The organism is Afipia sp. OHSU_II-C1 (assembly GCF_000497575.1).
GTDB lineage: Bacteria > Pseudomonadota > Alphaproteobacteria > Rhizobiales > Xanthobacteraceae > Afipia.
In genome coordinates, this window is sequence record NZ_APJI01000006.1 from 270,001 (window position 1) to 324,451 (window position 54,451).

58 protein-coding genes, 1 tRNA gene, 1 rRNA gene and 1 riboswitch (1 of these 61 cut by a window edge) are annotated in these 54,451 nt (G+C 62.1%); of the genes, 25 read left to right on the forward strand and 35 right to left on the reverse strand.

Features of this window, described 5'->3' with window-relative positions:
- Positions 1-54: 54 nt before the first annotated feature.
- From I554_RS0106455 to I554_RS27200, 3 genes are all read right to left on the reverse strand, one after another.
- Positions 55-131: transfer RNA gene (locus tag I554_RS0106455), tRNA-Ile, on the reverse strand.
- Positions 132-353: 222 nt separating this feature from the next.
- Positions 354-1,840: ribosomal RNA gene (locus I554_RS0106460) — 16S ribosomal RNA — on the reverse strand.
- Between the two features lie 53 nt (positions 1,841-1,893).
- Entirely contained in the window at positions 1,894-2,049 is a 156-nt protein-coding gene (locus I554_RS27200; RefSeq protein WP_155848252.1) for a hypothetical protein, read from the reverse strand.
- 718 nt (positions 2,050-2,767) lie between these two features.
- Between I554_RS27200 and I554_RS0106470 the strand changes: the two genes are divergently transcribed.
- Complete coding sequence (locus I554_RS0106470; RefSeq protein ID WP_024574762.1) at positions 2,768-4,798, forward strand: LysM peptidoglycan-binding domain-containing M23 family metallopeptidase; 2,031 nt, start codon at positions 2,768-2,770, stop codon at positions 4,796-4,798.
- Between the two features lie 64 nt (positions 4,799-4,862).
- Positions 4,863-6,410 carry a glycosyltransferase family 39 protein gene (locus tag I554_RS0106475; RefSeq protein WP_024574763.1) on the forward strand — a complete coding sequence of 516 codons (1,548 nt, stop codon included), beginning with the start codon at positions 4,863-4,865 and terminating at the stop codon, positions 6,408-6,410.
- A gap of 40 nt (positions 6,411-6,450) precedes the next feature.
- Here the strand turns inward: I554_RS0106475 and clpB are convergent, their stop codons facing one another.
- Complete coding sequence (gene clpB / locus I554_RS0106480; RefSeq protein WP_024574764.1) at positions 6,451-9,084, reverse strand: ATP-dependent chaperone ClpB; 2,634 nt, start codon at positions 9,082-9,084, stop codon at positions 6,451-6,453.
- A 221-nt stretch (positions 9,085-9,305) separates the two neighbouring features.
- Between clpB and I554_RS0106485 the strand changes: the two genes are divergently transcribed.
- Positions 9,306-10,085 (forward strand): MOSC domain-containing protein, encoded by a 780-nt coding sequence (locus tag I554_RS0106485; RefSeq protein ID WP_024574765.1) that lies wholly within the window; start codon positions 9,306-9,308, stop codon positions 10,083-10,085.
- On the opposite strand, the gene I554_RS0106490 is transcribed toward I554_RS0106485, so the two are convergent.
- The 3 genes from I554_RS0106490 to I554_RS0106500 all read right to left on the reverse strand — a co-directional run bounded on the left by I554_RS0106490 (position 10,069) and on the right by I554_RS0106500 (position 12,802).
- The gene (locus I554_RS0106490; protein WP_024574766.1) at positions 10,069-10,683 is read right to left on the reverse strand and encodes a TIGR02594 family protein; all 615 of its coding nucleotides are present in this window, start codon (positions 10,681-10,683) and stop codon (positions 10,069-10,071) included. The two genes, I554_RS0106485 and I554_RS0106490, sit on opposite strands and share 17 nt — an antisense overlap.
- A 258-nt stretch (positions 10,684-10,941) precedes the next feature.
- Complete coding sequence (metW, locus tag I554_RS0106495) at positions 10,942-11,601, reverse strand: methionine biosynthesis protein MetW (protein WP_024574767.1); 660 nt, start codon at positions 11,599-11,601, stop codon at positions 10,942-10,944.
- Between the two features lies 1 nt (position 11,602).
- On the reverse strand, positions 11,603-12,802 hold the full coding sequence (locus I554_RS0106500; RefSeq protein WP_024574768.1) for a homoserine O-acetyltransferase: 1,200 nt from the start codon (positions 12,800-12,802) through the stop codon (positions 11,603-11,605).
- A gap of 87 nt (positions 12,803-12,889) precedes the next feature.
- Positions 12,890-12,969, reverse strand: a riboswitch (SAM riboswitch).
- 203 nt (positions 12,970-13,172) lie between these two features.
- On the opposite strand from I554_RS0106500, the gene I554_RS0106510 reads away from it, so the two are divergent.
- From I554_RS0106510 to I554_RS0106520, 3 genes are read left to right on the forward strand one after another with little or no spacing between them, the layout of a single operon-like run.
- A complete protein-coding gene (locus tag I554_RS0106510; protein ID WP_024574769.1) occupies positions 13,173-14,012 on the forward strand; it encodes a chorismate mutase in 840 nt (279 codons plus the stop codon).
- 21 nt (positions 14,013-14,033) lie between these two features.
- Complete coding sequence (gene hisC, locus I554_RS0106515) at positions 14,034-15,128, forward strand: histidinol-phosphate transaminase (RefSeq protein WP_024574770.1); 1,095 nt, start codon at positions 14,034-14,036, stop codon at positions 15,126-15,128.
- Positions 15,125-16,069: a prephenate/arogenate dehydrogenase family protein gene (locus I554_RS0106520; RefSeq protein WP_024574771.1), complete on the forward strand. Its 945-nt coding sequence runs from the start codon at positions 15,125-15,127 to the stop codon at positions 16,067-16,069. The genes hisC and I554_RS0106520 overlap by 4 nt, the downstream gene beginning before the upstream one ends.
- 97 nt (positions 16,070-16,166) lie before the next feature.
- Here I554_RS0106520 and I554_RS0106525 read toward each other — a convergent pair whose 3' ends face one another.
- Positions 16,167-17,294: a DUF2125 domain-containing protein gene (locus tag I554_RS0106525; protein ID WP_034461865.1), complete on the reverse strand. Its 1,128-nt coding sequence runs from the start codon at positions 17,292-17,294 to the stop codon at positions 16,167-16,169.
- A 193-nt stretch (positions 17,295-17,487) separates the two neighbouring features.
- Between I554_RS0106525 and I554_RS0106530 the strand changes: the two genes are divergently transcribed.
- Positions 17,488-18,072 (forward strand): gamma-glutamylcyclotransferase, encoded by a 585-nt coding sequence (locus tag I554_RS0106530; RefSeq protein ID WP_024574773.1) that lies wholly within the window; start codon positions 17,488-17,490, stop codon positions 18,070-18,072.
- A gap of 4 nt (positions 18,073-18,076) precedes the next feature.
- On the opposite strand, the gene I554_RS0106535 is transcribed toward I554_RS0106530, so the two are convergent.
- From I554_RS0106535 to ftsE, 4 genes are all read right to left on the reverse strand, one after another.
- Complete coding sequence (locus I554_RS0106535; RefSeq protein WP_024574774.1) at positions 18,077-18,853, reverse strand: lysophospholipid acyltransferase family protein; 777 nt, start codon at positions 18,851-18,853, stop codon at positions 18,077-18,079.
- A gap of 40 nt (positions 18,854-18,893) precedes the next feature.
- Positions 18,894-19,529 carry a YdcF family protein gene (locus I554_RS0106540; RefSeq protein WP_024574775.1) on the reverse strand — a complete coding sequence of 212 codons (636 nt, stop codon included), beginning with the start codon at positions 19,527-19,529 and terminating at the stop codon, positions 18,894-18,896.
- Positions 19,530-19,743: 214 nt separating this feature from the next.
- Positions 19,744-20,706, reverse strand: a complete 963-nt coding sequence (locus I554_RS0106545; protein WP_029659370.1) for an ABC transporter permease — start codon at positions 20,704-20,706, stop codon at positions 19,744-19,746.
- Positions 20,699-21,358, reverse strand: a complete 660-nt coding sequence (gene ftsE / locus I554_RS0106550; protein ID WP_024574777.1) for a cell division ATP-binding protein FtsE — start codon at positions 21,356-21,358, stop codon at positions 20,699-20,701. Before ftsE ends, I554_RS0106545 begins: the two co-directional genes overlap by 8 nt.
- A gap of 174 nt (positions 21,359-21,532) precedes the next feature.
- Here ftsE and I554_RS0106555 point away from each other — a divergent pair, with 174 nt between their 5' ends.
- Both I554_RS0106555 and I554_RS0106560 read left to right on the forward strand, forming a co-directional pair.
- Complete coding sequence (locus I554_RS0106555; protein ID WP_024574778.1) at positions 21,533-22,411, forward strand: MJ0042-type zinc finger domain-containing protein; 879 nt, start codon at positions 21,533-21,535, stop codon at positions 22,409-22,411.
- Complete coding sequence (locus I554_RS0106560; RefSeq protein WP_024574779.1) at positions 22,411-22,785, forward strand: response regulator; 375 nt, start codon at positions 22,411-22,413, stop codon at positions 22,783-22,785. The genes I554_RS0106555 and I554_RS0106560 overlap by 1 nt, the downstream gene beginning before the upstream one ends.
- 16 nt (positions 22,786-22,801) lie before the next feature.
- Here I554_RS0106560 and I554_RS0106565 read toward each other — a convergent pair whose 3' ends face one another.
- On the reverse strand, positions 22,802-24,004 hold the full coding sequence (locus I554_RS0106565; RefSeq protein ID WP_024574780.1) for a multidrug effflux MFS transporter: 1,203 nt from the start codon (positions 24,002-24,004) through the stop codon (positions 22,802-22,804).
- A 152-nt stretch (positions 24,005-24,156) separates the two neighbouring features.
- On the opposite strand from I554_RS0106565, the gene I554_RS0106570 reads away from it, so the two are divergent.
- Entirely contained in the window at positions 24,157-24,945 is a 789-nt protein-coding gene (locus I554_RS0106570) for an SDR family oxidoreductase (protein WP_024574781.1), read from the forward strand.
- A 19-nt stretch (positions 24,946-24,964) separates the two neighbouring features.
- Here I554_RS0106570 and I554_RS0106575 read toward each other — a convergent pair whose 3' ends face one another.
- Positions 24,965-25,345, reverse strand: a complete 381-nt coding sequence (locus I554_RS0106575) for an antibiotic biosynthesis monooxygenase family protein (protein ID WP_024574782.1) — start codon at positions 25,343-25,345, stop codon at positions 24,965-24,967.
- A gap of 104 nt (positions 25,346-25,449) precedes the next feature.
- Here I554_RS0106575 and soxR point away from each other — a divergent pair, with 104 nt between their 5' ends.
- Positions 25,450-25,908 carry a redox-sensitive transcriptional activator SoxR gene (gene soxR / locus I554_RS0106580; protein ID WP_024574783.1) on the forward strand — a complete coding sequence of 153 codons (459 nt, stop codon included), beginning with the start codon at positions 25,450-25,452 and terminating at the stop codon, positions 25,906-25,908.
- A 21-nt stretch (positions 25,909-25,929) separates the two neighbouring features.
- Here soxR and I554_RS0106585 read toward each other — a convergent pair whose 3' ends face one another.
- From I554_RS0106585 to I554_RS0106610, 6 genes are all read right to left on the reverse strand, one after another.
- Complete coding sequence (locus I554_RS0106585; protein ID WP_024574784.1) at positions 25,930-26,463, reverse strand: SRPBCC family protein; 534 nt, start codon at positions 26,461-26,463, stop codon at positions 25,930-25,932.
- A 35-nt stretch (positions 26,464-26,498) separates the two neighbouring features.
- On the reverse strand, positions 26,499-26,897 hold the full coding sequence (locus tag I554_RS0106590; RefSeq protein ID WP_024574785.1) for a DoxX family protein: 399 nt from the start codon (positions 26,895-26,897) through the stop codon (positions 26,499-26,501).
- A gap of 17 nt (positions 26,898-26,914) precedes the next feature.
- Entirely contained in the window at positions 26,915-27,445 is a 531-nt protein-coding gene (locus I554_RS0106595) for an SRPBCC domain-containing protein (protein ID WP_024574786.1), read from the reverse strand.
- A gap of 44 nt (positions 27,446-27,489) precedes the next feature.
- Positions 27,490-27,930: a VOC family protein gene (locus I554_RS0106600; RefSeq protein WP_024574787.1), complete on the reverse strand. Its 441-nt coding sequence runs from the start codon at positions 27,928-27,930 to the stop codon at positions 27,490-27,492.
- A gap of 56 nt (positions 27,931-27,986) precedes the next feature.
- Positions 27,987-28,385 (reverse strand): metalloregulator ArsR/SmtB family transcription factor, encoded by a 399-nt coding sequence (locus I554_RS0106605; RefSeq protein WP_024574788.1) that lies wholly within the window; start codon positions 28,383-28,385, stop codon positions 27,987-27,989.
- Positions 28,386-28,512: 127 nt separating this feature from the next.
- A complete protein-coding gene (locus I554_RS0106610; RefSeq protein ID WP_024574789.1) occupies positions 28,513-31,086 on the reverse strand; it encodes a TIGR02302 family protein in 2,574 nt (857 codons plus the stop codon).
- Positions 31,087-31,367: 281 nt separating this feature from the next.
- On the opposite strand from I554_RS0106610, the gene I554_RS0106615 reads away from it, so the two are divergent.
- Positions 31,368-32,045 (forward strand): isoprenylcysteine carboxylmethyltransferase family protein, encoded by a 678-nt coding sequence (locus I554_RS0106615; RefSeq protein WP_024574790.1) that lies wholly within the window; start codon positions 31,368-31,370, stop codon positions 32,043-32,045.
- A 53-nt stretch (positions 32,046-32,098) separates the two neighbouring features.
- On the opposite strand, the gene I554_RS0106620 is transcribed toward I554_RS0106615, so the two are convergent.
- From I554_RS0106620 to argH, 4 genes are all read right to left on the reverse strand, one after another.
- The gene (locus I554_RS0106620) at positions 32,099-33,088 is read right to left on the reverse strand and encodes a tripartite tricarboxylate transporter substrate binding protein (protein WP_024574791.1); all 990 of its coding nucleotides are present in this window, start codon (positions 33,086-33,088) and stop codon (positions 32,099-32,101) included.
- A gap of 292 nt (positions 33,089-33,380) precedes the next feature.
- Complete coding sequence (gene lysA, locus I554_RS0106625) at positions 33,381-34,640, reverse strand: diaminopimelate decarboxylase (protein WP_024574792.1); 1,260 nt, start codon at positions 34,638-34,640, stop codon at positions 33,381-33,383.
- Between the two features lie 4 nt (positions 34,641-34,644).
- The gene (locus I554_RS0106630) at positions 34,645-34,890 is read right to left on the reverse strand and encodes a hypothetical protein (RefSeq protein ID WP_081710742.1); all 246 of its coding nucleotides are present in this window, start codon (positions 34,888-34,890) and stop codon (positions 34,645-34,647) included.
- A gap of 119 nt (positions 34,891-35,009) precedes the next feature.
- The gene (argH, locus tag I554_RS0106635) at positions 35,010-36,407 is read right to left on the reverse strand and encodes an argininosuccinate lyase (RefSeq protein WP_024574794.1); all 1,398 of its coding nucleotides are present in this window, start codon (positions 36,405-36,407) and stop codon (positions 35,010-35,012) included.
- Positions 36,408-36,475: 68 nt separating this feature from the next.
- Here argH and I554_RS0106640 point away from each other — a divergent pair, with 68 nt between their 5' ends.
- The 8 genes from I554_RS0106640 (at position 36,476) to I554_RS0106675 (ending at position 40,531) form a co-directional block, all read left to right on the forward strand.
- A complete protein-coding gene (locus I554_RS0106640) occupies positions 36,476-37,150 on the forward strand; it encodes a TlpA disulfide reductase family protein (RefSeq protein ID WP_024574795.1) in 675 nt (224 codons plus the stop codon).
- A 63-nt stretch (positions 37,151-37,213) separates the two neighbouring features.
- Positions 37,214-37,663 carry a helix-turn-helix transcriptional regulator gene (locus I554_RS0106645; RefSeq protein WP_024574796.1) on the forward strand — a complete coding sequence of 150 codons (450 nt, stop codon included), beginning with the start codon at positions 37,214-37,216 and terminating at the stop codon, positions 37,661-37,663.
- On the forward strand, positions 37,630-37,977 hold the full coding sequence (locus tag I554_RS0106650; protein WP_244432731.1) for an SRPBCC domain-containing protein: 348 nt from the start codon (positions 37,630-37,632) through the stop codon (positions 37,975-37,977). The genes I554_RS0106645 and I554_RS0106650 overlap by 34 nt, the downstream gene beginning before the upstream one ends.
- A gap of 35 nt (positions 37,978-38,012) precedes the next feature.
- Positions 38,013-38,639, forward strand: coding sequence for a glutathione S-transferase family protein (locus tag I554_RS0106655; protein WP_024574798.1), 627 nt, complete (start codon positions 38,013-38,015; stop codon positions 38,637-38,639).
- A gap of 72 nt (positions 38,640-38,711) precedes the next feature.
- Positions 38,712-39,071, forward strand: coding sequence for a DUF1428 domain-containing protein (locus I554_RS0106660; protein ID WP_024574799.1), 360 nt, complete (start codon positions 38,712-38,714; stop codon positions 39,069-39,071).
- 90 nt (positions 39,072-39,161) lie between these two features.
- Positions 39,162-39,605: a VOC family protein gene (locus I554_RS0106665; RefSeq protein WP_024574800.1), complete on the forward strand. Its 444-nt coding sequence runs from the start codon at positions 39,162-39,164 to the stop codon at positions 39,603-39,605.
- A 142-nt stretch (positions 39,606-39,747) separates the two neighbouring features.
- On the forward strand, positions 39,748-40,137 hold the full coding sequence (locus tag I554_RS0106670) for a VOC family protein (protein ID WP_024574801.1): 390 nt from the start codon (positions 39,748-39,750) through the stop codon (positions 40,135-40,137).
- Between the two features lie 13 nt (positions 40,138-40,150).
- Positions 40,151-40,531 (forward strand): VOC family protein, encoded by a 381-nt coding sequence (locus tag I554_RS0106675; protein WP_024574802.1) that lies wholly within the window; start codon positions 40,151-40,153, stop codon positions 40,529-40,531.
- Here I554_RS0106675 and I554_RS0106680 read toward each other — a convergent pair.
- The 6 genes from I554_RS0106680 to I554_RS0106705 all read right to left on the reverse strand — a co-directional run bounded on the left by I554_RS0106680 (position 40,528) and on the right by I554_RS0106705 (position 44,445).
- Positions 40,528-40,707: a YjfB family protein gene (locus I554_RS0106680; RefSeq protein WP_006018796.1), complete on the reverse strand. Its 180-nt coding sequence runs from the start codon at positions 40,705-40,707 to the stop codon at positions 40,528-40,530. The two genes, I554_RS0106675 and I554_RS0106680, sit on opposite strands and share 4 nt — an antisense overlap.
- 80 nt (positions 40,708-40,787) lie before the next feature.
- Positions 40,788-41,666, reverse strand: a complete 879-nt coding sequence (locus tag I554_RS0106685) for a 3-hydroxybutyryl-CoA dehydrogenase (RefSeq protein WP_024574803.1) — start codon at positions 41,664-41,666, stop codon at positions 40,788-40,790.
- Between the two features lie 157 nt (positions 41,667-41,823).
- Positions 41,824-42,753, reverse strand: a complete 930-nt coding sequence (locus tag I554_RS0106690; protein WP_024574804.1) for an FAD-binding protein — start codon at positions 42,751-42,753, stop codon at positions 41,824-41,826.
- A complete protein-coding gene (locus I554_RS0106695) occupies positions 42,753-43,499 on the reverse strand; it encodes an electron transfer flavoprotein subunit beta/FixA family protein (protein WP_024574805.1) in 747 nt (248 codons plus the stop codon). The genes I554_RS0106690 and I554_RS0106695 overlap by 1 nt, the downstream gene beginning before the upstream one ends.
- A 132-nt stretch (positions 43,500-43,631) precedes the next feature.
- Positions 43,632-44,204 (reverse strand): cob(I)yrinic acid a,c-diamide adenosyltransferase, encoded by a 573-nt coding sequence (locus I554_RS0106700; RefSeq protein WP_024574806.1) that lies wholly within the window; start codon positions 44,202-44,204, stop codon positions 43,632-43,634.
- Positions 44,205-44,247: 43 nt separating this feature from the next.
- Positions 44,248-44,445 (reverse strand): twin transmembrane helix small protein, encoded by a 198-nt coding sequence (locus I554_RS0106705; RefSeq protein ID WP_024574807.1) that lies wholly within the window; start codon positions 44,443-44,445, stop codon positions 44,248-44,250.
- Between the two features lie 127 nt (positions 44,446-44,572).
- On the opposite strand from I554_RS0106705, the gene I554_RS0106710 reads away from it, so the two are divergent.
- The gene (locus I554_RS0106710) at positions 44,573-45,457 is read left to right on the forward strand and encodes a YihY/virulence factor BrkB family protein (RefSeq protein WP_024574808.1); all 885 of its coding nucleotides are present in this window, start codon (positions 44,573-44,575) and stop codon (positions 45,455-45,457) included.
- Here I554_RS0106710 and I554_RS0106715 read toward each other — a convergent pair.
- On the reverse strand, positions 45,393-46,694 hold the full coding sequence (locus I554_RS0106715) for an ATP-binding protein (RefSeq protein ID WP_024574809.1): 1,302 nt from the start codon (positions 46,692-46,694) through the stop codon (positions 45,393-45,395). The genes I554_RS0106710 and I554_RS0106715 overlap by 65 nt on opposite strands.
- Positions 46,695-46,759: 65 nt before the next feature.
- Positions 46,760-47,638 (reverse strand): tRNA glutamyl-Q(34) synthetase GluQRS, encoded by an 879-nt coding sequence (gluQRS, locus tag I554_RS0106720; protein WP_024574810.1) that lies wholly within the window; start codon positions 47,636-47,638, stop codon positions 46,760-46,762.
- Positions 47,639-47,707: 69 nt separating this feature from the next.
- Here gluQRS and I554_RS0106725 point away from each other — a divergent pair, with 69 nt between their 5' ends.
- The 3 genes from I554_RS0106725 (at position 47,708) to I554_RS0106735 (ending at position 50,289) form a co-directional block, all read left to right on the forward strand.
- The gene (locus I554_RS0106725) at positions 47,708-48,523 is read left to right on the forward strand and encodes a DNA-3-methyladenine glycosylase (RefSeq protein WP_024574811.1); all 816 of its coding nucleotides are present in this window, start codon (positions 47,708-47,710) and stop codon (positions 48,521-48,523) included.
- Positions 48,520-49,614 carry a DUF2855 family protein gene (locus I554_RS0106730; RefSeq protein WP_024574812.1) on the forward strand — a complete coding sequence of 365 codons (1,095 nt, stop codon included), beginning with the start codon at positions 48,520-48,522 and terminating at the stop codon, positions 49,612-49,614. The genes I554_RS0106725 and I554_RS0106730 overlap by 4 nt, the downstream gene beginning before the upstream one ends.
- 117 nt (positions 49,615-49,731) lie before the next feature.
- Complete coding sequence (locus I554_RS0106735) at positions 49,732-50,289, forward strand: HNH endonuclease (protein WP_006018785.1); 558 nt, start codon at positions 49,732-49,734, stop codon at positions 50,287-50,289.
- A gap of 10 nt (positions 50,290-50,299) precedes the next feature.
- Here I554_RS0106735 and I554_RS0106740 read toward each other — a convergent pair whose 3' ends face one another.
- Both I554_RS0106740 and I554_RS0106750 read right to left on the reverse strand, forming a co-directional pair.
- On the reverse strand, positions 50,300-51,415 hold the full coding sequence (locus I554_RS0106740) for an alkene reductase (RefSeq protein WP_024574813.1): 1,116 nt from the start codon (positions 51,413-51,415) through the stop codon (positions 50,300-50,302).
- Between the two features lie 443 nt (positions 51,416-51,858).
- The gene (locus tag I554_RS0106750) at positions 51,859-52,800 is read right to left on the reverse strand and encodes a GlxA family transcriptional regulator (RefSeq protein ID WP_024574814.1); all 942 of its coding nucleotides are present in this window, start codon (positions 52,798-52,800) and stop codon (positions 51,859-51,861) included.
- Positions 52,801-52,924: 124 nt separating this feature from the next.
- Between I554_RS0106750 and I554_RS0106755 the strand changes: the two genes are divergently transcribed.
- Positions 52,925-53,734, forward strand: coding sequence for an SDR family oxidoreductase (locus I554_RS0106755; RefSeq protein WP_024574815.1), 810 nt, complete (start codon positions 52,925-52,927; stop codon positions 53,732-53,734).
- A gap of 47 nt (positions 53,735-53,781) precedes the next feature.
- Here the strand turns inward: I554_RS0106755 and I554_RS0106760 are convergent, their stop codons facing one another.
- Positions 53,782-54,451 carry the 3' portion of an LrgB family protein gene (locus tag I554_RS0106760; protein ID WP_024574816.1) on the reverse strand. It continues 53 nt past the right edge of the window, so the window shows 670 of its 723 coding nt (coding positions 54-723); the start codon falls outside the window, past its right edge — the gene reads right to left on this strand; the stop codon is at positions 53,782-53,784.

The following is a 54,451-nucleotide window of genomic DNA, read 5'->3' on the forward strand; positions in this document are numbered from 1 at the left end:
TCCAGAAGACGAATGCTCGAAAGCTGACTGAAGAGACGCATGGCGCAATCAAAGTGGTGGGCCTGGGAAGACTTGAACTTCCGACCTCACGCTTATCAAGCGCGCGCTCTAACCAACTGAGCTACAAGCCCTAACGACCATGTCCATTAAAGGATATGAGGCTCAAGCTGGCGCACCTTGTCTGACGACAAGACGCTGCAGCGCCGCCCCTGGCGCGTGTTCGTCCGCGAAGAAAGAGAAACGAAGACGGCGGTGTCCCGCCAATGCAGCTCAGCGATTGATCCAATCACTGGCCACTGATGTTTCTAAAACGATCCGATAGTTGCCGAAGCAAACTGAAGGACCATCCTTAGAAAGGAGGTGATCCAGCCGCAGGTTCCCCTACGGCTACCTTGTTACGACTTCACCCCAGTCGCTGACCCTACCGTGGCCGGCTGCCCCCTTTCGGTTAGCGCACCGTCTTCAGGTAAAACCAACTCCCATGGTGTGACGGGCGGTGTGTACAAGGCCCGGGAACGTATTCACCGCGGCATGCTGATCCACGATTACTAGCGATTCCAACTTCATGGGCTCGAGTTGCAGAGCCCAATCCGAACTGAGACGGCTTTTTGAGATTTGCGAAGGGTTGCCCCTTAGCGTCCCATTGTCACCGCCATTGTAGCACGTGTGTAGCCCAGCCCGTAAGGGCCATGAGGACTTGACGTCATCCCCACCTTCCTCGCGGCTTATCACCGGCAGTCTCCTTAGAGTGCTCAACTAAATGGTAGCAACTAAGGACGGGGGTTGCGCTCGTTGCGGGACTTAACCCAACATCTCACGACACGAGCTGACGACAGCCATGCAGCACCTGTGCTCTATGCCCCGAAGGGAAGGTTCCATCTCTGGTACCGGTCATAGACATGTCAAGGGCTGGTAAGGTTCTGCGCGTTGCGTCGAATTAAACCACATGCTCCACCGCTTGTGCGGGCCCCCGTCAATTCCTTTGAGTTTTAATCTTGCGACCGTACTCCCCAGGCGGAATGCTTAAAGCGTTAGCTGCGCCACTGAAAAGTAAACTTTCCAACGGCTGGCATTCATCGTTTACGGCGTGGACTACCAGGGTATCTAATCCTGTTTGCTCCCCACGCTTTCGTGCCTCAGCGTCAGTATCGGGCCAGTGAGCCGCCTTCGCCACTGGTGTTCTTGCGAATATCTACGAATTTCACCTCTACACTCGCAGTTCCACTCACCTCTCCCGAACTCAAGATCTTCAGTATCAAAGGCAGTTCTGGAGTTGAGCTCCAGGATTTCACCCCTGACTTAAAGACCCGCCTACGCACCCTTTACGCCCAGTGATTCCGAGCAACGCTAGCCCCCTTCGTATTACCGCGGCTGCTGGCACGAAGTTAGCCGGGGCTTATTCTTGCGGTACCGTCATTATCTTCCCGCACAAAAGAGCTTTACAACCCTAGGGCCTTCATCACTCACGCGGCATGGCTGGATCAGGCTTGCGCCCATTGTCCAATATTCCCCACTGCTGCCTCCCGTAGGAGTTTGGGCCGTGTCTCAGTCCCAATGTGGCTGATCATCCTCTCAGACCAGCTACTGATCGTCGCCTTGGTGAGCCGTTACCTCACCAACTAGCTAATCAGACGCGGGCCGATCTTTCGGCGATAAATCTTTCCCCGTAAGGGCTTATCCGGTATTAGCACAAGTTTCCCTGTGTTGTTCCGAACCAAAAGGTACGTTCCCACGCGTTACTCACCCGTCTGCCGCTGACGTATTGCTACGCCCGCTCGACTTGCATGTGTTAAGCCTGCCGCCAGCGTTCGCTCTGAGCCAGGATCAAACTCTCAAGTTGGACTTGAAACTTTAAACCGGCTGATCACAACGTTTGACGAGGTCCCACCATTGTTAGCCGAAGCCAACATGCTGTCTGCGATTCACATCGCGAACAACGATGGTGTAACCTTTAAAACGTGTACCGCCGAAGTCTTTCGTCCGGTCCCAACCAACTGAAAAACCGAAGTCTTTCAATCCGCCGAGACCCGCAAGGACTCCGCCGTCCACGTTTCTCTTTCTTCATCTTTACTTGTCAAACAGCCCGAAACCCGAGGGTTTCACTCGCCCATGGCTGGGCGAAAATCTCTGGTGTCTCTACTTAAAGAGACCTCGCAACCTATCCGACGCCGAATGACAACCGACAACTATCGGCTGTTTGTTCACTCGTCTAGGAGAGGAGCTTGACAGGCGCGGAAGCTTGCCTGGGCTGTGGGCCCCGGCGCCGCCGCGCTCAGTGGTCGGGTTATAGGCCCTGCCCTCAGAGCTTGTCAACGCCAATGTCAAAAAATCGTCGCAACGCACCCAAGAAAATCAAATCGCCAAGAAGTGCTGATTTATCAGGGCTTCGCGCCGTACTTGAGCCACATTCCTGCGACGTCCTGCACATGAAATGTGCCTCGGCCGGGCAAATACACGTATAGTTCGGCCCGTCCGGTTCGAAGATTCGGCGATGACTTCGGCGATGACTTGGGATCGTCGTCTGACTTGGGATGAAAAAACATCAGCGAGTTGCGCGGCATTGACGTCAGGCCTGTTTCGCCAGCACCTTGGCGCGCGACAAAACGAGGGTGACGGCAACATAACCAGACGCTATTGGCTCGAAGCTTCTCTCTAGAGGGATACGAGCCTGAGAAGAGCGCACTGGCAGCTCGTTGAATGACGGCTGAAGAAGACGAAGAATTTCGGCGAAGGCTTGCTACGAGAAGACTTGCGGGGGAAGGCAGTTTTGAACCACGGGACGTCACGCGGGGGCAATTACGGGCGTGCCGGGATCATTGATCTCGGTCACGAGCCGCCGCTGTCAGTTGATGGTTCGGAAGCCGCCGTTATCGACCGCCGCCGCGTTTCCGTGCAGTGGTTTAGCGGCACGATTCTCACCGGTCTGTGCGGCGCGGCTTTGATCGGCGGCGCCGTTTTCGCGTCGCTCGACGGCGAAATGACCTTCGCCAAGGTTCCCGAGCGCGTCGAAGGCGCGCTGCGCGGAGCATTCGGCGCCAGTGACAAGGGCGCCGTCGCCCGCAAGAGCGATCGCCTTCCGCCACCCAGCGATTCGGCCGCCGCCCGTCAGGTGATTCGCGTCTCGACGGTTGCCCGCGCCGGCACCCGCGACGTGATGCGGGTCCGGCCCTTCGTCCGTATCGCCGGCAACCTGTCGCTGACCACCAGCGATCTGTCCGCCAAGGTTCCAGCCTTTAACGCCCAGCGCATGCTGACCGATGTCGGCTCCGCATCGCCCGCCGACGGCGACGATTCGCAAAATCCCAATGCCGCTGAGCCGGATGCCGAAGTCTCATTCGTGACGCGCGACCTAGCCCAGGTGCTGCCCCGCGCCAAGATCGCGGCCAGCGTCGCGATCGACGAGGTGCTGCTGCGGGTGCGCGACGCCTCGAGCTGGCGCGGCAACAGCGCCGTCAAATACGCCTCGAGCATGCCGACCGACCTGAAGATGGCCTACGCCGCGGAAGGCACACCGGATCCTTATGCCGGCTTCGAGACCCGGGTGGTTCCGGAAAACGTGACGCTGCTGCCGAAGACCAAGGATCAGATCACCGGTGGCAATCCTTCCAGCGAAAAAATCCACATCGTCAAGAAAGGCGACACCGTCCAGTCGATTTTGCGCGACCTGGGCGCGAGCCCCGGCGAAGCCCTCGCCATCGCCAACAATCTCGGCGCGCGCGGCCGCGACGGCGGCCTGAGGGAAGGCCAGAAGCTGCGCATCATGATGGCGGGAACTGGTCCCGGACTTCAGCGTCAGCAGCCGGTTCGGGTGATCGTCGCCAACGAAACCGCCATCGAAGCCGTGGCCGCCCTTTCGGATCTCGGCAAATACGTCGCCGTCGATCCGCAGAGTTTCAATACCGTCACCGAAACGGCGAACGCCAACGACGATGACGACGAGGATGATGGCACCGGCGTGCGGCTCTATCAGAGCATTTACGAGACAGCGCTGCGCAACAAGGTTCCGGCGACCGTCATCGAGGACATGATCCGCATTTACTCCTACGACGTCGACTTCCAGCGCAAGGTTCAGGCCGGAGATTCGTTCGAGGTGTTCTTCGCCGGCGAGGACGAGACGCCGGTCAACAACGAAAAGACGGAAGTTCTCTACGCCTCCCTCACCGTCGGCGGCGAAACCAAGAAATACTATCGCTTCCAGGCGCCGGACGATTCCATCGTCGACTACTACGACGAGACCGGAAAGAGCGCGAAGAAGTTCCTGGTCCGCAAGCCCGTCAGCAACGCGGTCATGCGCTCCGGCTTCGGCGGCCGTCGCCATCCGATCCTCGGCTATACCAAGATGCACACCGGCGTGGACTGGGCCGCGCCCTACGGCACGCCGATCTTCGCATCGGGCAACGGCGTAATCGAAAAGGCCGGATGGGAAGGCGGCTACGGCAAATATATCCGCGTCAAGCATCCGAACGGATACGAAACCGCCTACGGCCATATGACCGCCTTCGCCAAGGGCATGGAGCCCGGCAAGCGCGTGCGTCAGGGCCAAGTGATCGGCTTCGTCGGCTCGACCGGTCTCTCCACAGGCGCTCACGTCCACTATGAAATTCTGGTCAACGGCCGCTTCGTCGACCCGATGCGCATCAAGCTGCCGCGCGGACGTTCGCTCGAGGGCCCGATGCTTGCCAGTTTCGAGGCGGAACGCGACCGGCTCGACGGCCTGATCAGCAACCGGCCCGGCGGCAATCGGCCGCAGCCTCAAGCTGCGAAGGGCCAGAAAACCGCGCAGGCCAGCGACCGCTGACCTTTTCCTGTCTTCCGATCCTCGAAACCGGCAGCGCGCCTGAAGTAGATGGGGCGCGAAACTTGTGTATGTTGCCGCTTTCAACAGCGGCACCGGCATCAAATTGCGACCATCAATCTCCGTCTATGTCTTCGGCCTCATTTTCCTGACGGCTTGCGTGGTTTACTCGATCGGTATCGGCGTCCCGGTCTACTGGCACCCTGACGAAATCAGCAAGGCGTCCCAGCTTCAGAGCGGCAACTACAATTTCTATCACCCGCAGCTGATGCTGCGGCTCGCGACGCTGTTCAAGTCGCTGTTTCAGGCAGGCGATTCGACACGCGAGCTCGTCCTTTCCGGCAGGGTTGCCTCGGTCTTTGCGACTGCTGTGGCGGCGACCGCCCTTGGCGTCCTGATGGCGCGGCGCTTCGGATTGATTTTCGGCATCGTGACCGCAGTCCTGGTCGGGCTGACGCCCACCGTGTTCATTCATGCGCGCCATTTCAAGGAAGATGCCACGCTGCTGATGGGCACCGCGCTGACGATGCTCGCGTTGCAGTCCGTCGATATGAACGCCAGCCGGCGAAACATCATTCTCCTCGGTCTCGCTGCGGGGCTCGCAGCATCGTCCAAGTATGTCGGAATCATCATGCTCGCTCCGGCTATCGCCATGCTGATCGTAAAACGCGCGCGCTGGATCGATGCCGGATATTGTTTTGCGGCGGCCGTTCTCGTCTTTGCCGCGATCAACAGCCCCGGCCTGTTCGGCAGATCCAGCCTCAGCACCGGTCTCATGATGGAAATCAATCATGTCATGACCGGCCACAGCGGCATTCCGGGATCCCGGATCACGATGGACAATATCACGAATTTCTGGCGCAGCATGACGCCGGTGCTCGTCCTGCTCTGGATTGCGGGCATGGCGCTGCAACTGTGGCCGCTGAAGTCTCGCCCCGATCACGGGCGGCCGGCCGTACAGACCATCGACCGCATCATCCTTTTCACGCCATTGCTGCTGCTTGCCATGCTGCAACTCGCGACGTTCTCGTTGTTCCGCTACGTCCTGCCGGCTGTGGCGCTGGCTGTCGTGGCAGCCATCTGGACGGCCGCGTGGGTCATTCACACGACCGGAAATCGCGCCGCACGAATAGCTGTCATTGCCCTGCTCGTGCTGGCGGGCGGCGCCACATTGTGGACATTCAGGACGGCGGTTCTCCTCGTCGCCCATGACCCTCGTGCAAGGCTGAGCGCCTGGATTTCCAGCAACCTGCCGCCCGACGCAAAGATCGCGACTGAGTTCTACACCGGTCTGCCCACGGCGGAACGCGTCCGGATCGACCCGACGATTCCAACGATGCCGCAGGAGGTGGCGACGTCATACGGCCATCTCGGCACGCACGGACTGCACAAGCTTTATGAGATGGGCATCACCCATATCGCTATTTCGAGCACGAATTACGGCCGCTTCTTTGAACAATCGCTTCCGGACGCCCTGATTCCGACAAAGCAGTTTTATGAAGACGTTTTTGCCCGGTTCAAACCGATCTACGAAAGCCGGATAACCAGCGATGTGCATCACATCGCGACGTCCGATCTCACCGTCTACGACATCCGGACGCAATCTTCGCGCTGAGGCGGAAAAAAAAGCCGGGCATATGGCCCGGCTATTTGCATTAGTTCAGCTTGCTCTTCGGCACCGGCGGCATCTCGCTATCGATCTTTGCAAGCTGACCGTTGAAGGTCAGACCTGCATCCGTCGCCGAGACCGCGACGTTTTCACCGTCATGGATGCGGCCGGACAGGATCATTTCCGCCAGCGGGTCCTGTAACGCGCGCTGGATCGCGCGCTTCAGGGGACGCGCTCCGTAAGCCGGATCCCATCCCTTTGCCGCCAGCCAATCGCGCGCCTTGTCATCCAGCGTCAGCGTGATCTTGCGATCCGCCAGCAGCTTTAACAGCCGCCGCATCTGGATATCGACAATGCGGCCCATCTCGGTCCGCTGCAGCCGGTGGAACAGGATGATCTCATCCACACGGTTGAGGAATTCCGGACGGAAGCTCGCCCGCACCACGGCCATCACCTGATCGCGCACCGCTGACGTATCCTCGCCCTCCGCCTGGCTGACGAGGAATTCAGAGCCGAGGTTCGAGGTCATGATGATCAGCGTGTTGCGGAAATCGACGGTGCGGCCCTGACCATCGGTCAGGCGGCCATCGTCGAGCACCTGCAGCAGCACGTTGAAGACGTCGGGATGCGCCTTCTCGATCTCGTCGAAAAGGACAACCTGATAGGGCCTGCGCCGCACCGCTTCGGTGAGCGCGCCCCCCTCGTCATAACCGACATAGCCCGGAGGCGCGCCGATCAGCCGGGCAACCGAGTGCTTTTCCATGTATTCGGACATGTCCATGCGCACCAGCGCCGTCTCGTCGTCGAACAGATATTCGGCGAGCGCCTTGGTCAGTTCGGTCTTGCCGACGCCGGTCGGGCCGAGGAACATGAACGAGCCGATCGGCCGATTCGGGTCCTGCAATCCGGCGCGCGAACGCCGCACCGCAGTCGATACCGCGCTGACAGCTTCGGCCTGGCCGATCACGCGCTCCGCAAGCTGCAACTCCATCTTGAGCAGCTTCTCGCGTTCGCCTTCCAGCATCTTGTCGACCGGAATGCCGGTCCAGCGTGACACCACCTGCGCAACGTGGCTGGCGGTCACCGCTTCCTCGAGCACGAGGTTGCCGGCCTTCTCGCTTTCTTCAAGCGCCTTCAGCCGCTTTTCGAGTTCGGGAATCCGGCCATAGGCGAGTTCGCCCGCCTTCTGAAATTCGCCCCGCCGCTGCGCGTCGGCGAGTTCCTGGCGCGCCTGCTCCAGCTCGCTCTTGACCTTCTGGGCATTGGACAGCTTGTCGCGCTCCGACTGCCACTTCGCAGTCAGCGCAGCGCCCTTCTCCTCAAGGTCGGCCAACTCCTTCTCGAGCCGCTGCAAGCGATCCTTCGACGCCGAATCGGTTTCCTTCTTCAGCGCCTCCTGCTCGATCTTCAGCCGCACGATCTCGCGATCGATGTTATCGAGCTCCTCCGGCTTGGAATCGATCTGCATCTTCAGCCGCGCCGCGGCCTCGTCGATCAGGTCGATCGCCTTGTCCGGCAGAAAGCGGTCGGTGATATAACGGTTCGACAGCGTCGCCGCAGCCACGATCGCGGAATCCGTGATGCGGACACCGTGATGCAGCTCGTACTTCTCCTTGAGGCCGCGCAGGATCGACACCGCGTCTTCGACGGTCGGCTCGGAGACGAACACCGGCTGGAAACGGCGGGCCAATGCAGCGTCTTTCTCGACATGCTTGCGGTATTCGTCGAGCGTGGTCGCGCCAATACAATGCAGTTCGCCGCGCGCCAGCGCGGGCTTCAGCAGGTTGGACGCATCCATCGCGCCATCGGCTTTTCCGGCGCCGACCAGCGTGTGCATCTCGTCGATGAACAGGATGATCTGGCCGTCCGAGCTGGTGACTTCCGAGAGCACAGCCTTCAGCCGCTCCTCGAACTCGCCGCGATATTTCGCGCCGGCGATCAGCGCGCCCATGTCGAGCGACAGCACCTTCTTGTCCTTGAGACCTTCCGGGACGTCACCGTTGACGATGCGCAGCGCGAGGCCTTCGACGATGGCGGTCTTGCCGACGCCGGGCTCGCCGATCAGCACCGGATTGTTCTTGGTGCGGCGGGACAACACTTGAATGGTCCGGCGGATTTCCTCGTCACGGCCGATCACCGGGTCGAGCTTGCCGTCGTGCGCGGCCTGGGTCAGGTCGCGGGCATATTTCTTCAGCGCGTCGTAGGCGTTCTCCGCCGACGCGCTGTCGGCCGTGCGGCCCTTGCGCAGGGCATTGATCGCCGCGTTGAGGTTTTGCGGCGTAACGCCGCCCTTGGCGAGCAGCGCGCCTGCGTCACTCTCCTTGTCGGCAGCAAGCGCCTGAAGCAGCCGCTCCACGGTGACGAAACTGTCACCGGCCTTCTCGGCGGCCTGTTCGGCAGCGTCGAAAGCGCGTGCGGTCGCCGGAGCCAGATAGACCTGCCCCGCTCCCGCGCCGGAGACTTTCGGCATCTTGTTCAGCGCATCCTCGGTGGCTTTCAGGATCGCGCGGGAATTGCCGCCGGAACGGTCGATCAGACCACCCGCCAGACCTTCACTGTCGTCGAGAAGCACCTTGAGGATATGCAGGGGCGTGAATTGCTGATGGCCCTCACGCATGGCCAGCGTCTGTGCCGACTGGATGAATCCCTTCACACGGTCGGTATATTTTTCAATATTCATTTCGGGTTTTCCCTCAGCCTGCTGTGTCCGCCCCGAAGGCACGGATCTTAGCATCTTCAATGGGGTTCCGCCTCCGGCATTGACGTTCCTCAACCCGTGGCGGGGACCGGCGTTGCACCGGCCTAGGCGTCATGTGGGAACTGCGGCGCGCCCGCGAAAGAGGCAGGACTGAAAATTCGGCGAAAGTGGCGGGAAATGCCGAATCCGCTTAAGAACCGGAAATGACAAACACCGCCGCGACGCTCCAGAGCATCTATCGCTACCCTGTCAAAGGCCTGTCACCGGAACTGCTTGCGAAAACAGCCTTGCAGCCTGGCGAAACCCTGCCCGCCGACCGCCGTTACGCGATCGAGAACGGCCCGATCGGCTTCGACCCTGCCGATCCGAAATATTATCCGAAAATCCGGTTCCTGATGCTGATGCGGAACGAGCGCCTTGCCGGCCTTCAGACCCGGTTCGACGATGCGACCAATGTTCTAACGATCAGGCACAACAATGCTGAGGCCGCGCGCGGCGATCTGGAAACACCCGAGGGCCGCGCCACCATCGAGACGTTCTTCGTGGAGAACTTCGCGCCCGAGTTGAAGGGGCCGCCGAAGGTCCTCGCGGCACCCGGCCACAGCTTCTCCGACGTCGCCGCCAAGGTGGTGTCCATCATCAATCTGGCCAGCGTGGCCGCCATTGAGACCATCGTCGGCCAGCCAGTTCATCCGCTGCGCTTTCGCGGCAATCTCTATGTCAGCGGCTGGCCCGCATGGCACGAGTTCGATTTGCTGGGGAAGGAACTGACAATCGGCGGCGCGCGGCTGAAAGTGAACAAGCGGATCGTGCGCTGTGCCGCCGTCAATGTCGATCCGGTCACTGCCGAGCGCGACATGAATATTCCGCAGGCATTGATGCAGATGTTCGATCACGCCGATTGCGGCGTTTACGCCGAAGTGATCACCGGCGGCACGATTGCCGCCGGCGATACAATCACAGAACTCAGCTCGACGGCATGACGTAGGCGTAGACCCGCCCGCGCGAATAGGTGGCCTCGGCGACGCGGTGGCCATGGTTGCCGGAAATCACGATCGGGTTGCCCTTGGCATCGATGCCGCTGACGATCCCGACATGACCGCCGCGGCGGCCGCGGGACATCACCGCGATGGCGCCGACCTGCGGGCCGGAGATGCGCTGGCCGTAGCCCGCGAACGAACGCGCCATATCGGAGCCGGTGCCTTTGTGGCCGGAACGCTCAAGAACCATGTTCATGAAGCGCGCGCACCAGAGGCTGGAGCGGCCCGTCGGATTTCCGCTGCCGATATAGCGCCGCGCTTCCGCGACAATGTTCGAGCCGCCGAAGCCGCCGAAGCCCTGCGACGTCGATGCTTCCGCAGTGGCTGCTGCTGCGGCGTAGCGGCCACGCCGTGCGTGATGGCGATAACGGTGGCCATAATGCTTCCTGGCGTGATGCTTGGAATGGTGAGCGTGGTAGTGACGGCTTGCGCCGTGATGAGGCCTTGCCGAAGCCGGAGTTGCCAGTGCGACGATTGCCACCGAACACAGCGCCAGCGCGGCGCCTCGAAGTGGCAGGCGAAGTTTACGCGATAGAGTCATCCATTAGTCCTCGTGACACCCCCTGTGCCCATCGTTCGCACGCGAACGACATACCGCAGCGCAAAAACCGGGTAGGTGTGACGAGAGCAAGACAGGAAAAGGCGCTCGCGGATTCATTTCGCGGCGATAACAGGATCATTTCACGGCGAGAATGCGAACATACACGGCCACATTGGAGCCGCGAATGTTAAGGCGTGCCGGTCTCCCGAATCCGAAGTTCGCTACACTTCGCGGCATTCCCCGGAGCGAACTTCGGATTTAGTCGCGGCGTTTGAGCAGAAACACGCCCTGCTCACCGAACATGTTCCAGAACCACCATGGCGCGTTGAGCCGCAGCGGACGGCCATAAAGATCGAGCGCCACCGCGCGCTCCATCTTGACGTTGATCTCGTCGCACAACTGCACGAAGTCCTTGATGGTGCAGAAATGGATGTTCGGCGTGTCGTACCAGGTCGCCGGAAGGTTGTCGGTGCGCGGCATCTGGCCCTTCACCAGCAACTGGAGCCGCATCTTCCAGTGGCCGAAATTCGGAAACGACACGATGGCGCTGCGCCCAATGCGCAGCAGATTCTCCAGCACCACGCGCGGCTGGCGCGTCGCCTGCAAGGTCTGCGACAGGATTACGTAATCGAACGAATCGTCCGGATAATTGATCAGGTCGGTGTCGGCGTCGCCCTGCACCACGGCGAGTCCCTTGGCGACGCAGCGGTTGACGCCCTCGCGCGACAGTTCGATGCCGCGTCCGTCAACACCACGCGTCTCCAGCAAGCGCAGCAGATCGCCCTCGCCGCAGCCGACGTCGAGCACTTTCGAGCCGGGTTCGACCATCTCCGCGACCAGCAAATGATCGGCGCGATAGCCGTTCTCGGTGACGGGAAGAACAGCGGTCGGACGGAAGGTTTGATCCTGGATTGTCATGTTAGCGGCTCGCCGAGGTCAGGCCGTGCGCCGACGCAGCCGATTCCAGGAATGCGCGGGAAATCTCGATGAACTCGGGCACATCCAGCAGGAACGCATCGTGTCCCCTGTCGGTCTCGATTTCCGCGAACGACACCCGCGCGCTGCCGGCGTTGAGAGCGTGAACGACGGCCCGCGCCTCCGAGGTCGGAAACAGCCAGTCGCTGGTGAACGAAACCACGCAGAACCGCGTGCGCGTGCCGCGCCAGGCTTCCGCCAACACACCGTCGTGATCGGCGGCGATGTCGAAATAGTCCATCGCGCGCGTCAGGTAGAGATAGCTGTTGGCGTCGAAGCGCTCCACGAACGACGAGCCCTGATGGCGCAGATAACTTTCGACCTCGAAATCCGCATCGAACGAGAACGTCGGCACTTCGCGGTCCTGCAGGCGCCGGCCGAACTTGCGATGCAGCGCCGCGTCGGACAGATACGTGATATGCGCGGCCATGCGTGCCACGCCGAGCCCGCGGTGCGGATGGGTGCCATCCTCGAAATAGCGTCCGCCGCGCCAGTCCGGATCGGCCATCACTGCCTGACGGCCAAGTTCGTGGAATGCGATGTTCTGCGCCGAATGCCGCGTGCTGCATGCCACCGCCAGCGCGGAGAACACGCGCTCGGGATAAGCCGTGGTCCACTGCAGCACCTGCATGCCGCCCATTGACCCGCCGACAACGGCGAACAGTTTCTCGATGCCGAGATGGTCGAGCAGCATCGCCTGCGCGCGCACCATGTCGGGAATAGTGATGACCGGAAAATCCAGTCCCCACAGTTTGCCGGTCGCGGGATTGGTCGATGATGGCCCGGTGGAGCCCATGCAGCCGCCGACCACATTGGCGCACACGACGTAATAGCGGTCGGTATCGATCGGCTTGCCGGGGCCGACCAGTGTCTGCCACCACCCTTGCTTGCCCGTGACCGGATGCACATTCGCGACATGCTGATCCCCGGTGAGCGCATGGCAGATAAGGATCGCATTGGAGCGATCCGCGTTGAGCTGGCCGTAAGCCTGATAGGCGATCTGGAACGGCGTGAGATCGATGCCGCAGTCCAGCCGCAGCGGCTTGTCCGCGCCGAACTGCGCGAGGAGCGATGACGGATGATCCGCCTCGTGCGCGCGCTCGGTGGACGGTGTGTCGCTCTTCAACGGTTTGACATTAACCATTTTGCTACTGGCCTCCTCAGCAGGTCGCGAGACCAACGTCGGAAATCAGGCACAAAAAACCCGGCCTGAAACGAGGTTCGGCCGGGATCACTTACATCCCCGGCCTGTTTAGCGAGTTGTTTAACGTGGCTGCAAGCCGGCCGGCTCAAATGACCACGGAATAGCTAAGTTACTAGTCACGAACAGCCTTTTCGTCAAGCTGCACCGCGAAAACGCAGCCCCTCCCTGCGGCTGTGTGAGGCTGGAATTGCCAATGTTTTCTTTGCTTTCAGGCGCTCTCCTGCCTATCAATGCGCCCGACAAATCCCGTTTTCGATGAATTCCAGAAGGCCTTCGCGCCGCAAGCCGCGTTCGGACCCAAGTTGAACCGATGACCAAGCAACCGCCATCCCTGCAGGACCTGCGCCGCGAAATCGATTCCATCGATGAGCAGGTGCATGAGCTGCTGATGAAGCGCGGCGACATCATCGACCGTCTGATCTCGGTGAAGAAGACGCAGGAAGTCGGCTCGGCCTTCCGCCCCGCGCGCGAGGCCGACATGATGCGCCGCCTGGTGCAGCGTCATCGCGGCATTCTCCCGCTCGACACCGTGGAGAGCATCTGGCGCGTCATCATCTCGACCTTCACTTACGTGCAGGCGCCGTTCTCGGTGCATGCCGATCTGTCCGTCGGCGAATCCGCGATGCGGGATTCGGCGCGATTCCATTTCGGCTTCACCGTTCCGTTCATCCCGCATTTCAACGCCGAAGCCGCGGTCGAGGCGGTGGCAAAATCCAAGGGCGACCTTGCGCTGATTTCCGCCGTCAGCAGCCGCACGCCCTGGTGGCTCGCGCTGGAGCCGGCCAATGCGCCGAAGATCATCGCGCGCCTGCCGTTCGTCGAGCGCGCCGATCACCCCGCCGCGCTGCCGGTGTTCGTGGTGTCGCGCGTCGCCGCAGATGCGATGGTCACCGAGGTCGAGATGTGGAGCGTGCGCGTCTCCGGCTGGAGCGCGGATGTCGCGCGTACGCTGTCGCCGTTCTCCGAGATTATCGCCGTCCCGGACACGGCTTCCGACGGCGCGGCCCTGCTGATCTCGGTTCCGGGACCGGACGGTCTTGCGAGAATCACCGCCGCGCTGGTCGCGGCCGGAGCATCGGTGCGTTCATCGGCTCTCGTCGGGAGCCATGCAACGCGCTATACGGTGCCGCCTGCCACTACGTCCAAATAGTCTTCTTTCGGAGTTGAGTTGATGTCTCGTCCTGTGCCGAAGCCAGGCATTCTCGATATTGCGCCTTACACGCCGGGCAAAAGCGGCGCCGGGCTGACCGGCCGCGTCTTCAAGCTGTCCGCGAACGAGACCCCGCTCGGGCCGTCGCCGAAAGCCATTGCCGCCTACAAGGCCGCCGCCGATCATCTGGAGGACTACCCGGAAGGCACCTCGCGCGCGCTGCGCGAAACCATCGGACGCACCTACGGCCTCGATCCCGACCGCATCATCTGCGGCGCGGGCTCGGACGAACTGCTGAATTATCTCGCGCACACATATCTCGGCCCCGGCGACGAGGCGATTCACACCACCCACGGCTTTCTGGTTTACCCGATTGCGACCATGGGCAACGGCGCCATCAATGTGATCGCGGCGGAGAAGAACTACACCGCCGATGTCGACGCGATTCTCGGTGCGGTGACGCCGCGCACCAAGATGGTGTGGCTGGCCAATCCGAACAACCCGACCGGCACCTATGTGCCGTTCGACGAGGTCAAGCGGCTGCGCGCCGGATTGCCGTCGCATGTGCTCCTGGTGATCGACGCGGCCTATTCTGAATACGTCTCGAAGAACGACTATGAGGCCGGCATCGAGATGGTCGCCACCACCGACAACACGGTGATGACGCGCACCTTCTCGAAGATTCACGGCCTCGCATCGCTGCGCGTCGGCTGGATGTACGGCCCTGCCAACATCATCGATGCGGTGAACCGCATCCGCGGCCCGTTCAATGTCTCGACGCCCGCCTCCGAAGCAGCCATCGCATCGCTGGAAGACACCGAGCATCAGAACAAGTCCCGCACCCACAACGACACCTGGCGCACCTGGCTGACCGATGAGATCGGCAAGCTCGGGCTTGAGGTGACGCCCAGCGTGGCGAACTTCGTCCTGATCCACTTCCCGCAAACGAAGGGCAAGACGGCGGAAGATGCCGACGCGTTCCTCACCAAGCGCGGGCTGATCCTGCGCGCGCTGAAGAACTACAAGCTGCCGCATGCGCTGCGCATGACCGTCGGCAGCGAAGAAGCCAACCGCCTCGTGGTCGCGGCGCTTGCCGAATTCATGGGGCAGAAGTGAACACTGAGCCGCTATTCAAGCGTATCGCACTGATCGGCTTTGGCCTGATCGGCGGCTCGATCGCGCGCGCAGCGCGCGCCCAGGGACTTGCGGGAGAGATCGTGGCCACCGCGCGCTCGCCCGCAACCCGTGCGCGCGTGCAGGAACTCGGCATCGTCGATCGCGTGGTCGAGACAAACAAGGACGCCGTGAAGGACGCGGACCTTGTGATCCTGTCCATCCCGGTCGGCGCCTGCGGGCCGGTCGCGGAGGAAATTGCGCCGCATCTCAAGCAGGGCGCGATTGTTTCCGATGTCGGCTCCGTCAAGGGCATGGTGCTGCGGGATATGTCCGCGCACCTGCCAAAGACCGTCCATTTCGTTCCGGCGCACCCTGTTGCGGGCACCGAACATTCCGGCCCCGATTCAGGCTTCGCCGAACTGTTCATCAACCGCTGGTGCATTCTGACGCCGCCGCCGGACGCCGACCCCGCCGCCGTCGACAAGCTCGCAACGTTCTGGCGCGCACTCGGGGCCAATGTCGAGACCATGGCGGCAGACCACCACGACTTGGTGCTCGCCGTCACCAGTCACCTGCCGCATCTGATCGCCTACACCATCGTCGGCACCGCCGATGAACTGGAAGACGTGACACAGGCGGAAGTGCTGAAATTCTCGGCGGGCGGCTTCCGCGACTTCACCCGCATTGCCGCATCCGACCCGACCATGTGGCGCGACGTGTTCCTCGCCAACAAGGATGCCGTGCTGGAAATGCTCGGGGCGTTTCAGGAAGATTTGTCGAAGCTCACCCGCGCGATCCGGCGCGGCGACGGCGAGGCGCTGTTCGATCACTTCACGCGCACCCGCGCGATCCGCCGCGGCATCGTCAATCTCGGTCAGGAAACCGCCGATCCCGACTTCGGCCGCAAGCACGCGAACCTGCCGAAGCCGGAAGGGAAGTAGCTTTCTTCCGACGCGTCATTGCGAGCGCAGCGAAGCAATCCATTCTTGAAGCAAGCTGGATTGCTTCGTCGCTCAGCTTCCCGCGATGACGAAAAACTCAAAACAGCGGCGCGGTCTGCGCGATCCGCAGCGGACCGATGGAGATCACACCCTCGGTGAATTTCAGCGGAAACGCCCGTGCCGGCTTGCCTTCTAGCGTTGAGGCCTGGCCGAGCATGTTGATGCCCGCCACCACGCCGGCATTGGCGTTCTTGCGCGCGACATTGCCGAGTCCGGGAATCATACGGTCGAGCGCACCGATCACCTTGTTGACGTCCTGTGCGCTGATGCCAGGCGCAATTCGATCGACGGTCGATTGCGGCACGCCGTCCATCAGCAGCTTGTCGATGCCGAGCTGCGAGACCACCCGCTCAAGCCCGGCGACTGTCATCGTCAGTTCGCCATCGAGATAACCGGCCGGCGTCAGAGCGAGCGAACCGGCGGCAACCGCGATGGTCTCGCCCTGCTGCACGCGCGACTGGGTGAAATCGAGCCGGCCGCCCGCGGCCTGAATTTCACGAAACCGTTCCGGCCAAGGTTTCGGCGCAAAATCCTTCAGGCCGCGCAGCAACGCGCGGATGTCCGCGTCGAACGGCTCGGCGAGAATGGGATGCAGGCCCTGCAGGCTTCCGGCGCTCACCTGAAACGCGGTTTCCACCACCGGATTGTTCGACAACGAGCCTTCCAGCAGGCGTGTATGCAACTCGAGATGCTTTGCGCGCAACAGGGGTGTCTGGGCGGAGCCGTTCATGCGATCGAGCGCCGGATCGTCGAACACCAGCGAGACGCGCTGGGGCGTCGGCAGGCCAGAGGCGCTGGCACGGCCCGTGGTCCAGCCCGCCACAAATGACGGTGCCTCGTTGCGGCTTGCGACGGTCGCCGGCCCGGTGAATTCGGCGATGATCTTGGTCGGATCATAAACCTGCGCGACCACCAGAATATCCTTCAGCCGCGCAGTGAGCTGGGTCTGATCGGCGGTTTGCGACGTCAGTGTCACCACCGGACTTTCGCAGCGAACCTCCATGCGGAACGGAAAGCCCGCGACGGAGCGACTGGCGCACTCATAGGCGCGGCCGGATTTCGCTTCGCGCGTGCGCCATTCGTCGAACTTCTCGTCGACATGCGATGCTGCATAGAACCAGAACCCGCTCCACGCCGCAGCTGCGACGAGAACCAGAACGGGCATTACAAAAACGGGCCAGAGACGGCGGCGAGGTGCGATGGGAGATGTCGGCATAGGGCAAGCTAGACCAGAGGAATCGGGCAATTGAAAGATGCACCTTTCGCGCAAATTGCCTTGAAGTCCATACGCTTGAGGCCCCGTCAAGTTGCGCACGGAGCGGTGGACTGATAGGCGTGATCCATCAGGTGACGTCGCCATGGCCGCAAAAATCCTTTCAGAATCCGAATTTCCCGAAGGCGATCTGTGGGTGTTCGCCTACGGATCGCTGATCTGGAAACCCGGCTTCGCCTTCCTTGAGCAAAAGCCTGCGCGGCTGATCGGCGAGCATCGTTCGCTTTGCATTTACTCGATGGTCCATCGGGGCACCCCGGAAAAGCCGGGCCTGGTGCTCGGCCTCGATCGCGGAGGCGCCTGTCAGGGCGTTGCGTTCCGGGTGGCGGCGGCTGAGCGAAAGGCCACGGTCGCCTACTTGCGGGCGCGCGAGCAGGTGACCGGCGTCTACCGCGAAGTCATGCGCTCGGTCTGGCTTGAAGGCGATGCACGCCAGAGGGTCAGCGCGCTCGCCTATGTCGCCGACCGCAGCCACGACCAGTATGCCGGTCGGCTCACAATGGATGAGCAATTACGGTTGGTGCGTCAGGGTCACGGCGCCTATGGGCCGAATGACGAGTACGTCATCGCAACCGTGACCGCGCTGGAAGCGCAGGGCGTTCGCGACGCGCCGCTGCATCGTCTTGCCGCGATGCTCCATGGCGAAGGCGCCCTTCACCGTCATACGTAGTCAATCAGGATCTGACGGAGGCTGCGATCGGCGCCGAGAAGCCGATCAGGCGCACCTGTTCCTCGCGCCCCGCTTTCTCCAGCCGGTCGCTCGCTTCTTCGATCGCGGCTTGCAGGCGCGCATTGAAGTCGTGACGTTTGAGACCCGGCGGAATTGGATCAAGAAACTCGATCACAATGGTCCCGGGGTAACGCAGGAACGTCCGCCGCGGCCAGAACAGTCCGGAGTTGAGTGCAACGGGAATGCAGGGCACTCCGGCCTCGCCGTAGATCAGGCTAACGCCGTTCTTGTAATCCGGCGGTGCGCCCACGGCGCGGCGTGTGCCTTCGGGAAAAATCAGGAGCTGACGGCCGCGCCTGATTTCCTCGGCGGCGCGCCTCGTGATGTCGATCAATGTGCGGCCGCCCGCACTTCGGTTGACGCCGATCATCCCGGCCTTGAGCAGATACCAGCCGAACAGCGGCAGCCACGTCAGTTCGCGCTTCAGGATGTAAAGCGGCTGATCGAAAAACTGCAGCAGCGCGAAGGTTTCCCAGGCCGACTGATGTTTCGAGGCGACGATCAGCGGACCTTTCGGGATTTTATCCAGGCCGCGATATTCGACCCTGGTGTTGCAGATGATCCGCATCCACCAGATGCTCGTCTTGCCCCAGTTGGTTGCGATCCAGATGATGCCCGCACGCGGCAAGGCATAAGTCGGGAGGCCGAGGATCACCCAGAAAGCAAGGTTCAGATAGAAAACGAGGTTGTAGAGCAGCGAACGCAAGAATACCGAAACCATCGACGAACCTGCCTGGAATGCGAATGTCAGAACCTGACGACTAGTTGGCGGACGCGGTGGCCGGCTTCGGATGCGGGATGGTCTGTGTGCCGATTTCCGGCATGCCCCCCTGCCCCACGCCGCCGAAAGCGACCCGCGTCTGCGCAAAAAGATACTTGGCGTATTCCGATAGCAGGAGCCGCAAGGCAGCGCCACTCGTCCACCACGGCTCCTCACGCCATTTGTCGCCGACCACGGCAAACGGAACCAGTTCGATATCCGGCATGGCGTGGGACAATTCAACGATCGCGCGCGGCATGTGATAGTTCGAGGTCACCACGATCAGGGAGCGGAAACCCCGCTCGACCGCCCATCGCCGCGTCTCCGTCGCGTTGCTGCGGGTGTTGACCGCCGACCGGTCCAGATCGACACAGCAGGTGAGCAGACGCTGGCTCTCGGGCAGCGTGCGCTGGATGTCGCTGTAGCCGTTGGTCGGGTGCACGCCCGATATCAGCAGCCGGCGGCCGTATCCCACCGACAGCAATTCCAGCGCATCCGAGACACGCGACGAACCGCCGGTGAGGACCACAATGCCGTCGGCATTGCGCGACGGCTTTTCCTCCGCGGGCGGCACCCGCGACAGAAAATCGACGAAGCCCAGTCCGACAAAAAGAAGGATTCCGGCAATGGCAAGCATCACGACACGATGGCGCAGGCGCCCGTGCTTCGGCGTGGCATCGCGGCGGTGTATGGTCTCGGACAATCTCTACTCGCTCAGGCGCACGTGATGATGTTGCGCGGCTCCTACCTTATCTCAAAATCCGGCGTGGCTGTGGCCTCAAAACCCGACCAACACCATGTTTTGACAGGTTCTCTCTGCCAAAGCGGCACCGGCCCGCCTGAAAACACACTCAGTCGATCTCTTCAAGGGTCGCAAACAGCGTCCGCCGCGAGGCCCACGCCGTAACCGCGGCGATCATCAGGGTCTGGGCGGCCAGCGCCAGATAGCCCGAGGCCGGCAGCGCGAATGTCCCCAGCAGCGCTGCGAACTGATCGCCCACCGGCGTCCCCGAAAACCAGCTTGCGATGGATTCCGAGAAGCCGAAGGTCAGCATCGCCGCCAGTCCGCCGATCAGACCACCCTCAAGGCCGAGCCGCAGAAAATGGCGCAGGAAACGGTTGGCGATATAGCGATCCTGCGCGCCGACGAAATGCAGCACCTCGACAATCGGCCGGTTGGCCGCCATCGCGCCGCGCGTGGCAAACGACACGGAGATCACGGTCGCAACGATCACGAGAATAAGAATCCCGGTGCCCGCCAGAACGATCGCGCCGGTCATCGAACGCATCCGCTCGATCCACGCGCGATGGTCATCAATGGTGGCGGATGGCGCGGCCTGCGCGATACTTCGGCGCAGAGTCACCAGATCCGGCGTCGACCCCGGCGCGACACGCACGACGATCACGCGCGGAACGGGAAGATCGTCGAGCGACAATCCGGTGCCCAGCCACGGCTCCAGAAGCCGCGCCGACTCGGCCTTGCTGAACGGCCGCACTTCCAGAATTCCGGGCTGTGCCCGCACCGCCTCCGTGACGCTGCGAACGTCGCGCTCGATGTCGCGGCCGGGCGAAGGCCGCAACTGGATGGTGAGTTCGCTCGAAACGTCGGACTGCCATTCGGCAGCCGATGCGCGCACCAGCAGCACCGCGCCCGTCGTCATCGACGCCAGATAGGTCATGATGGCAACAACTGCGATCAGCGCGCGCCCGGAAATCGATCCGCGCGGAACGATCGGTGACAGGTTGCGCGCATGCGCGGCGACTTCCGACGTGCTGTCGCCCAGATCCATCACCGGTTTGCGATCATCAATCATAGATGTGCAGCCGCGATTCATGCAGCACCATGCGCCGCGCCTCGTACTGATCCATCAATGCGATGTCGTGAGTGGCGATGATGACGGCGGTGCCGGACTTGTTCAACTGGATGAAAAGGCTGAGCAGCCGCCGCGCCAGCGACGGATCGACGTTGCCGGTCGGCTCGTCCGCCAGCAGGAGCTGCGGCCGGGCGATCACCGCGCGGGCAATCGCGGCGCGCTGCTTCTCGCCGCCCGACAGGATCGGCGGCAGCGCATCCATCCGCTTGCCGAGACCGACCCAGTTCAGCAGATCGATGACTTCCTTGCGGTAGCTGGATTCGCTGCGGCCCATGACGCGGAACGGCAGCGCGACGTTCTCATACGTCGTCATATGATCGAGCAGCCGGAAGTCCTGCAACACAATGCCGATGCGCGAACGCAATTCGGCGCGCCCATCCTTGTCGAGCAGCGACACATCCTTGCCGAACAGGTTGACCAGACCCCGCGTCGGCCGCAGCGACAGGAACAGCATCCGCAGCAGCGACGTCTTGCCAGCGCCGGACGGCCCGGTGAGAAACTGGAACGAGCGAGCGGGAATCTGGAAGGTCAGGTCGCGCAGGACCTCCGGGCCAAGCCCGTAGCGCAAACCGACATTTTCGAACCGGACCAATCTCAGCTCCGTTCGACATGACCGATGGAGATACCGTCCCGGGTGGCCCCGTTCGGCCGGCAGCCACAGGGGCGGATACCGTAAAACGCTTTTGCGGCCGTTATGGTTTCCGATTCGTTAACGGACGCCAGATAGCCTCATCCCACCAAGCGCGTTCATTCCAGCGATTCGTCCATGCACATCGTTTGCCCCCATTGTACGACATCCTACGAGGTCGATCCGGCCAATTTCGGTGCAGCGGGGCGGAAAGTCCGCTGCGCCCGCTGCCAGGAAGTCTGGCTCGCCGTGCCGCAGGAACTGGCCTCGGCGGATGCCATGTCCGGGTACGAGGTGGAAGAAACTCACCCGCAGGACGATTTCGGCGCACGGGACGACGTATCGGCCGATTGGCACAACAACGGCGTGCCGCATGTCGAAAGCCCGCCCATCTCGGGCGAATGGTCGGAACCATCGGCTCGGCAGACCGGGGAGACCGGCCAGAACTGGACCGCTCTGGCCCAACAGGAGGCGATGACCGAAACCGGTCCGGCCAAATCCTCCCGTTTCAGGAAACTCAGTTCATCGGTCGCACCGTTCCTGAAATCGGCGAACTGGGCGAAGGCTCTTCCTGGCGTTCTGACTCTTCCGACGGCCTGCGTGGCGCTCGGCGCAGTCGTGTTCGCCCTGATCGCCTGGCGCACCGATGTGGTCCGCGCGATGCCGCAAACCGCCGCCTTCTACAAGATGATCGGCATGGGCGTGAACCTGCGCGGCCTCGCCTTCGAGGATCTCAGGATCAGCACCGAGACGGTGAACGACAAAACCGTCCTGCTGATCGAAGGTGCACTGGTCGATGTCGCACGCAGGTCCGTGGAAATCCCGCGGCTGCGGTTTATCGTTCGCGACGCCAACGGCGCGGATATCTATGCGTGGAATGCCGTGCTGGAGCAGCCCGTGCTCAACCCCGGCGAGAAAGCCTGGTTCAAGACACGGCTGGCGTCGCCGCCCGCCGAAGGCCGCGAAATTGCCGTGAGGTTCTTCCACAAGCGGGATATCGCAACTGGAGGAACCTGATGCCCCGCGTTCTGATCGCCGACGACGAGGAGTCGATGCGCCTGCTGGTGGCGCGTGCGATCGCCATGGACGGCCACGAGATCGTCACCGCCGAGGACGGCGCGGAAGCGCTTGAGATCCTCAACCGCGATGAGGGCGCGTTCGATCTTCTGCTGACCGATATCAAAATGCCGGTGATGGACGGAATCGCGCTGGCGCTGGCCGCCGCGCGCGATTTCCCGCGGCTGACGATTCTCCTGATGACCGGCTTTGCCGATCAGCGCGAACGCGCCTCTGGTCTCGAAGCCATCATCCACGACGTCATCACCAAGCCATTTGCGGTGGCGGATATCCGCACTGCGGTTGCAGACGCGCTGGCATCGCGCAACGACTAAATCCTAAGCAGATTTGCTATTCCGCAAGCTGCGGCGCGGTGTCTCCAGAGCGCAGCGTCAGCCGCGTCAGGATGAAAGCCGCCACCGCACAGATCGCGATGGTAGTCACCATCGGCAGCGCCGTCCCGTTGAAGAATGCACTGGCGACCACGATCATCATCGCGCCTGTGATCATCTGCAACGTGCCGCCCAGCGCCGACGCCATGCCGGCGATCGGGCCGTGATCTTCCAGCGACAGCACCATGGTGGAAGGAATCACCAGCCCAAGCCAGGCGTTGGCGATGAACAGCATCACCACCAGCACAGCGAGGCTGTCGACACCGGCGGCGGTCACCGCAAACAGAGTCAGCGTCGCCACCGTGAAGCAGGTCACCGCTACCGAGACCACACGCGCGATCCCGAACCGCCCGGCAAGATAGCCGCTGAACTGCGAGGCCCCGATGAAGCCGACGGCGTTGATCGAGAAGATCAGACCGTACTGTGTCGGCGTCAGCCCGAAGTGTCCTATATAGATGAAGGACGAACTGGCGAGGAAAGCGAAGAAACTCGCCATGCCGAAACCGCCGATGAAGGTCAGGCCGAGGAAGCGCCAGTCGCGGAACAACTCGCCAAAACCATCCAGCACGCTGCGGACGCTGACCTCCACCCGTTCCTCGGGCGGGCGCGTTTCAGGAAGCATGAAGGCGACCAGCAGAAAAGAGAGAACCGAGGCAACGGTAACCGCGGCGAACACCGCGCGCCAGCCGAACGGCACGATCAGGCCGCTGCCGACAAGCGGTGCGAGGATCGGCGAAACGCTGAACACCAGCATGACAAGTGACATCAAACGTGTCGCATCGACGCCGCTGTGCAGGTCGCGAATCACCGCACGCGGAATCACCATCACCGCGGCTGCACCAAGGCCCTGCACGAAACGGAAGAAGATCAGCCACGCGATGCTCGGCGCGAGACCGCAGCCGATGCTGCCGAGCGCAAACACCACGATCCCGAAATAAAGCGGCGGCTTGCGGCCCACCATGTCCGAGACCGGACCGTAGACGATCTGGCAGACCCCGAACGCCACGAAGAACGCCATCAGCGTCATCTGGGTGGCCGCGGTGGATGCCTGAAGATCCGACGCGATCGCCGGCAGCGCGGGCAAATACATGTCGATGGCGAAAGGCCCGATCGCGGAGAGAAGCCCCAGCACGATCGCGTTTTTTGCAAAGCTTGAAGACATGGCGTGACGTATCCTGAACGTTCTTGTCGATTGTATGAGCGGGCGCGCGATCAGGCCGCGCGGCCGGCTGGCGAAGCTGTTGTGGCGGCCCGTGAAAAATGGTCAATGCCATGGAGAGCACTGTTGGCGTCAATCAGGAGACGGGACGGGACATGACCAAGGGACAACGGAAGGTGGCGCTGGTGACCGGCGCGGCGCGCGGTATCGGACTTGCCGCAGCGAAGCGGTTTCTGGCCGAAGGCTGGCAGGTCGCGTTGCTCGATATCGAAAAGGACCTGCTTGCCCAGACTTTCAAGACCCTTGCAGCACCCGACACCACGCTGGCGATCCACTGCGACGTATCGGATGCCGACGCGGTCGCCGCCGCATTCAGGCAGGCGGTTCAGCACTTCGGACGGCTCGACGCGCTGGTCAACAATGCCGGCATCGCGATCTTCAAACCGCTGCTGGAAACAACGCAAGCCGACTGGGACCGCGTGCTGGCGGTGAACCTGACCGGGCCGTTCCTCTGCACACAGGCGGCAGCTCCCCTGATGCGCGAGACCGGCGGCGGCGCGATCGTGAACATCACCTCGATTTCGGCGCTTCGCGCCTCGACGCTGCGCACCGCTTACGGCACCAGCAAGGCCGGCCTCGCCCATCTCACCAAACAGTTCGCCGTCGAACTCGCCACGCTCGGCATTCGCGTCAATGCCGTTGCGCCCGGCCCGGTCGACACCGCGATGGCGAAAGCAGTTCACACGCCTGCGATCCGCGCGGACTATCACGATACCATTCCACTCAACCGTTACGGCCTCGAGGAAGAACTCGCCGAGGCGATCTTCTTCCTGTGCAGCGATCGCGCCAGCTACATCACCGGGCAGATGCTGTGCGTTGACGGCGGCTTCGAGGCCACCGGCATCGGCTTGCCGACACTGCGGGGCGAAGGCCGCAACGGCTGATAGCGGGCTGCTGGAAACCTCAGCATGCGCATGTGGCGGACGCGGTTGCGCGCTCGCGCCGCACGCTGTTCGCCTCGATCCGGGATTGCCCCATGCCTTCGGTGAGGTCCGAAATCCGGGCGTGATACTCGGCAAACATCGCTGTCTCAACCCAGCTTCGGTAATGGTCCTCCGTCTCGAAGACGCTGATGAGCAGCGCGGAGCCACCATCGATATCGCGATAGATCCGGCCCCCATGGAAGCCCGGCACACGATCCGCAAAGCGATCGCGCGACGCCTCCAGCACAAGCTCCAGTTCGTCGAGCTTGCCCGGCTTGGGCGTGAAACTGTTGATGAGCACGAACGGCCGCGACGGGCCGTCCTGCGCTTGGGTTCGATCCTGATAGTTCGCTTCTGGCATGATTCCATCTCTGATTTTCGGCCGGTCGCATTCACTGCGTTGCGATGCTTGCGGCGACGATGAGGGCAGCCTAGAACCTCAAGTATAGTTGAGGTCAAGCAACGATGAAGCAGAACAAACCCGCGGCAATTGCACGGGAGCTGAGCGTCGGCGAAGTCGCCGAACGCTGCGGCGTCGCCGTCTCCACGCTCCATTTCTACGAATCGAAGGGACTGATTTCGAGTTCGCGGAATCGCGGCAACCAGCGCCGCTATCCGCGAGCGGTGCTGCGCCGTGTCGCCATCATCAAGGTGGCGCAGAGCACCGGATTGCCGCTCGCGGCAATCCGGAATGCGTTGGCCTCGCTGCCCGATGGACGAGTGCCTACGGTCAAGGACTGGGCCAGGCTGTCGGCGGCGTGGCGTGCCGATCTCGATGAGCGGATCGCCACATTGACCCGCCTGCGCGACCAGTTGAGCGGCTGTATCGGATGCGGCTGCCTGTCGCTGAAGACATGCCCTTTGCGCAATCCGGGTGACAGGGCAAGTGAGCGGGGTCCCGGTGCACGATTGTTTGATCGATAGCATGGACACCGCATTGCTCCGTTACTTTTCCGCAACCGCCTTCATGCTGGTCAGGCCCTGCTGAAACTGGCCGCCGACCATGCGATCCATCTTGAAGACCATGTGCATGATCTTCGCCATGTAGGGCGCCGGACCATGCATGGCCCAGGTGACCGTCGTCGTGCTGCCCAGCGGCCGCATGGTGAATTCGGCGATGTTATGGGCCTCGAACGGGCTGAAGAAATCCAGCTTGATGACGACTTTGGACGCAGGCGTTGCCTCAAGAATCTCCATGCGGCCATGTCCGATGTTCTTGTTGCCGCTCCACTCGTACACGGAGCCCTTGCCGGTCGGTGCACCGCTGTAGGTCCGCTGCATGGCCGGATCGACATGTTCGTAAGGCGACCATGATCCCCAGTTCTTGTAATCGGTGATGAGCGGAAAGATCTTGTCCGCAGGCGCGTTGATGTCGATGGACCGCTCGATACGGAACGTGTTGGGCCGCAGCGCGGCGAGGATCAGAACGATCGCGATCGCAATCGCAAGAATGATGGCAATGTACATCAGGGTGGTCATGTCACTCTCCGTTACAAATGAGATGGGTTCAGGCGTCAGCGACGCCAGGGAAAGATCAGGCGCAGCCGCTCGTCGCGGAGATAAAGCCCGCCCCAGAGCAAAATGCCGAGATAGACGCCGAACAGCGTGTGGCTGAACAGCGGGCTGCCGGCGCGAACGTGCACATAGATGGCGCCGCCGAGATATCCGGTCAGCAGGATCGCGCCGAGCACCGAGGTCCGCGGATAGGCATAGAGCAGCGTCCCGAGCAGCGTCAGCACGCCAAGGGTGACCGCGAGGTTCGTCGGGATGCCGAGCTGCCGCGAGGTTTCGATGACAACATCGAGCGGAATCAGCTTGATGACGGCATCGAACAGCAGGAACAGGATCACCAGGCCGCTGAGGACGCGTCCGGTCCACAGCGCCGTCGTCGAAATCGGAACAAGTTCGTTCATGGTGCCAGCTCCGGATATCAGGCTTGCAGCGATGCGAGATACGCTGCGAGCTGATCCCACGTTCCGCCCCACCCCTGCGTCATGCTGGCGAAATTGCCCTCGAAGGTCGCACGCTCTTCATCCGAGCCATTGAGCGCGACCGTGCGATTGACCAGCAGGGTCTTGCCGCCCTTATCGATGAAGGTTGCAGTCCCCAGCATTTCGATCGGCCATGTCGGCGCCATCGGATGACGGCTCAGCCCGGCATTCTTGTCGGAGAACGAGCTGACAAAGACCAGCCGCTCGGGCTTGACGATCTCGCGGAACACCCATTTGCCCCACATCTCGCTGCCGTCCGGCGCCTGCATGCCGTAGTGAAAGATGCCGCCGGGCCTGAGGTCGAGATCTCCGACAATCATCCTGAAGCCCTTCGGACCCCACCATTTCATCAAATGATCCCGCTGGGTGAAAACCTTCCAGACCAGATCGCGCGGAGCATCGAACAGACGCTCGATGACGAATTCCTTGCTGTAGGTTTCCGCAAATGCGGCGGGCTGAGCTGAGGCCATTTCTTTTCTCCGAACGATATTTGCTTTTTGATGCGTGCTTGCGATCACGCCGCCTTGACCGGCAATGGATGGGCGAAACTCCAGCCGTGGCCGAACGGGTCGACCACCTGTCCATAGCGCGCGCCCCAGAACGCATCCCACGGCGCCATGATGACTTTCGCGCCGGCGTCGGCAGCACGCTTCACGGCTTCATCGCAGTTGGGGACCTCAAGATGAATGACGAAGGATGTGCCCCCCAGAACGTTAGGCGGACGGATGCTGCTTTCAGGGTTCGCTTCGCAGTATTCCGAGAAGTGGTCATTCAGGAAGACCACCGCGCCATTCACCAGAAGCTGCGCATGCATCAGACGCTTGCCGTCCTCCGCCGGAAGACGCGTCACTTCGGTTGCGCCAAGCGCCTTCTTGTAGAACTCGATCGCATCGCTGGCGCCGTTGACGACGAGATGCGGAATGAGCGGAGGCAGCGTGGGATACTGGTCGGCCATGGGATACCTCTCCGATTGGGTCTGATGTGATGTTTGAGTCTTGCCGAGAAGTGCTCTTACTTTTTTGAAGGTGCTCGCCGCGAAGAAGATTTCCGCTTCACGGTCCTGCGCTGCTTTGGAGAAGCTTCGAGCTTCTCCTTCGCCTGCAACTCGCCGAGATATTCTTCGAGGCGATCCAGACCCGCCTCCCAGAAGCGGCGATAGTTCTCAAGCCAGTCGTCGACTTCCTTGAGCGCCGCCGGTTCGATCTTGCATGGACGCCACTGCGCTTCGCGGCCGCGCGTCACGAGACCCGCATGCTCAAGCACTTTCAGATGCTTCGAGACCGCAGGCATGCTCATCGCAAACGGCTCCGCCAGTTCCGTCACCGACGTTTCGCCGAGCACCAGCCGCGCAAGGATGGCGCGGCGGGTGGGATCGGCGAGGGCTGCGAATTTGATGCTGAGCGGGTCCATGTTCGCTTTCATATAACCAGTAGGTTAAATAACCTAATGGTTAGGTACAAGCGTTGCCCGAAACTGTCAAGCGGCTCTGATTGAAATTGCTGGATGGTGACGCGACGCCGCGGCGTCGCGATAAGGCTCAGTAATCCTTGAGCAAACGCTCGATGTAATCGAGTTCGATCTGCGGCCGCTGCGGGTCCGCGAGGCGGCGGCGCAGTTCTTCCAGAATCCGCCGCACGCGCTGCACGTCGATCTCGCCGGGAATTTTCACCGTGAGATCGTCACTCCACTCACGGCCGTTGAGCGGCCGCCCCAGCGGGTCGGTGGTGTTGCCGCTGTTCTGCTGGCGGCCCATGCGATTGCCCGGTCCGCCATCCTGTCCCTCGCCCGGCTGCATCGACTGCGCAAGATTCTGCGCACCTTTGCGCAGCGCTTCGAGCGCCCGGCCCTGTGAATCGACCGCGCTGTCGGCGTTGCCCTGGCCAAGCTGGTTGCCCGCATCGCCCATCGCAGAATCGGCATCGCCGAGCGAGTCGCCGTCGTCCTGCTGGCCGTCCTGTCCCTGACCCGGCTGCTGGCCCTGGCCCGGCTGACCTTTCTCGCCGCGCCGGCCCGGCATCATGCCGTTCTTCTTCATGTCGTCGAGCAGCTTGCCCAGCCGGTCGCGCAGCGCCTGCTGGTCCTGACGCAGGCCGTCCATCGTGTTCTGGTCGCCCTGCTCGCCGCGGCTGCGGTCGCGGCGGGAATCCTGGCCCTGCTTGTATGTCTTGTCGCGCAACTGCTGCTGCTTGCGGATCATGTCGCCGAGTTCGTTGAGCGCCTGCTCCATGTCGCCGTCGCCCTGCCCGGGCTGCGCCATCTGCAGGTTTTCCAGCATCTGCTGCATCTGATCGAGCAGCGCCCGCGCGGCATCCTTGTCGCCGGAGCGCGACAGCCGCTCCATGCGATCGATCATGTTTTTGAGATCCTGCTGGCGCATCACCTTGGTATTGGGATCGAGCGGCCGCGCCAGTTGCTGCGGATTGTTGCGCAGCTGTTCGGCGAGCTGGCGCATGAAGTTGTCCAGCGCCGCACGCAGGTTGTCGGTCAGCTTCTTGATTTCCTCGTCGCTGGCGCCGCGCTCCAGCGCTTCCTTCAAGGCATCCTGCGCGGCGCGCAGCGCCTTCTCGACATCGGTGATGTTGCCGTCCTCGATCGCGACCGCAAGCGCCCAAAGGTTGTCGACGGTTTCGCGCATGGCCTCGCGCGAACTGGCGTGACCGAGCTGGGATGCGATGCTGCGCAGACCGAGATAATGTCCGAGCTCGGGCATGAACGCTTCGGGCGCGATCATCAGCGCATCGAGCGCGATCAGCACCAGCGGCTTCTGGTTGGCGTCGAGCGCGAGATTGCGGCGCTGCTCGATCAGCGCGCGCGCCAGCGGTTTGACAAACAGCCGCTCCGGCAGCCGCATGTCGAACGGTTCGCTGCGTCCCTCGTTGCCGGCTTCGTCCTTCGCGGTAAGGGTCAAGGTGACGTCGGCGCCGGCATACGGATTTTCGCTAAGATCCTTGACGGTCTGACCCACGCCATTGCGGGTGCGCACGTTCGGCAGTCCGAGCGTGATCGATGGCGGATCGAACAGCGGCTGCGGCCTGGCGCTGTCTTCGCCGGCGCTGCTGTCTTTCCCGGTCGCGCGCGGCGCGAACTGCGCGCGCGCTTCTGCCACGCCATAATCGTCTTCAAGCTTGTAGGACAACAGCAGCGCACCCTTGGCCTGCCGTTCAGGATCCTTGGCCAGCGAGATGCTCGGCGCGTGATCGGGCATGGCCTTGAAGGTCCATTGCGGCTGCCCCGAGGGCGAACGGACATGCGCCGTGCCATCGCCTGTAATGGTGAAGTGCCGCTCGCTGGTGCCTTGCGGTGCATTCGCGGTCACCGGAACTTCCGCCACGCCACCGGCAGCGGCGACATCGAGCCTGCCACCGCTGGAACGAACGATCAGCGTGCTCCCCGCCGGGACAGAGACAGGCCCCGTATCCGGCGCAGGCGCATCCTTGTTCAGGGAGTTCGACAGAATGATCGGCGGACGGCTGGTGTAAGGCGGCGGTGTCACCCATGCATCGACGCGGACATTCGCCGCGGAAAAGGCGCCGTCCCAGTCAAACGCCGCAACAACCCGCGCAAGACGATCGTTGCCCGCAGCGACGAAGGTCGCAACCATCAGCACGACCACCAGGCCGCGCAGCGCCCACGGATCGTGAAGCGCCAAACGCGGCGACGGCAGACCGGCGCGGATACGCTTGATCGAGGCCAGCGTGCGCGCACGCTGCTCTTGCCACAGCGCCTGCGTGATCGGGTCCTGCGACTTCAGGGTGTCCGTCAGCGCCGTCGCAGGGCGGTGGGGAATTCCGGTTCCGCGATCGAGCCGGCGCAGCGCATCCTCGCGCGTCGGCCAGCGAAACCGGATCGCCGGAATCAGGGCCACGGCGGCGAGCAGGGCAAAGACCGTAAATGCAACGATGCGCACGGCAAAGGGGAAAGCGACCCAAAGACCTGCCCATGATGCCGCAAGGAACAGACCGACGACAGTCAACAGCCGCGCGAGATGCGGCCAGCCGCGCTCCCATGCGACCGCAAGCCGCGCCCGCCGCAAAGCCTGCGCCAACTGAAGACGCCGGGCCTCCTCGGCAGCGAGCGGATGCTCGGATGGGTCTGGGGTCGATCCGTTCAACAGGCTCTCCAGAGTCAGTTCAATGCAACCTAGTGATCCAGTTCTAACATTCGTACCATGGAGTAAAGCGAATGTCGGATACGGGACGTTAGCACAGCGGCGGCAATGAGGCATGGCCTCAACGCCCTACCCACATGCAAAGCTGCGGCCAAAGAGGTAGGCTGCCTCCGAAAAGCGGGGCTTCCGTTTCACAAAAGCGTGACGCCAAGCCATAGTTCCCGGCCTTGGAAGCACGTTGCGGCGAGTTACCTCACGCGCACAATGCAGGCCGGAGATGCCCGATGAGCCCCAACGCCAGCAAGGCATTCGCCGGATTGCTGCGATCGCTGCTTGTCATCGCAGCGCTGTTTTTCATCCCGGCCTGGTCGCTGAGATTCTGGCAGGGCTGGGTCTATCTCGCGATCATGGGCGCCGCCTCCGCCGCCATCATCCTGTATCTCGCGAAATACGACGACGCGCTGATCGGACGGCGGCTCAAGGCTGGGCCGGTCGCCGAGAAAGAGAAGAGCCAGAAGATCATTCAGACTCTGACCGCGGTGTCCGGCGTCGTCGCGTTTCTGGTGCCCGGTTTCGATTTTCGCTGGCACTGGTCGGATGTCCCGGCAGCGCTGATCGTCCTGGGCGACATCGGCGTCGTGATCGGATACGTCATCATCTTTCTGGTTTTTCGCGAAAACTCTTACGCCTCCAGCATCGTCGAAGTTGCCGAAAGCCAGAAGGTCATCTCGACGGGGCCATATGCCGTCGTCCGCCATCCGATGTATTGCGGCGCGATCCTGATGTTTCTCGCAACGCCGCTGGCGCTCGGTTCATGGTGGGCCTTCATTCCCGTAGCCATCCTGAGTGCGATGGTCGCCGTGCGCCTGATCGATGAAGAGAGATTTCTCGTCATCCACCTGCCGGGCTACGATGCTTACCGTTCGCGCGTGCGTTACCGGCTGATTCCGGGAGTGTGGTAGATCGCAACCAGGGCAGCTGCGATCAAAGCCACGGAGCCTGTCTGCGCCGACCGTTAGTTAATCTTGGTTCCCGCGGTATCTACGACCCTGCCCCAACGCTCATAATCGACGCGGATCAACTGCGTGAACGCCTCAGGCGTCGAGGTGGTGACGCTCAGGCCTTGCGCTTCAAGACGCTCGCGCACGTCCGGGAGTTTTCCGATGCGGATCACTTCGGCGTTCAGACGCTCCACGATCGGGGCCGGCGTCGCCGCGGGCACGACGAGGCCGAACCAGGAGTCCACCACGAAGTCAGCCACGCCGGCTTCCGCGGCGGTGGGCACATTGGGAAGCAAGGAAGAACGTTCGCGGCTTGTCACCGCCAACCCCTTGACCTTGCCATCCCTGATCTGGGGTGCGAGCACAGTCAGGGTATCGAACGCGAGATTCACCTGATTGCCGAGCAAGGCGTTGACGGCAGGCGCGCTGCCCTTGAACGGAACATGGAGCAAGTCCGTGCCGGTCAGGCTCTTGAACAGTTCACCGCTCAGATGGCAGAGCGTTCCCGGACCGCACGACGAATAGGTGAACTTGCCCGGCTCCTTCTTTGCCGCAGCGACGAGATCCTTCACGCTCGATACTGGCGCGTCAGGGCTCGCTGCAAGCACGTAAGGCACCGACGCCAACGGCGATACCGGCGCGAAACTCTTGAACGGATCAAACTTAATGGCCGTGTTCACGTGCGGCAGAATGGTGAGCTGTCCCGCGGGCGCCAGCGACAGCGTGTATCCGTCAGGATCGGCCGCGGCCACGGTTTCAGCCGCGATGGCAGTGCCGGCGCCCGCCTTGTTTTCAACCACGACAGGCTGCTTCAGCGCCTCGCTGAGCTTCTCGCCGTAGATCCGCGCGATGGTGTCCGCCGCACCACCAGCCGGGAACGGCACGATCAGCTTGATCGTGCGGCTCGGCCACGCGTCTGCGAAAGCGCCCGTGCTGATGCCGACAAGAAGAGCGGATGCAGCAGCCGCTGCGACAAGAAAACGATGAAATCCAAAAGAGCGCATGACGAATTCCCCCTGCCATTTCGATCAGGACTCGTCGTGCATCACTCCTGTCGCCGCATGATCGCGGCGGAGGCGCGCTGATGACCTGATCGGCTGCGCGGCCGCTTCATCAGTGGAGCGGAGCGCATCGATGAGCTCTAAAGATCATCTCGCAACGGCCTTTCAGCAATGAAATGCTATTGCGAAATGATATGGCGCACTGGCGGATTCATCTCGCGCCGGAACAGCGATGAGAAGATAATTTTTCTGTCTGGGAAATGCCGCTCAGCGCGGCGCTTTTGGCGTTACGCCGCTACAGCCACGGCGCGACGCGGTCCATGGCAATCAGGGCTTCGGCATCGATGCGAGGACGCACCACGGCATACTGGCCGTCCTTGACCAGCACTTCAGGCACCAGCGCACGCGTGTTGTAGCTGCCGGACTGCACCGCGCCATAAGCGCCGGCCGTCATGATCGCCACCAGATCGCCCGGCTTCGGTTCGGCCATCTTGCGGTCGAGCGCGAGATAGTCACCGGTCTCGCAGACAGGGCCGACCACATCCGCGACGAAATTGCGCGTCGTATCCTCGCGAACCGGCAGGACATCGTGATGCGCCTCATACAGCGTCGGACGAATGAGGTCGTTCATCGCGGCATCGATGATGACAAAGTTCTTCGCATCGCCATGCTTCACATAGATCACGCGGGCAACGAGAATCCCGGCATTGCCGACGATCATGCGTCCCGGCTCGAACATCAATGTCGCGTCGATCCCCTTCGTCACGCGCTTGACCATGGCCGCGTAGGCCACCGGATCCGGCGGATTGGGCAGATCGTGTTCATACGGAATGCCGAGACCGCCGCCGAAATCGACATGCGAGATGGTGTGACCATCGGCGCGCAGCGTGCCGACGAATTCCACCAGCAGCTTGAACGCATCTTCCATCGGCCCGAGATCGGTAATCTGGCTGCCGATATGCATGTCCACACCGGTCACCTTGATACCCGGGAGCTTCGCGGCACGGGCGTAAACCTCGCGCGCGCGGGTCAGCGGAATACCGAACTTGTTCTCGGACTTGCCGGTGGAGATTTTCGCATGGGTCCTGGCATCGACGTCGGGATTGATGCGCACGGAAATTCGCGCAGTGCGGCCCGTCTCGCTCGCGAGCTTCGACAGCAGGTCGAGTTCCGGCTCGGACTCCACATTGATGCAGAGAATATCTTCGGCCAGCGCCTGCCGCAGTTCGGCTTCGGTCTTGCCGATTCCCGAGAACAGAATCTTTTGCGGCGGAATACCCGCGGCACGGGCGCGCTTCAATTCGCCGCCGGACACGACATCCGCGCCCGCACCGAGCTTTGCCAGCGTACGCAGCACGGACTGATTGGAATTCGCCTTCATCGCGTAACAAACGAGCGTGGGCACGCCCGCAAAGGCGTCCGCAAAAACGCGATAATGACGCTCCAGCGTCGCGGTGGAATAGCAATAGAACGGCGTCCCGACCTCAGCAGCGAGGCGGGTCAAGCTCACGTCCTCGGCGTGCAGCACGCCGTTGCGATACTGGAAGTGATTCATGGGATCAGTCCAGAATCGCGTCGAGCGGGATCCGCTTTTTCTCGCCGCGCGGCGCAAGCGGCACGTTGGCGCTGCCGGGCGGCCGATACACTTCGTTCTGCAGGTTTGCCGCCGAATTCCGATCGGCCGTGGCGAAGTCCGAGTTCTGCGGGTTGGTCTGGTCCACGGAGGCGCCGGGAGGCGCGTCGAGATAGGCCTTGCGGCCGCAACCGGCCAGCACGCATGACAGCGCGATCAGCCCGATGGTCATCAGCTTCGAGAAAGAGCGGTTCGAACGAGAAGTCACGCGCGAGTGTCCCCAAATTGCGCGCCACCATACAAAGAAGGTGCCGCTCTGGCGAGGCCCGGATTGAACGAAAATATCCGTGGTCAGCCCGAATTTTGCTCGTTTTCAAGCCGCTTGAGCCATTCCTTGGCCTGCTTGCGCACGTTGGCCGGCGCGGTACCGCCGTAGCTGGTCCGGCTCTCAACAGAAGCCTGCACCGACAGCACGTCGAACACCGAAGCGGTGATCCGGGGTTCAACCGCCTGCATCTCCGCAAGCGGCACCTTGTGCAGCGCCAGCCCCTGCTCCGACGCCTTCGCCACGATGCGGCCGGTTACATGATGCGCGTCGCGGAACGGCATTTTCAGCGTGCGCACCAGCCAGTCGGCAAGATCGGTCGCCGTCGCATAGCCTTCGCCGGCCGCAACCTTCATGCGCGCTTCCTCCGGCACGAGATCGAGCGTCATGCCGGTCATGGCGCGGATCGCCAGCGAGAGCGCCGCGAACGCTTCCATCGCGCCCTGCTTGTCTTCCTGCATGTCCTTTTGATAGGCGAGCGGCAGTCCCTTCATCACGATCAGCAGCGCCGTCAGCGAGCCGATGACGCGGCCGGTCTTGGCGCGGACCAGCTCTGCCGCATCCGGATTCCTCTTCTGCGGCATGATGGACGAGCCGGTCGTGAACTTGTCCGACAGCGACACCAGTCCGACCAGCGGCGAGGTCCAGATCACGATCTCCTCGGCGAAGCGCGACAGATGGACCGCCGCAATCGCGGATGCTGACAACGTCTCCAGCACGAAATCCCGATCAGAGACCGCATCAAGCGAATTCGCCATCGGGCGATCGAAGCCCAGCGTGCTCGCGGTGGCGTGGCGGTCAATCGGAAATGATGTCCCGGCCAGCGCGGCGGCTCCGAGCGGGCTTTCGTTCAGCCGCTTGCGGGCATCGGCAAAACGGCCGCGGTCGCGCGCCGCCATCTCGGTATAGGCCAGCAGGTGATGACCGAATGTCACAGGCTGCGCGGTCTGCAAATGGGTGAAGCCCGGCATCACGGTGTCGGCATGTTCGATGGCGCGATCCACCAGCGCGCGCTGAAATGCCGCCAGCGCCCTGTCGATGTCGTCGATGACATCGCGGACATAGAGCCGGAAATCGGTCGCGACCTGGTCGTTGCGCGAGCGAGCAGTGTGCAAACGTCCCGCCGCCGGCCCGATCAGTTCGCCGAGACGGCTTTCAACATTCATGTGAATGTCTTCCAGCGCCCGCTTGAACGAGAACGATCCCTTGCCGATTTCTGACAAAATCGTGTCTAGACCGCCTGTGATGTTTTTTGCATCGTTGGCCGTAATGATGCCTTGAGCAGCGAGCATGGCTGCATGGGCCTTGGACGCAGCAATGTCCTGGGCGTAAAGGTGCTGATCGACGTCGATCGAGACGTTGATTTCCTCCATGATCGCGTCGGGACTTTCACCGAAGCGGCCGCCCCACATCTTGTTGCTCATATCCTGGTACTCACGCGTTCCTGCTCAGAAATCCAACCGCCAACCGACACTTCCGTCAGACGAGACCCATGCCCGACATCGATCCATCGACACCCAATTTGGCCCGCAGGAATGCTTCTCGCATCCGAATGACCGTCGTTTCCGTCATTATAGCGGCCGCAGCGGGAATGGGTGGGGTATACGGGATCGGTGGGTTAATGCGCAATGCGCAAGCGCAGGCCCAATGTGCGCCCGCGGTCGATCTGGCCAAGAAAATAGCGCCTTTGGCCAGGGGCGAGGTCGCCGCATTAACCATGGCCACCTCTCCGCTGCAGTTGCCCGATCTCGCTTTCGAGGATTCCGAGGGCAAGACCAGAAGGCTGTCGGAGTGGAGGGGCCGCACCGTCCTTGTCAATCTGTGGGCGACCTGGTGCGTGCCATGCCGCAAGGAAATGCCGGCGCTCGACAAATTGCAGGAGATGCTCGGCAGCAAGGACTTCGAAGTGGTCGCGATCAACATCGATACCCGCGATCCCGAGAAGCCTAAGAACTTCCTCAAGGAAGGCGGCCTCACTCAGCTGGCCTATTTCCATGACCAGAAGGCAAAGGTGTTTCAGGACCTCAAGAGCGCCGGCCGTGCACTGGGCATGCCAACCTCGGTGCTGGTCGACGGCGCGGGATGTGAGATCGCCACCATTGCAGGCCCCGCCGAATGGGCCAGCGACGACGCTGTAAAGCTCATCAAGGCCGCCACCGCGAAATAACGCCGCAGTTCCCTTTGACGCCGCCCTCTTGACGTCATCGCACGCACCCCTATACTTAACTATATGGTTTACTATTCAGCAGACCGCTTGAACCGCGTTTTTGCCGCCGTCGCGGATCCGACACGGCGCGCGCTGCTGGCGGAACTTGAAGGGCGCGAGAGCGTCACGATCAGCGAACTCGCGAAACCGTTCGCGATGTCGCTGCCCGCGGTCATGAAGCATCTCGATGTGCTGTCGGACGCCGGGCTGATCACCAGGAGCAAGACAGGCCGCACAGTCACGTGCCGCCTGACCGCGGCGCCGATGGAGCAGGCAATGGAATGGCTCAGCCGCTACCAGCGCTTCTGGACCGCGCAACTCGATCGTCTCGCCGCTTTTGTGGAGAAGGATTTATGCTCACCCAGCCCAGCCTCACCCTCGCCCGACGGCTCAAAGCCCCAGCCTCGAAAGTCTTCGAAGCGTGGACGGACCCCGCGAAAATCGTCCAGTGGTTCGGACCCGGACACACCATAGGCGACAGCGTGCGAGCCGACATGGATGTGCGTGTCGGCGGGCACTTCAAGATCAACTTCAGCACCGATGACGGTCAGTCGCATCAGGTCGGCGGCAAGTATCTCGAAGTCACGCCCTATCAGCGGCTGGTCTTCAGCTGGGCGTGGCAATCGACACCGGAGCGCGTCTCGCAGGTCACCGTGGTGCTGCGCGAAGAAGGTGACGTGACACTGCTCACGCTGACCCACGACAAGTTCTTCGATGAAGCCGCCCGCGACGGCCACAAGCGCGGCTGGACCGGAACGCTCGACAAGCTTGAGAAATTCTTCACCTGAACGCGCAGCCCCCGAAAGCGGAACAGGAGTGCGACATGAAGCTTTTCTATTCTGAGACGCTCAATCCGCGAAAGGCATGCGCGGTCGCCAAGTATCTCAATTCGCCGGTCGAGTTCGTGCATGTCGATCTGGCGAAGTTGGAAAACAGAACGCCGCAGTTTCTCGGCATCAATCCGAACGGCAAGGTCCCCGTGCTTGAGGACGGCGACACAACGCTGTGGGAGGCAAACGCGATCATGTGTCACCTCGCGCGGGCGGCGGGATCGGATCTGTGGCCCGATGATGAGCGGCAGATCGAAGTGATGCGCTGGCTGAGCTGGAGCGCGGATCACTTCACCCGTCATGCAGGTACACTGTACTTCCAGCATCTCATCAAGCCGTTCCTCGGCATGGGCGAGCCGGATCCGGCGATCGTGGCGGAATCCCAGAAATGGGTCAGACAGTACGGCAATGTGCTGAACAGTCACTTGCGCGGACGGGACTATCTGGTGGGCGGCAAACTCACCGTGGCCGACTTCGCCGTCGCCATCACTCTGCCCTACGCAAAAGACGCGCGTATTCCGATCGATGAATTTCCCGAAATCGTCCGCTGGCATGCGCAACTGAACGAACTGCCGGCCTGGCGCGATCCATTCCCCGCCAACCGGGCCAGAGCCGCCTGATCCCGAAATCAAATTCCGTTCACCGCCGGACAATTTACCGGCTCAAGCCTGGAAACCACCAAGGAGTCTGAAATGCAGTATGTCGATGGATTCGTGTTGCCGGTCCCGAAGAAGAACCTGAAAGCCTACAAGGCGCTGGCGAAGCTGGCCTGCAAGGTCTGGCTCGATCATGGCGCGCTCGATTATCGCGAATGTGTCGCCGAAGACGTCAAGCCCGGCAAGCTGACGTCGTTTCCGCAGAGCGTGAAGCTGAAGGCCGGCGAGACTGTGGTCTTCTCATGGATCACCTACAGGTCGCGCAAGCATCGCGACGCCGTGATGGCCAAGGTGATGAAGGATCCGCGCCTCGCGAAAATGATGGATCCGAAGAAGATGCCGTTCGACGCCAAGCGCATGTTCTTCGGCGGCTTCGACACCATCGTCACGGCGTAGAGCCGCAATCACGGCTCTGGTCCGCCAGACGATCGAGAACCCGTCTCAACGACATCTTGCTCCCCTCTGTCAAACCAACAGGATATTCCGATGACTTCGATCACGCCGTTCCTCTGGTTCGATAACAACGTCCCCGAGGCTGTCGCTTTTTACAAATCGGTGTTTCCCAACGCCAAAGTCGAAACCGTCAATGATTTCATGGCGACCTTTGAACTCGAAGGCCAGAAGTTCAACGCTCTCAATGGCGGCCCGAGATTCAAGTTCAACGAGGCAATCTCCTTCTTCGTCAGCGTCGAGAGCCAGGAGGAGGTGGATTACTTCTGGAACAAATTGACCGCCGACGGTGGGGAAGAATCGAAATGCGGATGGCTCAAGGATAAATTCGGCCTGTCATGGCAGATCGTCCCCACCGCGCTTGGAGAGTTGATGAAAGGCGGCACGCCGGCGCAGTCACAGAAAGTGATGGAAGCCATGATGAAAATGGTCAAGCTCGACATCAAAACCTTGAAGCAAGCGTATGAGCAGGCTGCCTGACGCGGCCTGGAACCGCGAAACTCCGGGCCGGAATGGGGTCAAAGCCGTTCCGGCCCGTGGAGGCGCAACCAATCTCTACGCCCGCGCGTTTCATACCGCGTGGGCGCAAGCCGAAGCCGTCGTGATGCAAAGGAGCACAGCCATGTTGAAAGCAAGTCATGCATTCAGCGGCTTCTCGGCCAACGATATCGGAAAGGCGAAGGAGTTCTATGGCCGCACACTGGGACTTGAGGTCTCCGAAGACCACGGAATCCTGAACCTGCATCTCGGCGGCGGCGCCCATGTGCTGATCTATCCGAAAGCCAACCACGCGCCCGCGACCTTCACCGTTCTCAACTTTCCGGTCGATGACGTCGACAAGGCGGTCGACGAACTCGGGAAACGCGGCGTGCGTTTCGAAATCTACAACGAACCGGAATTCAAGACCGACGCAAAGGGCATTTCCCGTGGCAACGGCGGCCCGACCATCGCATGGTTCAAGGACCCCGCAGGCAACATCCTGTCCGTGCTCGATGCCAATGGCATAATGTAACGAGGAAATCACCATGACGTCCCACGGCCATTTCCATTGGAACGAATTGATGACGCCGGACCCGGAACGCGCCAAGCAGTTCTATCAGAAAACCATCGGCTGGACCTTCGAGGGCATGCCGATGGAGGATGGCGCAACGTATTGGGTCGCCTATGCCGACGGTGAAATGGCCGCCGGAATTTTTCCGACCAACAGGCCCGCTTTCGAAGGCGTCCCCGAGGGCTGGATGTCCTACCTGGCAGTCGATGATGTGGATGCGCGGGTAAAGGCGGCGGTTGCTGCGGGCGCGCAACTGATGCGGCCGATTTTCGATGTCCCTAATGTGGGACGCATCGCGATCCTGACCGAGCCCGGCGGCGCCGGTATCGGATGGATCACGCCAGTGGCCGATTAGACCGAAATATCGAGATTGCCGCCGACACCCGGCGGGTTGTTCGCAGCAGGCTGGAGCAGTTGCAGCACCGACTTCTCCGAATCGATGTTCTGCTTCATGACGCTGGTTGCAATCTGCTGCTGGGTGTTTGCAGCCTGCATGGCCATCATGCTGCTGACGATGCTCATCACGTCCATGGAAAACGCACTCTCCGACTCAAGTTGAGCGACCGTAGCCGGAGACGGTTAACAATTTTATCTGAAGGACGCGCGGCGAATTACCGCGTCGGGACCGGCTTGTCGCCGCGGTAGTCGTAGAAACCGCGCTGCGACTTGCGGCCGAGCCAGCCGGCTTCGACATACTTCACCAGCAGCGGGCACGGACGATACTTCGAATCCGCCAGCCCCTCATGCAGCACCTGCATGATCGACAGACAGGTATCGAGGCCGATGAAGTCCGCAAGTTCCAGCGGGCCCATCGGATGATGTGCGCCGAGCTTCATCGCCGCGTCGATGGCCTCGACGTTCCCGACGCCCTCATAGAGCGTGTAGATCGCCTCGTTGATCATCGGCAGCAGGATGCGATTGACAATGAACGCCGGGAAATCCTCGGAGACGGCAATCTGCTTGCCCATCGCGGTGACGAATTCGCGCGCTGTGTCGAACGTCGCATCATCGGTGGCGATGCCGCGGATCAACTCGGCCAGCTCCATCACCGGAACCGGATTCATGAAATGGATGCCGATGAATTTCTCGGGCCGGTCGGTCGAAGCCGCAAGCCGGGTGATCGAGATCGACGACGAATTCGATGCGATAATCGCCTCGGGCTTCAGCACAGCGCAGAGATCGTGGAAAATCTTGCGCTTGATCTCTTCCTTCTCGACCGCGGTCTCGATCACAAGATCGCAGGCGGCCAGCCCGTCGAGACTGTCGGCCGAACTGATCCTGGTGAGAGCCTTCTTGTGCGCGTCTTCGGTGATGGTCTTCTTGGCGACCTGACGCGACAGATTGCCGTTGATGGTGGCCATCGCGGACTTCAGGCGATCGGCGGACACATCGTAAAGCACGACATTGAAACCAGCGAGGGCGGCAACGTGCGCAATGCCGTTGCCCATCTGCCCCGATCCAATCACACCAACCGTCTTGATCGTTGCCATTCGCTTCCGGTCTCTATGGCTCGCTATCGCAGGATGCGGCAATCACCTTGCCGCACCCTCTTTAACATTACGTCAAACACCAGCCGGGGTTTCGAAAGACCCGCCGGAACGCTCAACATAGCAGGTTCCGGGCGCGTTGCGCGCCCGGAAGTTCGTCTCAAAGGGCGGCGGTCAGTTCAGGAACCGCCTGATAGAGATCGGCAACCAGACCGAAGTCCGCGACCTGGAAGATCGGGGCGTCTTCGTCCTTGTTGATCGCAACGATCACCTTGGAGTCCTTCATGCCGGCCAAATGCTGGATCGCGCCGGAAATACCGATGGCGATGTACAGTTCGGGCGCGACCACCTTGCCGGTCTGGCCGACCTGCCAGTCGTTCGGCGCGTAGCCCGCGTCCACCGCAGCGCGCGAAGCGCCGACGCCGGCGCCGAGCTTGTCCGCCAGCGGCTCGATGTACTTGGTGAAGTTCTCGCGGCTCTGCATGGCGCGGCCACCGGAAACGATGATCTTCGCCGAGGTCAGTTCGGGACGATCGCTCTTGGCGACTTCCTCACCGACGAAGCTCGACAGCGCCGGGTCGGCCGCAGCCGCTGCGTTGTCGACCGATGCGCTGCCGCCGTCGCCGGTCGCACCGAAGGTCGAGGTGCGGACGGTGATGACCTTCTTGGCGTCCTTCGACTTCACGGTCTGGATCGCGTTGCCGGCGTAGATCGGCCGCTCGAACGTGTCGGGCGAAACCACCTTGATGATCTCGGAGATCTGCGCCACGTCGAGCAGAGCCGCAACACGCGGCAGCGTGTTCTTGTAGCGGGTGGTCGCCGGCGCAACGATGGCGTCATACGGACCTGCGAGCGAGACGATCAGCGCGGCCAGCGGCTCGGCGAGGTCGTGCGCGTAAGCAGCGCCATCGGCCAGCAGCACCTTGCGGACGCCCTTGAGCTTCGCGGCGGCTTCAGCCGCGCCCTTGGCGCCTTCGCCAGCCACAAGCACGTCGACCTCGCCGCCGAGCGCGGCAGCGGCGGTCAGCGCCTTGTTGGTAGCGTCCTTGATCGATGCGTTATCGTGTTCAGCAATCAGCAACGTGGCCATCAGAGCGCCCCCGCTTCCTTGAGTTTCGACACCAGCTCAGCGACGTCCTTGACCTTGACGCCGGCCTTGCGGCCCGGAGGTTCGGTTGTCTTGAGAACTTCGAGGCGCGGCGACAGATCGACGCCGAAGCTGTCGGCAGCCTTCTCGTCGATCGGCTTCTTCTTCGCCTTCATGATGTTGGGAAGGCTCGCGTAGCGCGGCTCGTTGAGACGCAGGTCGGTGGTGACGATTGCTGGTCCCTTGACCTTGACAGTCTGGAGGCCGCCGTCGACTTCGCGCGTGACCTTGAAGTCCGATCCATCAACTTCAAGTTTCGATGCGAAGGTCGCCTGCGCCCAGCCGAGCAATGCCGCCAGCATCTGGCCGGTCTGGTTGCTGTCGTCGTCGATCGCCTGCTTGCCGAGAATGATGAGGCCCGGCTTTTCCTCTTCCGCAACGGCCTTGAGGATCTTGGCGACGCCGAGCGGCTCGACGGTCGCATCGGTCTTCACAAGGATGCCGCGGTCGGCGCCCATGGCGAGGCCGGTGCGGATCGTCTCCGAGGCCTGCGCGGGCCCGATCGACACCACCACGACCTCGGTCGCCTTGCCGGCCTCTTTCAGGCGCAGGGCTTCCTCGACAGCGATTTCGTCGAACGGATTCATCGACATCTTGACGTTGGCGAGCTCAACGCCCGTCCCGTCGCTCTTGACGCGAATTTTGACGTTGTAGTCAACGACGCGCTTAACCGGCACCAGAACCTTCATCGGTTCCCTTTCGTCCTGAAATGGTTGATCACATCCACTTTAAAGCGGTTGGCGGCGGAACCTAATGGTCCCGCCAATCCGGGTCAACGCGCGAAAACTGGAAAACGAGGAAGGTATACCTAATATCTCGGCTTACCGGTTTTGCCCCGGAACCCAGAGCACGTCGCGGGCGCCGTTATCATTGACCGCGCGGCTCGCCACAAACAGGAAATCCGACAGCCGGTTCAGATACTGCACGGCTGCATCGCTCACCGGCTCGTTAGGCTGGGATGCCAGTTCCACCACCATCCGTTCCGCCCGGCGGCAGACGGTGCGGGCCAGGTGCAGATGAGCAGCGGCGGGTGTTCCGCCAGGCAAAATAAACGAATTCAGCGGCGCCAGATCGGCATTGAGCGCGTCGATGTCCTGCTCCAGACGCTCGACCTGTGTGGCCAGCACGCGCAGCCGCTCGGCCTTGCCCTCCCGCTGCGGAACAGCCAGATCCGCGCCGAGATCGAACAGATCGTTCTGCACCCGGCCGAGCATGGCATCGATTACCGGGACCTGCGCCAGATGCAGGCGGGCCACACCGATCACCGCGTTGGTTTCGTCGACGGTTCCATAGGCGCTGACACGAAGATCATACTTCGGGCGCCGCTCGCCGCTGCCGAGCGCTGTCGTCCCGTCGTCGCCGGTGCGCGTGTAAATCCGGTTGAGAATGACCATCGCGTCGATCCGTTGTCGCGGTTGAAATCGTCCGCCTCGTCAATCAGCTCTTGCCCAGCGCCCAGACGGCAAGCATCGCGATGACGATGGCGATAAACTGAAACAGCACACGCAGCCGCATCAACCGTTGCGAGGTGTCGGGCGAGCCGCCGCGCATCATGTTGAACAGGCCAAGCAGCAGCACGATCGTAACCGCAGCCAATGCGATGGGAAGAGCTATGCTCGAGAGGAAAGTTACCATGAGGGGTACATAACACCGCCGACGGCCCCGCGCCATCACCTGCCGGAGAACCTTTTACCCTCTCAACCGTACATGACTTTAGGAGCCCGGCGCGCTACATCTTAAGGGCGGTGAATCAGGGTGACACGTGAGGCTGATCCGAGACGCTTTCAATGTCGCACTCGATGCGTTCTACACGTTCCTGGCCGATGACGGCTGGGCGATCGCAAGCCACATCGCTTTGTCGGCGCTGATGGCGCTGTTTCCCTTCCTGATCGTGATTACCTCCCTTGCCGGTGTTTTCGGATCGAAGGAACTGGCCGATCGGGCCGCCGAAATGATGCTGGAGACGTGGCCCACGCAGGTCGCCGATGCGCTGTCCGGCGAAATCCATAACGTGCTGACCCAATCGCATAGCGGTGTTTTCACCATCGGCGTCGTGCTCGCGCTGTACTTCGCATCGAACGGTGTCGAAAGCCTGCGCGTCGGGCTGAACCGCGCTTATGGTGTAGTCGAACAGCGGCGCTGGTACTGGCTACGGCTGGAATCGATCGGCTACACCATGGTCGCGGCCGTGACCTCACTGGCGATGGCGTTCCTGATCGTGCTGGGTCCGCTGATCCTGGCCGCCGCGCGGCGCCACATTCCGCTTCGGATCGAACCGAACGAAGATCTCTTTACGATCCTGCGCTTTGGGCTGACCATTATCGCGCTGATCGTGACGCTTGTGATCCTGCACAAGTGGCTGCCGGCCGGAACGCGCCGCATGCGCGAGATTCTGCCGGGCATTGTCTTCACGATGATCGGATCGCTCGTGTCCGGCGTGGTGTTCGGCCAGTACCTCGCGCGTTTCGCCAGCAACTATGTCACGACCTACGCCGGCCTTGCGTCGGTGATGATCGCGCTGGTGTTTCTGTATTTCATCGCGGCGATTTTCGTGTACGGCGGCGAACTCAACGCCTCTATCGTCAAATGGCAGAATGCTCACGCCGCGTCGCCTCAAGAAGCGCCGTCGCCAGCGCGCGCGGGCTGACGGGTTTTGTCAGGAAGGCATCAGCACCCGCGGCGCGCGAAGCCTGTTCGTCATCTGCCCGTCCCGAGATACCGATGATGGCGATACGCCCGTGGCGTCCTTCAAGCGCCCGGACACGCCGGATCGCTTCAACGCCATTGATGCCCGGAAGCACCATGTCCATCAGTACCGCATCGAAATCGCCTTGCGCGATCCGTTCCGGCGCAGCCTCACCGCGCCCGATGAATTCGGTCAGATGGCCGAGCTCGGTCAGAATGGCATTGAGCACGACGCGGCCGAACGGATTGTCTTCGATGCTCAGGATGCGCAGGCCCTGCGCCGCGCGCAGCGGCGCATCCGCGCCCGATGTGGACGGCTGCATTTCCCTGGCCCGTTTCAGCGCAACGGTCAGCACGAATGTCATGCCGCCGCCGGACCGCTGGCTTGCCGTGACGTCGCCGCCCATGGCGCGGGCAAGCTGCCTCACCGACGACAATCCGAGGCCTGCGCCCCCGAAGCGGGAGGCAATGCTGACATTCGCCTGCGAGAACGGCTTGAACAGCCTCCTGATCTCCGCAAGCGAAAGCCCGATGCCGCTGTCGGACACAGAGAACGTCACGTCGAGCCTGTCGCCACGACCGGCGCGGGCCGCAACGTCGAGGGTCACCGTGCCCTGCTGTGTGAACTTGACGGCGTTGTCGATCAGGTTTTCCAGCGCCGCCCGCAGGCGCACCGGATCGCCGATGACAAAGGCCGGCAGTTTCGCGGCGATCCCGACCTGCGGTTGCAATCCCTTCGCCGCGGCGCGCCCGGCCAGCGAATCCCCCATCGCCCGCGACAGCGCCTGGAGGTCGAAAAAGTCCTGGCGCACCGCCAGTCCGGCGCTGTCGTGCCGCGCCGCATCGACAAACAATGTAGCCAGTGCCGCAAGATGCTCGGCGCCCACCCTGATCGTATCGATCCAGCGCCGCTCGCGCTCGCCAAGTTCTGACGTCGCCAGCAGCGAACTGATTGCGAGAATCCCCGTCAACGGCGTGCGGACCTCGTGAGCGAACGCAGCCAGCGCAGCCTCGACTACACGCGAGTCCGGCTCCGGCCGTTTCACCCGCCGTTTGGCCGCCGGCTTCGGAGCAGCCTTCATTGCAGCAGCCTTTTTCGATGCCGCTGTTTTCGCCGCGCGCGTCTTCCGCGCGGGCGTCTTGGCGCCACGCTTGACGCGCGTCTTCAGGCTACGCTTGACGCGCGATTTCGCCGCCATGATTCCCCACCCATCCAGCCTCCAACATGGCATGTCGGAGGCTGCCGAGTCACGCCACCGCGGGTTTAAGCGGGGTTAATACCAACAAGACGCCGCACCTCTGCCGGCGTCATCCCGCCGGCCCGCAAATCCCTGAGTGCGGTGGACCTTGTCGATTTCGACAGTTTCTGCCCGGCGTCGTCCAGCACCAGGGTATGGTGGCGGTAGACCGGCTGCGGCAACCCGAGCAGTTCCTGAAGCAGGCGGTGGACGCCGGTCGCCCAGAACAGATCCTGCCCCCGCACCACGTCGGTTATGCCTTGCAAGGCGTCGTCGATCACAACCGACAGGTGGTAGCTCGTGGGCGTGTCCTTGCGGGCGAGGATCACATTACCCCACTGCTCGGCCCTCGCAGGCACCTGACCGGTCTCACCGCCTGGACCTGCGCCTTGCTCCACCCAGAACAACGCGCCGGTACGCGCCACGGCCGCTTCCATATCCAGCCGCAAGGCGTAAGGCGCACCCGAGGATGTTTTCCGGCCACGCTCCTCGCTCGTCAGTTGCCCGCCGATGCCGGGATAGACCGGAGCGCCATCGGGATCGCGCGGCCATGGCCCCGCCCGCTCCTTTGCATCAACCAAACGTGCGATTTCGGCGCGGCTTTCGAATGCCGGATAAAGCAGGCCGTCGCGCATCAGGCGATCAACCGCCTCGCGATAGAGCGCAAGGTGCTCCGACTGCCGTCGCACCGGTTCTTCCCACGTCAGGCCGAGCCACGCGAGATCCTCAAAGATGGCCTGCTCGTATTCAGGGCGGCAGCGGGTGGCGTCGATATCCTCGATACGCAGCAACAAACGTCCGCCGCTCTGCCGGGCGAGATCGAAATTCAGCAGCGCCGAGCGCGCGTGTCCGAGATGGAGAAATCCATTCGGACTTGGCGCAAAACGGAAAACGGGTAGCGGCATGGTTCGGCCTTTATCCCGATGCGAAGAGGCATTTGCACCCGCGCCGGATTCGCTTCATGTTCTAACCAAATGACAGTCCATCTCAACACCCAAGCGGACCTCGAGGACGCTGTTCACGCGCTGGTCCGTTTCGATCCCCGGCTCAGCCCCGTGCTCGAGGTTGCCGGGATGCCGAACCTGCGGCGGCGCGAACCCGGCTTCGCCGGTCTCGCGGCCATTGTCTGCGGCCAGCAGTTGTCGACAAAAGCCGCCGCCGCCATCTGGAGCCGCGTCAGCACGACGTTCGATCCGTTTCATCACGACAAGCTCAAGAGCGCACGAGCGGACCGGCTCGGACGCCTTGGATTGTCGGCGGCGAAAATCAAGTCGCTGAAATTCATCGCGCGCGAATTGAGCGAAGAACGGCTCAACCTCGACGTGCTCGCGGAGGAAGACGCAGACGCGGCCCACGCAACTTTGAAGAAGCTGCACGGCATCGGACCATGGACTGCCGACATCTATCTCCTGTTCTGTCTCGGTCACGGCGATGCTTGGCCGGCTGGCGATCTTGCGATTCAGGAAGCGATGCGGATCGGACTCGCGCTGAAGTCGCGGCCGACGGTCAAGGAGATGCATCCGCTGGCGGAGCCGTGGCGGCCGTTTCGCGGCGCGGCGGCGCATCTGTGGTGGTCGTACTATCACGCGGTCAAGAAGCGCGAAGGCGTAATCGCGGGAACAGCGGCAGCCTCGCCAAAAACGACCACCAAGAAAAAAACTGCAAAAGCGAAAACCGTTTCAAACACCAAGGACGTTTTAAACAAATCCCGCGTCGCAAAAACGTCAGCGAAGCCGACGAAGAATGCGCTACGAAAGAAAGCGGCAAAGACAACGGGAGCGCGGAAATGACTTCGTCCACTCAATTCATCGTGGAGCGTAATGATCTGGCGAAATGCCGAGTGATCGAGACGCCGCTGCCTGGCGTGATGCAATTGCCCGAAAATGGATTGCTGGTAAAGGTCGAGCGTTTCGCTCTCACCGCGAACAACATCACCTACGCGATGCTCGGCGACCAGTTGAAGTACTGGCATCTGTTTCCCACCCCCGAGGGCTTCGGCAACATTCCGGTCTGGGGATTCGGCCGCGTCATCGAATCGCGTCATCCGGACATCGCCGTCGGCGAAGTGCTGTTCGGCTATCTGCCGATGGCGACGCATCTCGTGATCGAAGCCGCCGACGTCAAGAAAACAGGTTTTCGCGACGCCGCCGCGCATCGGCAGAGCGTCTCGCCGGTTTACAATGCCTATGCCCGCGTCACCGGCGATCCGGCGTTCGAAGGCCGCGAAGGCGACTATCAGGCGCTGCTGCGGCCGCTGTTCATGCTCTCGTTCCTGGTGGACGACTTCCTCGCCGACAAGGATTTCTTCGGCGCGAAGGCCGTGATCCTGTCCAGCGCGTCCAGCAAAACGGCATTCGGGCTGGCGTGGCTGCTGCACAGCCATCGCAAACCCGTGCGCGTGATCGGACTCACGGCGGCGGGGAATATGGACTTCGTCACATCGCTCGGCTGTTACGACGAGGTCGTGACATACGACAACATCGGGACCATTCCCGCGGATCAGCCGGTCGCCTTCGTCGATATGGCGGGCAATCCCGATCTGCGCACCCGGCTGCACAGGCACTTCGGCGGCCAGTTGGTTTACAGCGGACGGGTCGGCCTGACCCATCAGGATGCAGCGCCCGACGACGACGCCCTGCCCGGCGCCAAGCCGACATGGTTCTTTGCGCCGGACCAGATCCGCAAGCGCGCCAAGGAATGGGGCCCCGGAGGAATCGACCAGCGATTCGGCGCGGTCTGGTCCGGCTTCACCGCCGCGATGGGCCCCAAGCTCGATGTGATCGAAAGCCGGGGTTCCGACGCGGTCCAGCAGGTTTACCTGGATACGCTCAAAGGCCGCGTAAAACCGGCACAAGCGCACATGCTGTCGATGGCCGATTGAGGCGAAGCGCTCACCGGCAGGTGAGCGGAAACGCTCTTCACAATCCCGTCACGCTGCCTGTAGTATGTCATCCCAAGCTGCTTCGCAGCCAATTGGGGTTGGGGCCAGGAGCGTTACTTGAACGCACATGTGTCACAAGGCGGTTGGCCGGTCCTCGTGCTGAATGCGGACTTCCGGCCGCTGAGCTACTATCCGCTTTCGCTCTGGTCCTGGCAGGACGCTGTCAAGGCCGTGTTCCTCGACCGCGTCAATATCGTTGCCAATTACGACCACGCGGTTCACAGCCCCACCTTCGAGATGCGGCTGCCGAGCGTGGTTTCGCTCAAGTCGTTCGTGAAGCCGACGACACATCCCGCCTTCACCAGGTTTAACGTCTTCCTGCGCGACCGTTTCTCCTGCCAGTACTGCACCTCGCAGGAGGACCTGACCTTCGACCACATCATCCCGCGCTCCCGCGGCGGCCAGACCACGTGGGAAAACGTCGTCGCGGCATGCTCGCCGTGCAACCTGCGCAAGGGCAACATGACCATGGCGCAGGCGAAAATGCATCCGCGCCAGATGCCGTTCGCGCCGACGGTGCACCAGCTTCACCGCAACGGCCGGCTATTCCCGCCGAACTACCTGCACGAAAGCTGGCTCGACTATCTCTACTGGGACACCGAACTCGATCCGTAAGCGTTCGCGCTCAGGCTTCCTGATGGAACGGATAATCCGTGTAGCCCGCTTCCGCGCCGCCATAAAACGTCGCGCGATTATAAGGCGTGAGCGGCGCCTTCTCCCTGATGCGGAGCGGGAGATCCGGATTCGAGATGAAGTGACGGCCGAATGCGATCGCGTCCGCCTTGCCTGATGCGATGGCATTTTCTGCGGTCTCACCGGTGAAGCCCCCCGCTGTGATCAGGACGCCCGGCCAGAGCGGCCTGAACAACTCCATCGCCGATGGCACGTTCTGATGATTGACCTCGGCACGGCCCGCGCCGCTGCTGCGCGGCTCGATGAAATGCAGATAGGCAAGACCCCGTGTGCCCAGCGCTTTCACAACATGACCATACAGCGGCATCGGGTCGGCTTCGCCGGTGTCGTTGGCAACGCCGTAAGGCGACAGGCGTACGGCCACACGGTCAGCGCCCCAGACGCCGGTGGCCGCGTCGGTCACCTCCAGCAGCAGACGCGCGCGGTTCTCGATCGATCCGCCGTACTGGTCTGTTCGCTGATTGATGCGCGACTGAAGAAACTGCTCAAGCAGATAGCCGTTCGCGCCATGGATCTCGACGCCGTCGAACCCGGCTTCCTGCGCGTTCCGCGCTCCCTCGCGGAAGCTGTCGACGATTCCCGCGATCTCGCCGGTTTCGAGCGCCCGCGGTGTCTCGTAAGGCACCTGCTTTCCATCGGCCGTCATGGCGGTGAAATTGCCGGAGATCGGAACGGCTGATGGCGCGACCGGCAAGGCCCCGCCAGGCTGGAACGAAGAGTGCGAGACACGCCCGACGTGCCAGAGCTGCAGGAAGATGATGCCGCCCTTGGCATGAACCGCATCGGTGATTTCGCGCCATCCAGCAATCTGCTCGCGCGAATAGATGCCCGGCGTTCTGGGATTGCCTCGCCCGGTTTGAACGACCGGCGATGCTTCGGCGATAATCAAGCCGCCCTGCGTGGCGCGCTGCTGGTAGTATTCGAGGTTCAACGGATGCGGCGCGTTGTCCTGCTGCGCGGCCCGCATCCGAGTCAGCGGAGCCATGACGACGCGGTGGCTGAGCTGATACGGTCCAACCTTCAGGGGAGAAAAAAGCGAGGGCGACATCACGCAAGCTCCGAGTTCGGCATCAGGGAATGACGCGTTATCACAGCTTGCGTTTTTTCTCTTCATTTCGAGCGCGCATGGCAGACCTACGCTCCGATGACGCGGCCGCCGTCCAGTTGCGCATTCGATCGCCGGAGGCAAATTTCCTATTATCGCGCCGATGCGTCGTCTTCCACGCCAGATTTCACAGCGGGATCGCCAGCATTCTGTTTCAAGGTCATCGCCGACCAAAAAATGGACAAGGCAATACTCGTCATTACACGCGGCATGAGGAACAACATCTGTAATCTCCACATAAACTTGTGGAGCAACCTTTGAAGGGAAGCAGTTGTTCCTGAAGGCGGCACGCAAAAAATAATAAAGGTCAGGAACTTCCTTGAGCCGAACGCGCGCAGACATCATTGCGCACCTGTTGAACCGGAGCCTCACAGATCTCCGTGGGCCTAGGCAGCCGCCATCCGCGCCGCGCGCTTGATCGCCTGAGGCGGCTGGCCGAACGCCCGCAGGAACGCCCGGCGCATCCGCTCGGGATCGGAAAACCCGGTCTCGCGCGCGATCACATCAACGGGATGCTGTGCCTCCTCCATCAAAATCCGCGCCGCTTCGACCCGCAGGTTCTCGACTGCTTTTGCGGGTGACTGTCCGGTTTCCGAGCGGAACGCACGGCTGAACTGACGGGGACTGAGCCGCGCCGCTTCCGCCAGCACTTCGACCGACAGATCGTTTTTCAGATTCTTCTTGGCGAAAGCGAGGGCATCCTGAATGCGATCGGATTTTGGCTGGAGTTCGAGCAGCGCCGAGAACTGCGACTGCCCGCCGGTCCGCCGGTGATAGACCACCATCTTGCGGGCCACGCCGCGCGCGACATCCACGCCGAGATCGCTCTCGACCATCGCCAGACAAAGATCGATGCATGATGTCATGCCCGCCGAGGTCCACACCGATCCATCGACAATGAAAATCTTGTCTTCCTGAACTTTGACCTTCGGAAACTGGGCCTGCATGTTCCGCGCAAACGCCCAGTGCGTGGTGGCGCGTCGTCCGTCGAGAATGCCCGCCTCTGCGAGCACGAAGGCGCCGGTGCAAATGCTGGCGACCCGCCGCGACTCCTTGCTGGCCGAGTTGATGAAAGCAAGAAGACCCGCAGAAGACGGGACGGGCGACATCCAGCCGGTCACCATGACGGTGTCGAACTTCGCCTTGCTGAAGGGTCTTGTCTCAATCGGAACGCCCGACGAACTCGCAACCGGCCCGCCGTGCTCAGACAAAAGCTCGATTTCGTAGGCCGGCGCCGGGCCCGCCATGTTCGCCAGCTCGAACACCGAAATCGCAACAAGATCAAGGATCTGAAAGCCCGGAAAAATGACAAGACCAACGCGCTTCATGGTGGCGACTCTTTGTCCTGAAACGAGGTATATATGGCATTTAAGACGTATGGGTAGCGCCCTAGATTGATCCCGTCAACACCGGCCAGGCCGGTCCCATCGGATCAACACAGGACACACGACAATGTCTCAGCAACAGACCAAAGGCACGGCCCTGGTGACAGGCTCTTCCTCCGGCATCGGAGCCCTTTACGCGGACCGGCTGGCCCGGCGCGGGTATGACCTCATTCTGGTCGCACGTGACAAGGCAAGGCTCGACACGCTTGCAGCCAAGCTCGCCAAGGACACCGGCCGCAAGGTCGAGGTTTTGCCTGCTGACCTCAATGCGAAGGCCGACTTGCGCCGCGTCGAGGAGCGCCTGAAAACCGACCAGAGCATTACTGCACTGATCAACAATGCCGGCATCGGGTCCGCCGGACCGCTGCTGACCTCGGATGTCGATCAGATGGACGCGATGATCCAGCTCAACGTCGTGGCGCTGACCCGTCTGGCGCTCGCCGCCGCCCCGGCTTTCGTCGCGCGCAAGAACGGGCTCATCATCAACATCGCGTCGATCGTGGCGCTCGATACCGATGTGCTCAACGGCACCTACAGCGGCACGAAGGCTTATGTCGTCAATTTCACCCAGGCGCTGCACAAGGAATTCAAGGACAGCGGCGTTCGGGTTCAGGCCGTGTTGCCTGGCGCGACCGCAACGAATTTCTGGGATATTGCGGGCGTACCGGTCGCCCACCTGCCGCAGGGTATCGTGATGCAGGCGGACGAAATGGTCGATGCTTCGCTGGTTGGCCTCGACATCGGCGAACTCATCACCATCCCGTCACTGCCTGATGTGAAGGAATGGGAAAACTACGATGCGGCCAGAAAGGCGCTCACGCCGAAGCTGTCACGGGCGCAGGCTGCCGATCGCTACAAGAGAAAAAGCGCAGCATAACTTCCGCGCGAGCGAACAAGGCCGTCGCCCACCGGCGGGGGCCTTTCTCAGCGCAGCAACAGCGTGGCTGCGACCGGCACCAGCAGCGACGTCACCAGCGCGTTCAGTCCCATCGCGATGCCGGCGAATGTGCCTGCCACTTCGTCGACCTGAAACGCCCGCGCGGTGCCGATCCCGTGCGAGGCGAGTCCCGCAGCGAAACCCCGCGCGCGGAAATCGGTGATTCCCAGCCAGTTCATCGTCGGGGTCACCACGATCGCGCCCATGATGCCGGTCAGGACGGTTGCGACCGCCGTGATGGCGGGATTGGCGCCCAGAGTTTCGCTGATGCCCATGGCGACGCCCGCGGTCACCGATTTCGGCGCCAGCGACAGCACGATCTCCCGCGGCAACCCGGCAGCTTCCGCGAACAGCACCACCGACACGATCGCCGTGATGCAGCCCACCACCAGCGCCATCAGCATCGGGAGAATCGCCGACATCACAATCCTGCGGTTTTCATAAAGCGGCACCGCGAGCGCGACGGTCGCGGGGCCGAGCAGGAAATGCACGAACTGCGCGCCGCTGAAATAGGTCGTGTAGCTGGTCCCGGTCAGGTGAAGGAACAAGCCGACGATCCAGATCGAGTGCAGGACAGGATTCATCAGCGGGTTGCGATGGGTCGCGAGCGAGGCCGCGTCGGCGATCGCGTAGACCACAAGCGTCACGGTCAGCCAC

What these genes read in the sequence shown, in the direction of transcription:
- I554_RS0106730 (WP_024574812.1), top strand. Translation starts at nt 48,520, where the DNA reads ATGACTTCGTCCACTCAATTCATCGTGGAGCGTAATGATCTGGCGAAA.
- I554_RS0106675 (WP_024574802.1), top strand. Translation starts at nt 40,151, where the DNA reads ATGACGTCCCACGGCCATTTCCATTGGAACGAATTGATGACGCCGGAC.
- I554_RS0106615 (WP_024574790.1), top strand. Translation starts at nt 31,368, where the DNA reads ATGAGCCCCAACGCCAGCAAGGCATTCGCCGGATTGCTGCGATCGCTG.
- I554_RS0106585 (WP_024574784.1), bottom strand. Translation starts at nt 26,463, where the DNA reads ATGACCACCCTGATGTACATTGCCATCATTCTTGCGATTGCGATCGCG.
- I554_RS0106705 (WP_024574807.1), bottom strand. Translation starts at nt 44,445, where the DNA reads ATGGTAACTTTCCTCTCGAGCATAGCTCTTCCCATCGCATTGGCTGCG.
- lysA (WP_024574792.1), bottom strand. Translation starts at nt 34,640, where the DNA reads ATGAATCACTTCCAGTATCGCAACGGCGTGCTGCACGCCGAGGACGTG.
- I554_RS0106510 (WP_024574769.1), top strand. Translation starts at nt 13,173, where the DNA reads ATGACCAAGCAACCGCCATCCCTGCAGGACCTGCGCCGCGAAATCGAT.
- metW (WP_024574767.1), bottom strand. Translation starts at nt 11,601, where the DNA reads ATGACAATCCAGGATCAAACCTTCCGTCCGACCGCTGTTCTTCCCGTC.
- I554_RS0106535 (WP_024574774.1), bottom strand. Translation starts at nt 18,853, where the DNA reads ATGGTTTCGGTATTCTTGCGTTCGCTGCTCTACAACCTCGTTTTCTAT.
- I554_RS0106755 (WP_024574815.1), top strand. Translation starts at nt 52,925, where the DNA reads ATGTCTCAGCAACAGACCAAAGGCACGGCCCTGGTGACAGGCTCTTCC.
- I554_RS0106685 (WP_024574803.1), bottom strand. Translation starts at nt 41,666, where the DNA reads ATGGCAACGATCAAGACGGTTGGTGTGATTGGATCGGGGCAGATGGGC.
- gluQRS (WP_024574810.1), bottom strand. Translation starts at nt 47,638, where the DNA reads ATGCCGCTACCCGTTTTCCGTTTTGCGCCAAGTCCGAATGGATTTCTC.
- I554_RS0106690 (WP_024574804.1), bottom strand. Translation starts at nt 42,753, where the DNA reads ATGGCCACGTTGCTGATTGCTGAACACGATAACGCATCGATCAAGGAC.
- I554_RS0106600 (WP_024574787.1), bottom strand. Translation starts at nt 27,930, where the DNA reads ATGGCCGACCAGTATCCCACGCTGCCTCCGCTCATTCCGCATCTCGTC.
- I554_RS0106590 (WP_024574785.1), bottom strand. Translation starts at nt 26,897, where the DNA reads ATGAACGAACTTGTTCCGATTTCGACGACGGCGCTGTGGACCGGACGC.
- I554_RS0106670 (WP_024574801.1), top strand. Translation starts at nt 39,748, where the DNA reads ATGTTGAAAGCAAGTCATGCATTCAGCGGCTTCTCGGCCAACGATATC.
- soxR (WP_024574783.1), top strand. Translation starts at nt 25,450, where the DNA reads ATGAAGCAGAACAAACCCGCGGCAATTGCACGGGAGCTGAGCGTCGGC.
- I554_RS0106560 (WP_024574779.1), top strand. Translation starts at nt 22,411, where the DNA reads ATGCCCCGCGTTCTGATCGCCGACGACGAGGAGTCGATGCGCCTGCTG.
- I554_RS0106500 (WP_024574768.1), bottom strand. Translation starts at nt 12,802, where the DNA reads ATGGTTAATGTCAAACCGTTGAAGAGCGACACACCGTCCACCGAGCGC.
- I554_RS0106605 (WP_024574788.1), bottom strand. Translation starts at nt 28,385, where the DNA reads ATGGACCCGCTCAGCATCAAATTCGCAGCCCTCGCCGATCCCACCCGC.
- I554_RS0106725 (WP_024574811.1), top strand. Translation starts at nt 47,708, where the DNA reads ATGACAGTCCATCTCAACACCCAAGCGGACCTCGAGGACGCTGTTCAC.
- I554_RS0106660 (WP_024574799.1), top strand. Translation starts at nt 38,712, where the DNA reads ATGCAGTATGTCGATGGATTCGTGTTGCCGGTCCCGAAGAAGAACCTG.
- I554_RS0106655 (WP_024574798.1), top strand. Translation starts at nt 38,013, where the DNA reads ATGAAGCTTTTCTATTCTGAGACGCTCAATCCGCGAAAGGCATGCGCG.
- I554_RS0106740 (WP_024574813.1), bottom strand. Translation starts at nt 51,415, where the DNA reads ATGTCGCCCTCGCTTTTTTCTCCCCTGAAGGTTGGACCGTATCAGCTC.
- I554_RS0106570 (WP_024574781.1), top strand. Translation starts at nt 24,157, where the DNA reads ATGACCAAGGGACAACGGAAGGTGGCGCTGGTGACCGGCGCGGCGCGC.
- I554_RS0106695 (WP_024574805.1), bottom strand. Translation starts at nt 43,499, where the DNA reads ATGAAGGTTCTGGTGCCGGTTAAGCGCGTCGTTGACTACAACGTCAAA.
- I554_RS0106530 (WP_024574773.1), top strand. Translation starts at nt 17,488, where the DNA reads ATGGCCGCAAAAATCCTTTCAGAATCCGAATTTCCCGAAGGCGATCTG.
- I554_RS0106700 (WP_024574806.1), bottom strand. Translation starts at nt 44,204, where the DNA reads ATGGTCATTCTCAACCGGATTTACACGCGCACCGGCGACGACGGGACG.
- argH (WP_024574794.1), bottom strand. Translation starts at nt 36,407, where the DNA reads ATGAGCAACAAGATGTGGGGCGGCCGCTTCGGTGAAAGTCCCGACGCG.
- I554_RS0106680 (WP_006018796.1), bottom strand. Translation starts at nt 40,707, where the DNA reads ATGGACGTGATGAGCATCGTCAGCAGCATGATGGCCATGCAGGCTGCA.
- I554_RS0106525 (WP_034461865.1), bottom strand. Translation starts at nt 17,294, where the DNA reads ATGCCCGTTCTGGTTCTCGTCGCAGCTGCGGCGTGGAGCGGGTTCTGG.
- clpB (WP_024574764.1), bottom strand. Translation starts at nt 9,084, where the DNA reads ATGAATATTGAAAAATATACCGACCGTGTGAAGGGATTCATCCAGTCG.
- I554_RS0106620 (WP_024574791.1), bottom strand. Translation starts at nt 33,088, where the DNA reads ATGCGCTCTTTTGGATTTCATCGTTTTCTTGTCGCAGCGGCTGCTGCA.
- I554_RS0106640 (WP_024574795.1), top strand. Translation starts at nt 36,476, where the DNA reads ATGCCCGACATCGATCCATCGACACCCAATTTGGCCCGCAGGAATGCT.
- I554_RS0106750 (WP_024574814.1), bottom strand. Translation starts at nt 52,800, where the DNA reads ATGAAGCGCGTTGGTCTTGTCATTTTTCCGGGCTTTCAGATCCTTGAT.
- I554_RS0106575 (WP_024574782.1), bottom strand. Translation starts at nt 25,345, where the DNA reads ATGCCAGAAGCGAACTATCAGGATCGAACCCAAGCGCAGGACGGCCCG.
- I554_RS0106540 (WP_024574775.1), bottom strand. Translation starts at nt 19,529, where the DNA reads ATGCTTGCCATTGCCGGAATCCTTCTTTTTGTCGGACTGGGCTTCGTC.
- I554_RS0106490 (WP_024574766.1), bottom strand. Translation starts at nt 10,683, where the DNA reads ATGACTCTATCGCGTAAACTTCGCCTGCCACTTCGAGGCGCCGCGCTG.
- I554_RS0106645 (WP_024574796.1), top strand. Translation starts at nt 37,214, where the DNA reads ATGGTTTACTATTCAGCAGACCGCTTGAACCGCGTTTTTGCCGCCGTC.
- I554_RS0106665 (WP_024574800.1), top strand. Translation starts at nt 39,162, where the DNA reads ATGACTTCGATCACGCCGTTCCTCTGGTTCGATAACAACGTCCCCGAG.
- I554_RS0106630 (WP_081710742.1), bottom strand. Translation starts at nt 34,890, where the DNA reads ATGACCATCGGGCTGATCGCGCTGTCATGCGTGCTGGCCGGTTGCGGC.
- I554_RS0106555 (WP_024574778.1), top strand. Translation starts at nt 21,533, where the DNA reads ATGCACATCGTTTGCCCCCATTGTACGACATCCTACGAGGTCGATCCG.
- hisC (WP_024574770.1), top strand. Translation starts at nt 14,034, where the DNA reads ATGTCTCGTCCTGTGCCGAAGCCAGGCATTCTCGATATTGCGCCTTAC.
- I554_RS0106545 (WP_029659370.1), bottom strand. Translation starts at nt 20,706, where the DNA reads ATGATTGATGATCGCAAACCGGTGATGGATCTGGGCGACAGCACGTCG.
- I554_RS0106715 (WP_024574809.1), bottom strand. Translation starts at nt 46,694, where the DNA reads ATGGCGGCGAAATCGCGCGTCAAGCGTAGCCTGAAGACGCGCGTCAAG.
- I554_RS0106565 (WP_024574780.1), bottom strand. Translation starts at nt 24,004, where the DNA reads ATGTCTTCAAGCTTTGCAAAAAACGCGATCGTGCTGGGGCTTCTCTCC.
- I554_RS0106595 (WP_024574786.1), bottom strand. Translation starts at nt 27,445, where the DNA reads ATGGCCTCAGCTCAGCCCGCCGCATTTGCGGAAACCTACAGCAAGGAA.
- I554_RS0106485 (WP_024574765.1), top strand. Translation starts at nt 9,306, where the DNA reads ATGACAAACACCGCCGCGACGCTCCAGAGCATCTATCGCTACCCTGTC.